The organism is Actinoplanes nipponensis (assembly GCF_016862275.1).
GTDB lineage: Bacteria > Actinomycetota > Actinomycetes > Mycobacteriales > Micromonosporaceae > Actinoplanes > Actinoplanes nipponensis.
This window is the reverse complement of sequence record NZ_BOMQ01000032.1, coordinates 1-56,428: the sequence shown is the minus strand read 5'-3', so window position 1 is coordinate 56,428 and position 56,428 is coordinate 1. Positions and strand designations below refer to the sequence as shown.

General features: G+C 73.5%; 51 protein-coding genes, 1 tRNA gene and 1 riboswitch (1 of these 53 cut by a window edge). Of the genes, 27 read left to right on the top strand and 25 right to left on the bottom strand.

Annotation, left to right across the window (positions count from 1 at the left end; genetic code table 11):
- Nucleotides 1–812, top strand: partial view of an Hsp70 family protein gene (locus Ani05nite_RS14410; protein ID WP_203768658.1) — the 3' portion only. The gene continues 2,440 nt to the left of window position 1, outside the view; the window shows 812 of its 3,252 coding nt (coding positions 2,441–3,252); the start codon falls outside the window, past its left edge; the stop codon is at nt 810–812.
- Between the two features lie 65 nt (nt 813–877).
- Here the strand turns inward: Ani05nite_RS14410 and Ani05nite_RS14405 are convergent, their stop codons facing one another.
- Entirely contained in the window at nt 878–1,960 is a 1,083-nt protein-coding gene (locus Ani05nite_RS14405) for an ABC transporter ATP-binding protein (protein ID WP_203768656.1), read from the bottom strand.
- 173 nt (nt 1,961–2,133) lie between these two features.
- On the opposite strand from Ani05nite_RS14405, the gene Ani05nite_RS14400 reads away from it, so the two are divergent.
- Nucleotides 2,134–2,210, top strand: a tRNA-Thr gene (locus Ani05nite_RS14400).
- A gap of 19 nt (nt 2,211–2,229) precedes the next feature.
- Complete coding sequence (locus tag Ani05nite_RS14395; protein ID WP_203768654.1) at nt 2,230–2,658, top strand: GNAT family N-acetyltransferase; 429 nt, start codon at nt 2,230–2,232, stop codon at nt 2,656–2,658.
- Nucleotides 2,659–2,661: 3 nt separating this feature from the next.
- Here Ani05nite_RS14395 and Ani05nite_RS14390 read toward each other — a convergent pair whose 3' ends face one another.
- Both Ani05nite_RS14390 and Ani05nite_RS14385 read right to left on the bottom strand, forming a co-directional pair.
- Nucleotides 2,662–3,132 carry an MSMEG_6728 family protein gene (locus Ani05nite_RS14390; protein ID WP_203768652.1) on the bottom strand — a complete coding sequence of 157 codons (471 nt, stop codon included), beginning with the start codon at nt 3,130–3,132 and terminating at the stop codon, nt 2,662–2,664.
- Between the two features lie 64 nt (nt 3,133–3,196).
- Nucleotides 3,197–3,742, bottom strand: a complete 546-nt coding sequence (locus Ani05nite_RS14385) for a hypothetical protein (protein ID WP_203768650.1) — start codon at nt 3,740–3,742, stop codon at nt 3,197–3,199.
- Nucleotides 3,743–3,861: 119 nt separating this feature from the next.
- Between Ani05nite_RS14385 and Ani05nite_RS14380 the strand changes: the two genes are divergently transcribed.
- Complete coding sequence (locus tag Ani05nite_RS14380; RefSeq protein ID WP_203768647.1) at nt 3,862–5,640, top strand: potassium channel family protein; 1,779 nt, start codon at nt 3,862–3,864, stop codon at nt 5,638–5,640.
- 25 nt (nt 5,641–5,665) lie between these two features.
- Here Ani05nite_RS14380 and Ani05nite_RS14375 read toward each other — a convergent pair whose 3' ends face one another.
- On the bottom strand, nt 5,666–6,871 hold the full coding sequence (locus tag Ani05nite_RS14375) for a DUF4032 domain-containing protein (RefSeq protein WP_203768645.1): 1,206 nt from the start codon (nt 6,869–6,871) through the stop codon (nt 5,666–5,668).
- 112 nt (nt 6,872–6,983) lie between these two features.
- Here Ani05nite_RS14375 and Ani05nite_RS14370 point away from each other — a divergent pair, with 112 nt between their 5' ends.
- The 4 genes from Ani05nite_RS14370 to Ani05nite_RS14355 all read left to right on the top strand — a co-directional run bounded on the left by Ani05nite_RS14370 (nt 6,984) and on the right by Ani05nite_RS14355 (nt 11,243).
- On the top strand, nt 6,984–8,381 hold the full coding sequence (locus tag Ani05nite_RS14370; protein ID WP_239129911.1) for a trypsin-like serine peptidase: 1,398 nt from the start codon (nt 6,984–6,986) through the stop codon (nt 8,379–8,381).
- Between the two features lie 15 nt (nt 8,382–8,396).
- A complete protein-coding gene (locus Ani05nite_RS14365) occupies nt 8,397–9,128 on the top strand; it encodes a phosphatase PAP2 family protein (protein ID WP_239129909.1) in 732 nt (243 codons plus the stop codon).
- 63 nt (nt 9,129–9,191) lie between these two features.
- A complete protein-coding gene (locus Ani05nite_RS14360) occupies nt 9,192–10,187 on the top strand; it encodes an NAD-dependent epimerase/dehydratase family protein (RefSeq protein ID WP_203768641.1) in 996 nt (331 codons plus the stop codon).
- An 84-nt stretch (nt 10,188–10,271) separates the two neighbouring features.
- On the top strand, nt 10,272–11,243 hold the full coding sequence (locus Ani05nite_RS14355; RefSeq protein WP_203768639.1) for a hypothetical protein: 972 nt from the start codon (nt 10,272–10,274) through the stop codon (nt 11,241–11,243).
- A 53-nt stretch (nt 11,244–11,296) separates the two neighbouring features.
- Here Ani05nite_RS14355 and nagA read toward each other — a convergent pair whose 3' ends face one another.
- The 3 genes from nagA to Ani05nite_RS14340 are packed head-to-tail and all read right to left on the bottom strand — an operon-like array spanning nt 11,297 to nt 14,269.
- Nucleotides 11,297–12,394, bottom strand: coding sequence for an N-acetylglucosamine-6-phosphate deacetylase (nagA, locus tag Ani05nite_RS14350; protein WP_203768638.1), 1,098 nt, complete (start codon nt 12,392–12,394; stop codon nt 11,297–11,299).
- A complete protein-coding gene (locus Ani05nite_RS14345) occupies nt 12,391–13,317 on the bottom strand; it encodes an ROK family protein (protein WP_203768637.1) in 927 nt (308 codons plus the stop codon). Before Ani05nite_RS14345 ends, nagA begins: the two co-directional genes overlap by 4 nt.
- Nucleotides 13,318–13,345: 28 nt before the next feature.
- Nucleotides 13,346–14,269 carry an SIS domain-containing protein gene (locus Ani05nite_RS14340; protein WP_203768636.1) on the bottom strand — a complete coding sequence of 308 codons (924 nt, stop codon included), beginning with the start codon at nt 14,267–14,269 and terminating at the stop codon, nt 13,346–13,348.
- Between the two features lie 188 nt (nt 14,270–14,457).
- On the opposite strand from Ani05nite_RS14340, the gene Ani05nite_RS14335 reads away from it, so the two are divergent.
- A complete protein-coding gene (locus tag Ani05nite_RS14335; RefSeq protein ID WP_203768635.1) occupies nt 14,458–15,243 on the top strand; it encodes a DeoR/GlpR family DNA-binding transcription regulator in 786 nt (261 codons plus the stop codon).
- 4 nt (nt 15,244–15,247) lie between these two features.
- Here Ani05nite_RS14335 and Ani05nite_RS14330 read toward each other — a convergent pair whose 3' ends face one another.
- Nucleotides 15,248–15,838: a DNA mismatch repair protein MutL gene (locus Ani05nite_RS14330; protein WP_377880741.1), complete on the bottom strand. Its 591-nt coding sequence runs from the start codon at nt 15,836–15,838 to the stop codon at nt 15,248–15,250.
- A 50-nt stretch (nt 15,839–15,888) separates the two neighbouring features.
- Here Ani05nite_RS14330 and Ani05nite_RS14325 point away from each other — a divergent pair, with 50 nt between their 5' ends.
- From Ani05nite_RS14325 to Ani05nite_RS14310, 4 genes are all read left to right on the top strand, one after another.
- The gene (locus Ani05nite_RS14325) at nt 15,889–16,575 is read left to right on the top strand and encodes a response regulator transcription factor (RefSeq protein ID WP_203768633.1); all 687 of its coding nucleotides are present in this window, start codon (nt 15,889–15,891) and stop codon (nt 16,573–16,575) included.
- Nucleotides 16,572–17,897: a sensor histidine kinase gene (locus Ani05nite_RS14320; protein WP_203768631.1), complete on the top strand. Its 1,326-nt coding sequence runs from the start codon at nt 16,572–16,574 to the stop codon at nt 17,895–17,897. Before Ani05nite_RS14325 ends, Ani05nite_RS14320 begins: the two co-directional genes overlap by 4 nt.
- Nucleotides 17,898–17,988: 91 nt before the next feature.
- The gene (locus tag Ani05nite_RS14315) at nt 17,989–18,783 is read left to right on the top strand and encodes a lytic polysaccharide monooxygenase (protein ID WP_203768629.1); all 795 of its coding nucleotides are present in this window, start codon (nt 17,989–17,991) and stop codon (nt 18,781–18,783) included.
- Nucleotides 18,780–19,367: a DUF305 domain-containing protein gene (locus tag Ani05nite_RS14310; protein WP_377880586.1), complete on the top strand. Its 588-nt coding sequence runs from the start codon at nt 18,780–18,782 to the stop codon at nt 19,365–19,367. The genes Ani05nite_RS14315 and Ani05nite_RS14310 overlap by 4 nt, the downstream gene beginning before the upstream one ends.
- Before the next feature lie 55 nt (nt 19,368–19,422).
- Here Ani05nite_RS14310 and Ani05nite_RS14305 read toward each other — a convergent pair whose 3' ends face one another.
- From Ani05nite_RS14305 to Ani05nite_RS14285, 5 genes are read right to left on the bottom strand one after another with little or no spacing between them, the layout of a single operon-like run.
- Nucleotides 19,423–19,980, bottom strand: a complete 558-nt coding sequence (locus tag Ani05nite_RS14305) for a PIN domain-containing protein (protein ID WP_203768627.1) — start codon at nt 19,978–19,980, stop codon at nt 19,423–19,425.
- A complete protein-coding gene (locus tag Ani05nite_RS14300; protein ID WP_239129908.1) occupies nt 19,977–21,062 on the bottom strand; it encodes a helix-turn-helix domain-containing protein in 1,086 nt (361 codons plus the stop codon). The genes Ani05nite_RS14305 and Ani05nite_RS14300 overlap by 4 nt, the downstream gene beginning before the upstream one ends.
- Nucleotides 21,063–21,091: 29 nt before the next feature.
- Nucleotides 21,092–21,946: an ABC transporter permease gene (locus Ani05nite_RS14295; protein WP_203768623.1), complete on the bottom strand. Its 855-nt coding sequence runs from the start codon at nt 21,944–21,946 to the stop codon at nt 21,092–21,094.
- Nucleotides 21,943–24,681, bottom strand: a complete 2,739-nt coding sequence (locus tag Ani05nite_RS14290) for an alpha/beta fold hydrolase (protein WP_203768621.1) — start codon at nt 24,679–24,681, stop codon at nt 21,943–21,945. The genes Ani05nite_RS14295 and Ani05nite_RS14290 overlap by 4 nt, the downstream gene beginning before the upstream one ends.
- Nucleotides 24,682–24,727: 46 nt before the next feature.
- On the bottom strand, nt 24,728–25,429 hold the full coding sequence (locus tag Ani05nite_RS14285; protein WP_203768618.1) for a hypothetical protein: 702 nt from the start codon (nt 25,427–25,429) through the stop codon (nt 24,728–24,730).
- Nucleotides 25,430–25,507: 78 nt separating this feature from the next.
- Here Ani05nite_RS14285 and Ani05nite_RS14280 point away from each other — a divergent pair, with 78 nt between their 5' ends.
- The gene (locus Ani05nite_RS14280) at nt 25,508–27,721 is read left to right on the top strand and encodes an AAA family ATPase (RefSeq protein WP_203768617.1); all 2,214 of its coding nucleotides are present in this window, start codon (nt 25,508–25,510) and stop codon (nt 27,719–27,721) included.
- On the opposite strand, the gene Ani05nite_RS14275 is transcribed toward Ani05nite_RS14280, so the two are convergent.
- The 3 genes from Ani05nite_RS14275 to Ani05nite_RS14265 are packed head-to-tail and all read right to left on the bottom strand — an operon-like array spanning nt 27,718 to nt 30,124.
- Nucleotides 27,718–28,092 (bottom strand): DUF3263 domain-containing protein, encoded by a 375-nt coding sequence (locus Ani05nite_RS14275; RefSeq protein WP_239129930.1) that lies wholly within the window; start codon nt 28,090–28,092, stop codon nt 27,718–27,720. The two genes, Ani05nite_RS14280 and Ani05nite_RS14275, sit on opposite strands and share 4 nt — an antisense overlap.
- Before the next feature lie 38 nt (nt 28,093–28,130).
- Nucleotides 28,131–29,138 carry an ABC transporter permease subunit gene (locus Ani05nite_RS14270; protein WP_203768615.1) on the bottom strand — a complete coding sequence of 336 codons (1,008 nt, stop codon included), beginning with the start codon at nt 29,136–29,138 and terminating at the stop codon, nt 28,131–28,133.
- Nucleotides 29,135–30,124: an ATP-binding cassette domain-containing protein gene (locus Ani05nite_RS14265; protein WP_203768614.1), complete on the bottom strand. Its 990-nt coding sequence runs from the start codon at nt 30,122–30,124 to the stop codon at nt 29,135–29,137. The genes Ani05nite_RS14270 and Ani05nite_RS14265 overlap by 4 nt, the downstream gene beginning before the upstream one ends.
- 93 nt (nt 30,125–30,217) lie before the next feature.
- A riboswitch (SAM riboswitch) is annotated at nt 30,218–30,356 on the top strand.
- Nucleotides 30,357–30,367: 11 nt separating this feature from the next.
- Here Ani05nite_RS14265 and thrC point away from each other — a divergent pair.
- Both thrC and Ani05nite_RS14255 read left to right on the top strand, forming a co-directional pair.
- Entirely contained in the window at nt 30,368–31,648 is a 1,281-nt protein-coding gene (thrC, locus tag Ani05nite_RS14260) for a threonine synthase (RefSeq protein WP_203768613.1), read from the top strand.
- Nucleotides 31,649–31,886: 238 nt separating this feature from the next.
- Nucleotides 31,887–32,903, top strand: a complete 1,017-nt coding sequence (locus Ani05nite_RS14255; protein WP_203768611.1) for a GNAT family N-acetyltransferase — start codon at nt 31,887–31,889, stop codon at nt 32,901–32,903.
- On the opposite strand, the gene Ani05nite_RS14250 is transcribed toward Ani05nite_RS14255, so the two are convergent.
- Together Ani05nite_RS14250 and Ani05nite_RS14245 are read right to left on the bottom strand one after the other, a co-directional pair.
- Complete coding sequence (locus tag Ani05nite_RS14250; protein WP_203768609.1) at nt 32,842–33,339, bottom strand: hypothetical protein; 498 nt, start codon at nt 33,337–33,339, stop codon at nt 32,842–32,844. The genes Ani05nite_RS14255 and Ani05nite_RS14250 overlap by 62 nt on opposite strands.
- Before the next feature lie 3 nt (nt 33,340–33,342).
- The gene (locus Ani05nite_RS14245; protein ID WP_203768607.1) at nt 33,343–33,861 is read right to left on the bottom strand and encodes a GNAT family N-acetyltransferase; all 519 of its coding nucleotides are present in this window, start codon (nt 33,859–33,861) and stop codon (nt 33,343–33,345) included.
- A gap of 351 nt (nt 33,862–34,212) precedes the next feature.
- Between Ani05nite_RS14245 and groL the strand changes: the two genes are divergently transcribed.
- On the top strand, nt 34,213–35,835 hold the full coding sequence (gene groL, locus Ani05nite_RS14240) for a chaperonin GroEL (RefSeq protein ID WP_203768605.1): 1,623 nt from the start codon (nt 34,213–34,215) through the stop codon (nt 35,833–35,835).
- 65 nt (nt 35,836–35,900) lie between these two features.
- Here groL and Ani05nite_RS14235 read toward each other — a convergent pair whose 3' ends face one another.
- Nucleotides 35,901–36,905: a GNAT family N-acetyltransferase gene (locus Ani05nite_RS14235; protein ID WP_203768604.1), complete on the bottom strand. Its 1,005-nt coding sequence runs from the start codon at nt 36,903–36,905 to the stop codon at nt 35,901–35,903.
- A gap of 69 nt (nt 36,906–36,974) precedes the next feature.
- Entirely contained in the window at nt 36,975–38,207 is a 1,233-nt protein-coding gene (locus Ani05nite_RS14230; protein ID WP_239129906.1) for an MFS transporter, read from the bottom strand.
- Nucleotides 38,208–38,262: 55 nt separating this feature from the next.
- Here Ani05nite_RS14230 and Ani05nite_RS14225 point away from each other — a divergent pair, with 55 nt between their 5' ends.
- The 3 genes from Ani05nite_RS14225 to Ani05nite_RS14215 all read left to right on the top strand — a co-directional run bounded on the left by Ani05nite_RS14225 (nt 38,263) and on the right by Ani05nite_RS14215 (nt 41,242).
- Nucleotides 38,263–39,099 (top strand): winged helix-turn-helix transcriptional regulator, encoded by an 837-nt coding sequence (locus Ani05nite_RS14225; protein WP_203768602.1) that lies wholly within the window; start codon nt 38,263–38,265, stop codon nt 39,097–39,099.
- 77 nt (nt 39,100–39,176) lie between these two features.
- The gene (locus Ani05nite_RS14220) at nt 39,177–40,976 is read left to right on the top strand and encodes a glycerol-3-phosphate dehydrogenase/oxidase (protein WP_203768601.1); all 1,800 of its coding nucleotides are present in this window, start codon (nt 39,177–39,179) and stop codon (nt 40,974–40,976) included.
- Nucleotides 40,973–41,242, top strand: a complete 270-nt coding sequence (locus Ani05nite_RS14215) for a DUF4031 domain-containing protein (protein ID WP_203768600.1) — start codon at nt 40,973–40,975, stop codon at nt 41,240–41,242. Before Ani05nite_RS14220 ends, Ani05nite_RS14215 begins: the two co-directional genes overlap by 4 nt.
- Here the strand turns inward: Ani05nite_RS14215 and Ani05nite_RS14210 are convergent.
- On the bottom strand, nt 41,226–41,873 hold the full coding sequence (locus tag Ani05nite_RS14210) for an HD domain-containing protein (RefSeq protein WP_203768599.1): 648 nt from the start codon (nt 41,871–41,873) through the stop codon (nt 41,226–41,228). The two genes, Ani05nite_RS14215 and Ani05nite_RS14210, sit on opposite strands and share 17 nt — an antisense overlap.
- 30 nt (nt 41,874–41,903) lie before the next feature.
- Here Ani05nite_RS14210 and Ani05nite_RS14205 point away from each other — a divergent pair, with 30 nt between their 5' ends.
- Complete coding sequence (locus Ani05nite_RS14205; protein WP_203768598.1) at nt 41,904–43,112, top strand: FUSC family protein; 1,209 nt, start codon at nt 41,904–41,906, stop codon at nt 43,110–43,112.
- A gap of 83 nt (nt 43,113–43,195) precedes the next feature.
- Nucleotides 43,196–45,235 carry a PrsW family intramembrane metalloprotease gene (locus Ani05nite_RS14200; protein ID WP_203768596.1) on the top strand — a complete coding sequence of 680 codons (2,040 nt, stop codon included), beginning with the start codon at nt 43,196–43,198 and terminating at the stop codon, nt 45,233–45,235.
- Nucleotides 45,236–45,280: 45 nt separating this feature from the next.
- Here Ani05nite_RS14200 and Ani05nite_RS14195 read toward each other — a convergent pair whose 3' ends face one another.
- On the bottom strand, nt 45,281–45,577 hold the full coding sequence (locus tag Ani05nite_RS14195; protein ID WP_203768698.1) for a GroES family chaperonin: 297 nt from the start codon (nt 45,575–45,577) through the stop codon (nt 45,281–45,283).
- A 165-nt stretch (nt 45,578–45,742) separates the two neighbouring features.
- Between Ani05nite_RS14195 and Ani05nite_RS14190 the strand changes: the two genes are divergently transcribed.
- Entirely contained in the window at nt 45,743–47,011 is a 1,269-nt protein-coding gene (locus Ani05nite_RS14190) for an AI-2E family transporter (protein WP_203768594.1), read from the top strand.
- Between the two features lie 7 nt (nt 47,012–47,018).
- Here Ani05nite_RS14190 and Ani05nite_RS14185 read toward each other — a convergent pair whose 3' ends face one another.
- Entirely contained in the window at nt 47,019–49,748 is a 2,730-nt protein-coding gene (locus tag Ani05nite_RS14185; RefSeq protein ID WP_239129905.1) for a transglycosylase domain-containing protein, read from the bottom strand.
- Between the two features lie 139 nt (nt 49,749–49,887).
- Nucleotides 49,888–51,822, bottom strand: a complete 1,935-nt coding sequence (locus Ani05nite_RS14180) for an ATP-dependent DNA helicase (protein ID WP_239129927.1) — start codon at nt 51,820–51,822, stop codon at nt 49,888–49,890.
- 155 nt (nt 51,823–51,977) lie between these two features.
- Between Ani05nite_RS14180 and Ani05nite_RS14175 the strand changes: the two genes are divergently transcribed.
- Nucleotides 51,978–52,484 (top strand): DUF402 domain-containing protein, encoded by a 507-nt coding sequence (locus Ani05nite_RS14175; RefSeq protein WP_203768588.1) that lies wholly within the window; start codon nt 51,978–51,980, stop codon nt 52,482–52,484.
- Here Ani05nite_RS14175 and sigJ read toward each other — a convergent pair.
- Entirely contained in the window at nt 52,467–53,351 is an 885-nt protein-coding gene (gene sigJ, locus Ani05nite_RS14170) for an RNA polymerase sigma factor SigJ (protein WP_203768586.1), read from the bottom strand. The genes Ani05nite_RS14175 and sigJ overlap by 18 nt on opposite strands.
- Before the next feature lie 108 nt (nt 53,352–53,459).
- On the opposite strand from sigJ, the gene Ani05nite_RS14165 reads away from it, so the two are divergent.
- From Ani05nite_RS14165 to Ani05nite_RS14155, 3 genes are all read left to right on the top strand, one after another.
- Entirely contained in the window at nt 53,460–54,428 is a 969-nt protein-coding gene (locus Ani05nite_RS14165) for a PI-PLC domain-containing protein (protein ID WP_239129904.1), read from the top strand.
- Nucleotides 54,429–54,585: 157 nt separating this feature from the next.
- Entirely contained in the window at nt 54,586–55,212 is a 627-nt protein-coding gene (locus tag Ani05nite_RS14160) for a DUF47 domain-containing protein (RefSeq protein WP_203768584.1), read from the top strand.
- Nucleotides 55,213–55,215: 3 nt separating this feature from the next.
- Nucleotides 55,216–56,223: an inorganic phosphate transporter gene (locus Ani05nite_RS14155; RefSeq protein ID WP_203768582.1), complete on the top strand. Its 1,008-nt coding sequence runs from the start codon at nt 55,216–55,218 to the stop codon at nt 56,221–56,223.
- Nucleotides 56,224–56,428: the final 205 nt, after the last annotated feature.

Sequence of the window (56,428 nt, the reverse complement as noted above, 5' to 3'; positions counted from 1 at the left end):
ACCCCAAGAGCACGTACGACCTGACCACCACCGCGGTCGTCGCCGTGACCACCGAGGAGGACGTCGCCGGCCCGGCCACCCCCGGCGGCGTGCCGTTCGCCGACCGGCTGGACGACGACCAGCGGATCGTGCAGGTCGGCGCCGACGAGTCGGCCCGGGTCATCGACGCGGAGTCCGGTGACGTGGTGGCGGGTCCCCGGCCCGGCGTGGCCCAGACCGACGACAAGATGGTCGCGCACAACGGCCGGCTGTTCGTGGCCGAGTCCCGCGACGCCCACCGGCTCTTCGCGTACGACCTGGAGAAGCTCGGCCCCACCGTGCTCTACACGCCGGCCACCGGCAACGCCCGGCTCGACCACCTGACGCCGTGCGGGAAGGACCGGATCTGTCTCGTCGAGACCACCGGCTACGAGACCGCCACCGCGCAGGTCGTGGCCGTGGACGCGGCGAAGGGCGGGGTCGTGTGGCGCCGCGCCGTGGCCGACGCCGACGACATCGTCGCGGTGGGTGAGGCCGTTCTCGTCCGGCGGAACACCGCGCCGGCCCAGGTGAGCCTGCTGGACGGCGAAGGCCGCGTCGCCTGGACCCGGCCCGGCGTCGTCGCCCGGCTCGACGCCGGCAACACGCTGCAGTTCTCCAAGCCGCTGTCGACCACGGCGGACGACCCGGCGCTGGCCGGCGAGCACGTCGGCGACGACGCGGTGCCGCTCGGCGCGCTGGCCGGGGTGCGGTCCGCGAGCTGCGCCTGGGACACCAGTCACGTGGCCTGCGTCGCCGACGAGGACTTCCTCATCCAGCGGTTCGCCGGATAACGGGAGCCGGGCGGCCCCCGAAGGGAACCGCCCGGCCGTCGAGCCTGTTCAGCTGCCTACCCGGCTCAGATGCGCTCGCCGCTGGTGGCGTTGAAGACGTGCACCTGCTCGGCCTGCGGCTTGATGTACACGGTCTCGCCCATGGTCGGCATGTTGCGCCGGTCGGTGCGGACCACGAACCGCTCCGAGCTGCCCTCGAGGGCGGCGTGGCCGTAGACGTTGGCGTCCGAGCCGAGGTCCTCGACCAGGTCGACGACGATCGGCAGGCCGCCCGAGGTCGGGGAGACCAGGTCGGTCGCCTCGGGGCGGAAGCCGATGGTCACCTTGCCGTTGCCCTGCGCGGCCGCGACCTGCTCGCGGGTCAGCGGCACGGCCAGCTCGGCGAAGCTCGCCCCGCCCTCGGTCAGGCCGACCGTCTTGATGTTCATGGCCGGGGAGCCGATGAAGCCGGCGACGAACACGTTGCCCGGCTTGTCGTACAGCGCCCGCGGGGTGTCGCACTGCTGGAGCACGCCGTCGAGCATGACCGCCACCCGGTGGCCCATCGTCATGGCCTCGACCTGGTCGTGGGTCACGTAGACGGTGGTGATGCCGAGCTTGGCCTGCAGCGTGGCGATCTGCGAGCGGGTCTGGACACGGAGCTTGGCGTCGAGGTTCGACAGCGGCTCGTCCATGAGGAACACCTGCGGTTCACGCACGATCGCGCGGCCCATGGCGACACGCTGGCGCTGGCCACCGGAGAGGGCCTTCGGCTTACGGCTGAGGTACTCGTCGAGCTGGAGCAGCGCGGCGGCCTCCTTGACCCGGCGGTCGATCTCCGACTTCGGGGTCTTGCGCAGCTTCAGGGCGAACGCCATGTTCTCGTACACCGACATGTGCGGGTAGAGGGCGTAGTTCTGGAAGACCATCGCGATGTCGCGGGACTTCGGGGGCAGGTTGGTGACGTCCTTGCCCTGGATGAGGATGCGACCGCGGTCGACGTCCTCGAGGCCGGCGAGCATCCGCAGGCTGGTGGACTTGCCGCAGCCGGACGGGCCGACCAGCACCAGGAACTCGCCGTCGCCGATCTCGAGCTCGAGCTCGTTGACCGCCGGGCGCTCCTGCCCCGGGTAGATCCGGGACGCTTTGTCGTACGTGACCGTAGCCATGGTGAACCGACTTCCTTTCCACCGGCAGGAACGTGCCGGACGATCCGAGTGGGAGGAACCGTGTGGTGAGCCACACGCCGTCACCGTAAATGGTTTTTCCCGTACTGCCAAGGCGAGCGCCCGCTAAAGGGCGTTTCGGCCTGTCAGGGGGCAACCGGTATGCTGATTCCCGCGCCCCTGTAGCTCAGTTGGCCAGAGCACCTGTCTTGTAAACAGGATGTCGTCGGTTCGATTCCGACCGGGGGCTCCATTCGCCCTAGGGTGACGCCATGCGCATCGAGCGGGTCGTGGACGCCGCGGCCGTACACCTCGCCGCTGATCTCTTCGACGCGCCGCCGCTGGCGGACGCGACCGAGCGGTTCCTCACCCGGCCGGACCACCATCTGCTCTTCGCCTATCTCGGCGACCGGGCGGTCGGCATGGTCTCCGGCGTGGAGATGACCCACCCGGACAAGGGTACGGAGATGTTCGTCTACGAGCTCGGCGTCGCGCCCGTGGCCCGGTTGCAGGGTGTGGGGACGGCGCTCGTGCGCGCGCTGGCCGTGATCGCCCGGGAGCGCGGCTGCTACGGCATGTGGGTGGCCACCGAGGTCGACAACGAGGCCGCGCAGGCCACGTACCGCCGGGCCGGGGCCACCGAGGAGACGCCTTTCCTGCTGCTCAACTGGGATCTGGCCGGGGGCGAGCAGCCGTCGTGACGGTCACCGGACCGGGCGGTCCGAGGGCGGCCACACGTACGGCAGGTCGTCCGGCACCGCCCCGAACAGCGGCCGGTAGAACTCCGGGTCCTTGCGGAACAGGGCCGAGCGGTGGCTCCGGTGCAGCGCCTCGTCGCCCAGCCACGGCGGCAGCTCGCCGGCCGCCGCCAGCTCGGCCTGGTCGCGGATCACGGTGAGGCCCCGGGCGGCGGCGACATCGGCGCGCATCGTGGCGGCGGTCGTGTCGGCCCGGCCGGCGGCCACCCACACCTCGCACATGTCGAGGCCGTAGCGGACGAGGGCCTCCTCGTAGCCGATCCACATCTTCACCGCCGGATGGTGCCGCCAGCCGTAGGTGGGCACCGTCAGGCCGCGCAGCACCTGGACCGTCTCCACCCGCTGTTTGCCGAGCCGCTTCTGATCCAGCGCCCGGGCGCTCGCCCGGAAGTCCGGGTAGGGGAGAAAGGTCTGCATGCGGTGATCCTCCGCCATGGCGTCCCGGGCCGCGCCGCGGCGACGCCGCCCGGGCGGCGCCGGACTAGCGGAAGTCCCGGTCCTCGCCGGCGATCGGCCGGCCACCGGCGGAGAAGGTCCGCTTCCGGCCCCCGGCCTCGTCGTCGATCGGCTCCTCGTGCAGCCGCGGGTCGTCGACCGGCTGGTTCGCCGCCGCGGCGCCGGCTGAATCCGTCGGGGCGGGGTCCACCAGGGTCGGGTCGACCGGTGTGCCGCCGGCGGGCAGGCCGGAGAGGGTGTCGTAGCCGGCCCCGGGCAGCGTGCGCGGCGATTCGTTCGCCGGCAGCAGCCCGCCGAGGCCGCCGAGCAGCGGCACGCCGCCGTCGAACAGCGCCGACTCCTGGCGTGCCGAGGCCGGTGCCGTGCGGCCGTCGGCGGTGGGGCCGCCACCGATCAGGCCGCCGCCGAGCAGATTGGCCGGGACGAGGCTGGTCAGGCCGCTGCCCGGCTCGCCGTCCAGGGACCCGAGGAGGCCGCCGGCCGGCGCCGGGACCCCGTCGGCGTGCGCGGGCGCCGCGCCGAGCAGCAGGAGACCGCCGGCCACTGCCCCGGCGTAGAACCACTTGCGCATCGAAAATCCTCCAGCAGGAATGCGGACAGAACAGTCGGCAAGGGCAACGAGCCTTCCGCGGGGAGGGTTCGGGGCGCGACCGGGCGGGGCGGCGGTGATCGGCTGGCTACGATGCGGCCATGGCCGTCGAACCCGTCCGTGAACCACCCGGCCGGTCGCTGGTCTCGCGGCTGCGGCGTACCGGCGACGCCCGCCCGCACTTCGTGATCTGCGGCGCCGATCCGCTCGTCTACACCGTCGCGGAGGAGCTGGCCAACGCCGGTCACCGGATCCGGCTCACGGTGATCGTGCCGGCGCGGTTGCGGGCCGACGTACCGGATCTGGCCACCCTGCGCGGCGTCCGGGTGATCCGGGCCGACCGCCTGGACGAGCGCGCGTTCCGCGCGGCCGGGCTGACCGGCGCGGCGGCGCTGGCCCTGGTGATGCCCGACGACGTGGTCAACCTGCACGCGGCGCTCTGCGCCCAGGCCGTGGAGCCGGACCTGCGGCTGGTCATCCGGATGTTCAACACGGGCCTGGGCTACGGCGTGCGCCGCCTGTTCGCCGACTGCGCGGTGCTCTCCGACGCGGCGATGGCCGCCCCGGCCTTCGTCGCCGCCTCACTGGGCGAGGTCGCGCCGACCCACGTCCGCCTGGCCGGCCGCACGCTGTACCTGGCCCGCCGGGCCGACGTACGCCCCGAGCACGTGGTCTGCGCGCTGACCGCCGCGGACGGCGCCGGCCGGGTCGATGTGCTGCCGGCCGAGCCGGCGCCGGAGCTGCGGCGGCCCGCCGACCTGGTGCTGGCCGAGGCGACCGGGCGGCCCGCCGGGCAGGCGGTGGCCGCCCAGCGGCTGGTCCGGGCCCGCCGGCGCCGGCGCCCGCTGCGGGTGCTGGGCCGGGCGGTCCGGGCCGCGCTGAGCCGCAAGCTCGGCATCGCCGTCCTGGCCACGTTGATCGTCACCGTGGTGTCGGGGGCGGTGCTGGTGCACGCCGACCCCGTGAACGGGTTCTGGAAGTCCATCTACGTGACGCTGCTGACCGCCGTGGGATCGTCCGATGTGGAGATCAACCGCAACGGCGTAGCGCAGGCCGCACAGCTCGTGCTCACGATCGCCGGGCTCGCGCTGCTGCCGCTGATCACGGCGGCCGTGGTCGAGGGCATGGTGAACGCCCGGCTGGCGCTGTCCCGCGGCACCGCCACGGCGGACTACGAGGACCACATCGTGGTGGTGGGGCTCGGCAACGTCGGCACCCGGGTACTGCGCCAGCTCGTCGACCTGGGGCTCCAGGTGGTCGCCATCGACCGGGCCGCCGACGCCCGTGGCGCCAAGATCGCCGAGCAGCTGGGCGTGCCGTTCATCGTCGGGGACGCCGCCCGGGAGGAAACGCTGCGGGCGGCCTCCATCGGCACCAGCAAGGCGCTGGTGGTGCTCTCCACCGACGACGTCACCAACCTGCAGGCGGCGCTGAACGCGCGGGCGGTCCGCCCGGACCTGCGGGTGGTTTTGCGGCTGTTCGACGACGACTTCGCCCGGCGGGTGCAGACCGCCTTCAGCATCGACATCTCGCGCAGCGTGTCGCGGCTGGCCGCGCCCGCGTTCGCGGCGGCGATGCTGGACCGCGACGTGCTCGCCACGATCCCGGTCGACCGGCACGCCCTGCTGGTGGCGAGCGTGCAGGTCCACGCCGGCTCACCGCTGGACGGCGGGCCGCTGAGCCGGGCCGACCGGCCGCTGAGCGTACGGGTGATCGGCCTGGCCGCGGCCGGCAAGGAGTGGGTGGACTGGACCCCGGATGCGCGGCGGGTGCTGACCGCCGGGGACCGGGTGATGATCGTGGCCCGCCGCGCCGGGCTGCGCGCGCTGGTCGAGCAGGCGACGCCGCCGGCCGAGCCGATGCTGCTGGACGACCACTGAGGACCGTGGCCGCCGCGGAACGCGGTCAGAGCGCGCTGACCTCGACGCCCAGCACCGCCTGCTCGTCCGGCTTGTGGGCGAGCACGTCGGTCAGATACGACTGCACGGCCGGCGCCATGCCGACGTCGCGACCGGCCCGCTCGGAGAGCAGCCACTTGTGCTGGATGATCTGGGAGAAGATCTCCTGGGGCTCCAGCTTGCGGCGCAGGTGGGCCGGCACCGCCCGGACCACCGGCTCGAAGACCTCGGTCAGCCAGCGGTGCGCGGCCTGCTGCTCGTCGATCAGGTCCGACTCGGCCCGGTACGCGTCCAGGTCGTTGAGCAGCTGCCGGGCCTGGTTCTCCTCGGCGTCCAGGCCGGTCAGGCGCAGCAGCCGGCGGGTGTGGTAGCCCGCGTCGACCACCTTGGGGCGCACCCGGTAGCCGCCGTCCACCGTGGACATGTCCACCTCGGCGACGTCGAAGCCCAGCTCGTTGAGCCGGCGGATGCGGCCCTCGATGTCGTGCCGGGCGTCGCGGGACACCTCCTGCTCGTACGTGACCTCGTGCCACAGCCGCTCGTAGCGGGCCACGATGTCGTCGACCACGGCCTCCGGGTCGATCGCCTCGTGCAGCAGCTCGGCGGCCTCCAGGTCGAGGCACTCGCCGAAGATGTTCAGCCGCAGGATCTCGATGTCCTCGCTGCGCTGGCCCTCGGACAGTTTCGGGTAGAGGTTGCCCGTCTCGGCGTCGACCAGGTACGCCGCGAAGGCGCCCGCGTCCCGCCGGAACAGCGTGTTGGACAGCGAGCAGTCGCCCCACGAGAAGCCGGTCAGGTGCATCCGGACGATCAGCGCGGCGAGCGCGTCGAGCAGCCTGTTCATCGTCTCGGGCCGCAGCGTGTGGGAGAACAGCGCCCGGTACGGCAGCGAGAACTGCAGGTGCCGGGTGATCAGCACCGATTCCAGCGGCTCGCCCTCGTCGTCCTGGCGGTCGTTGACGATGGCGACCGCCTCGACCGCCGGGAAGTCGATCCGTTCCAGCGCGCGGAGCAGGTCGTACTCCTTCTCGGCGATCCGTTCCCGGGTCTCCTTGAGGGCGTAGACGGTGTCGTTGAGCTTGACGAACCGGACGATGTGCCGCGAGATGCCCTGCGGCAGCGCGACCAGGTGCTCGGCCGGCCACTCCTCGAGCGGCACGTGCCACGGCAGGTCCAGCAGTGCCGGGTCGACTAGGGCGGACGTGATGCGCACGAGCCCAGTGTGCACGGTCCGGGGCGCGCGTCGCTGCCGCACGTGGCTCGTTACACAGAAGCGAGATCGCCGGAATGTTTCTTATGTCGGTGATGTGACTCGAGGGGCGGGAGTGGATTTGCGACGCGCGGTGAGCATCGTCGTCGGGGCGAGTGCGGCCCTGGCCCTGGCCGGCACGGCTGGGGCGGCGGCCTGGAAGTACTCGGCGGACGAGGGTCGCCCGGTCGGCACCTGGCGGGAGGCGGGCTCGTCCCGTACCCCCGTCTCCGCGGAGCAGCCCGCGACCGGCGGCGCGGCCGCGACGGCCGGCCCCGGGGCCGCGGAGCCGCAGGGGCCCGCGTCCGCCTCCGCTTCACCCCCGGCCTCGCCCGCGACCCCGGCCGCGCAGCCCGGGGCCGGGACGCCCGAGTCCGCTCGAGTGCGCAGCGACGGCCGGCAGCAGGTCGGCGAGCTGCTGTCCACCGACAAGCTGCTGGGGTACGGCGCACCCGAGCGCGAGGTCTTCCGCTACCCGCGGGCGTCCTACGTCAAGGTGCACTTCAGCCGCATGGCGATGCTGCCCGGCGACTACCTGACGGTCTCCGACGCCCGGGGTGAGGAGTCCCACCGCTACGACGCGCCGAAGCCGGCGGCTCGCGGGGCCGCCGGCCGGTGGGCGATGTCGATCACCGGCGACACCGCCGTGGTCGAGATGCACCGCGGCGGCGGGAGCCTGGTCGGCTCGCTGCTCGGCCGGCTCGGCGTGAACGTGGACCGGGTGGCCCGCGGCTACACGCACGAGGAGCAGGCCCGGATCCCCGAGGAGCAGCTGACCGCGCCCGGGCGGACCGGCCGCGAGGAGTCGGTCTGCGGCTCCAACCAGAGCTCGGACGCGGTCTGCTACCGATCGGCCGACCCGGTGGCCTACACCCGCTCCAAGGCGATCGCCCGGCTGCTGATCAACGGGACCGAGCTGTGCACCGGCTGGCGGGTCGGCGCCAAGAACCGGATGCTGACCAACAACCACTGCTTCGACAGCTCGGCCAACGCGTACGAGACCGAGGTCTGGTTCAACTACCAGTGCGCCACCTGCGGCGGCTTCGAGGTGTTCCGGCCGACGAAGGTCTGGGGCGACAAGGTGCTGGCCACCGAGCACGTGCTCGACTACACGCTGTTCACGGTGGGCAACTTCCGGTCGGTGCAGAAGTTCGGCTACCTGACCCTGGACCGGATCCGCCCGGCCCGCGGACAGGAGCTCTACGTGCCGCAGCACCCGGCCGGCGAGCCGACCCGGATCGCCGGGCGCCGCGGCGAGCGGGCCGGGACCTGCGCGGTCGTCGACCCGGCCTTCGACGGGTACGCCCGCGACTCCGACGTCTCGTACTACTGCGACACGGAGGGCGGCTCCAGCGGCAGCCCGGTGCTCTCCCGCCGGACGAACCGGGTGGTGGCGCTGCACCACTTCGGCGGCTGCCCGAACTCGGGGGTCCGCGCCGACCTGCTCGTCGCCAAGATCAAGTCGTATCTCTGACGTACCGTATGCCCCATGCGGGCAGAGGCGGCGATGCGGACCAGACGCGGGTGGCAGCCCTGGGTCGTCGACCTCGCGCTGCTCGCCGGCTTCGTGGCGCTGACCGTCGTGCTGGCCAGCGGCCACCTGCTCGCCCTCGACGAGCGGGTGGCCGGGTGGGCCGGGGAGCACCGGCCCACGCCGCTCTACGTGCTCCTGCGGATCCTGAACTACCTGGGCCAGGGCGGCCAGGTGCTGATGCCCGTGGCGCTGGTGCTGGCCGCGCTGGTGGCCTGGCGCCGGCAGTCGGTCCGGCCGCTGCTGGTCTTCGCCGCGGCGTTCGTGCTGACCTACGTGACGATCGGCCCGCTGAAGATCTGGCTGGACCGGGCGGCGCCGGCCTTCGACGGCCCGGACCGGCTGGTGCTCTTCAACCCGTACGCCGCCGGGACCGAGGCGATGAGCTACCCGTCCGGGCACGTGGCCAACGCGCTGGCCTGGTACGGCGTCATCGCGGTGCTGCTCAACGCGCTGCTGCGGTCGCTCGACCGGCCGGTGCTGGCGCCCCGGGTGTACGCGGCGCTGCGTATCCTCCCGCCGGCGATCGTGTTCGTCACGACGACCTGGCTGACCTTCCACTGGATCACCGACTCGGTGGCCGGGCTGCTGCTGGGGCTGATCCTGACCCGCCTGCTGTCCCGGGTCCCGTGGGACGCGATCCCGCTGCCCCGCCTGCCCCGCGGCGCCGAGCGTCCCGCCGGACTGTAGCCGCGGTTACGCCGCCTGCGAACCGGGCTGGCGCGCCGCGGTTCCCGCTGATCGACTGGGCCGATGGACCTTCTCATCCTCGGCGGCACCCAGTGGCTCGGCCGGGAGACCGCCCGTCAGGCTGTCGACCGCGGCCACACCGTCACCTGCCTCGCCCGCGGCCACAGTGGAGCGCCGACGCCCGGGGCCCGGCTGATCGCGGCCGACCGCCGCGAGCCGGCCGCCTACGACGAGGTCCGGCGCCGGTCGTGGGACGCCGTCGTCGAGGTCTCCTGGCAGCCCGGGTTCGTCCGGGCCGCCCTGGACGCCCTGGCCGGCCGGGCCGGGCACTGGACCTACGTGTCGTCGATCAACGCCTATGCGGCCTTCGACACCCCGGGCGCGGACGAGTCGTCCCCGCTGCGGGCGCCCACCGACCGCGACGAGGTCGACCGGGAGCTCTACGGCGAGGCCAAGGTCGCCTGCGAACAGGCCACCGCGGCGGCCCTCGGCGACCGGCTGCTCATCGCCCGGTCCGGCCTGATCGGCGGCCCCGGTGACGCCAGCGGCCGGTCCGGCGCCTGGGTGGCCCGGGCCGCCCGCGCGCCCGAGGAGCCGATGCTCGTGCCCGACACCCCGGAGCTGCCCACCCAGGTCGTCGACGTCCGTGACCAGGTGGCCTGGATGCTCGACGGCGCCGAGCGGGGCGCCACCGGCGCGTACGACGTCGTCGGCCCCACGGTGCCGTTCGGCGCCTGGGTCGACCTGTGCCGCCGGATCGGCGGCCACACCGGCCCGGTGGTGCCCGTGCCCCGCAAGTGGCTGGTCGACCGGGGCGTCGAGCAGTACATGGGCGTGGACTCGCTGGCCATGTGGCTCGTCGAGCCGGGGTGGGAGGGCTGGTGCACCCGTACCGGGGCGGCCGCCGTCGCCGCCGGCCTGCGCCACCGCGACCGGGCCGAGGTGGTCTCCGACGTGCTGGCCTACGAACGGGCGGAGGGCCTCGACCGGCCGCGCCGGGCCGGCCTCAGCCCGGAACGGGAACGCGAGCTGCTCGCCGAGTTCGGCGCGATTCATTGATCGTGGTCCCGCCGGTGAATGATTGCGCCGTCCACTTACCCTTCGGGGCGTCAGGGCCCTCACGTGGTTCCGAGAGGAAACTCGATGACCCTTCCCCGCACGTCCCGGCGCCGTCCCCGCACCATTGATCACCCCGTGGCCGTCGTCCCCCGGGCCCGCCCGGCGGAGAATTCCGGGCCGGAAAGGGAAACCGCCGGCGGTGTGGAGTTCCGGGACGTGGTGGCGGCCGGATCGGCGTTGCTGCTCCTGCTGTTCATCATCAAGTCCTACGGGGTCGCGCGCTATTCGCTGACCACGACGACCGCCCTGCTGGTGGCGACGCCGAGTCAGGTGGCGCTGGGTACGGTCACCATCTACGCCTACTACGTCCTGCCGGCCGTCGCGATCGGCACCGTCTGGTTCGCCGTCCTGCTCCGCGACCGCGTGCGGCCGTCCTGGTGGCCGCTCATCGGAATCGTGGCCGGCGTGGCCGCCCTGGCCTCACCGCTCACTTACCTCATCCGCGGCCTGGCCGTGCTGGTCGTGGCCCTGTGGGCGGAGATGGTGATGCGCCGGTACCGGCGCGCATGGGCCGCCCGGAGCGGCGAGCGGTACCAGCGGCGGCGGCGGATCCTCGCCAGCCTGCGCGGACAGTCCATCGTGTACCTGGGGGCCGGCGCGCTGGCCGGCCTCTTCCTGTTCAGCCTCGACGTGCCGTGGGTGTCGGCGCAGACGTTCCAGGTGACCGATCCGACGGTCGTGTCCACCCAGAACAAGAAGGAACGGGACAACGAGATCTCCATCGAGACCGCCAACCGCTTCGTCGGATATCCCATCGCCGAGAACGAGGAATGGGTGACGGTGTTGCACGCGGACACCCGTTACATCATGCGGATACCGCAGAAACAGATTCAATTCCGGCTGACCTGCCACAACGAGCAGGACCAGCTGCACGGCGACCGGCCGCTGTTCGAGGCGTTGCGGGGCCACCCGTACGACTCGCACAACATCGACTGCCGGAAGGTGCTGGACGAGCTGGCGAAGCGGCCGCTGGGCCAGCCGTTCCCGGTGCAGTGACGCTCGGGCCGTCCCGCCCGGCGCGGGACGGTCGCGCAGCCCCGGTCCTCGGCCTAGACCCAGGCCCCCGCCCGCATCACGCGCTTGACCGTCAGGTCCGGCGCCAGCACGACCAGGTCCGCCCGCAGCCCGGCCTCCAGCGCCCCGACCTCGTCGGTGAGCCCGAGGACCCGCGCGGGGGTGGTCGCGGCCATCGCCGCGGCCGTCGGCAGGTCCAGCCCCGCGCCCACCGCCTGCCGGAACGCCGCGTCCATGGTCAGCGTGCTGCCCGCGATCGAGCCGTCCCGGGCCAGCCGGGCCACCCGGTCGGCCACCGTCACCTCCTGGCCGCCCAGCTCGTACCGCCCGTCGGGCATCCCCGCCGCGTCCATCGCGTCGGTGATCAGCGCCGCCCGGTCCGGCCCGGCGGCGTGCGCCGCGAAGCGCAGCATCCCGTCGTGCAGGTGGATGCCGTCGGCCACCAGCTCGCAGACGACCGAGGGGGAGTCCAGCAGGGCGACGATCGGGCCCGGCTCCCGGTGGTGCGCGGGCCGCATGCCGTTGCACAGGTGGGTGCCGACGGTCGCGCCGGCCGCGACCCCGGCCCGGGCCTGCTCGTACGTCGCGTCGGTGTGCCCGAGCGCCGCAACGACCCCCCGGCTCACCAGGAACCGCACCGCGTCCAGCGCGCCGGGCAGCTCCGGGGCGATGGTGACCATGCGGACCGCGCCCGCTCCCAGCTCGACCAGGGCCGTGAGCTCCGCGAGCGACGGCTCGCGCAGGAACGCCGGGTTCTGCGCGCCGCAGCGGGCGTGCGACAGGTACGGCCCCTCGAAGTGCACCCCGGCGATCGTGCCGTCGGCGACCAGCGGCCGGTAGCCGGCCGTGGCGTCACGCATCAGCTCGTACGGGGAGCTGACCAGGCTGGCCAGCATCGTCGTGGTGCCGTGCCGCAGGTGGAAGGCGGCCGCCGCCCGGGCCGCCGCGGCGTCGCCCGTGGTGAACGTGTGCCCGCCGCCGCCGTGGCAGTGCAGGTCCACGAAGCCCGGGACGATGATGTCGTCGCCGGGGCGCCCCCGTTCCGTGACGTCCAGAATCGTCGGCCCGTCCACTTCGACGGTCCCGGGGACCACGGCCCCGGGCCGCACGACGCGGCCGCTGATCTCCGTCACGAGGGTGCCTCCAGGGTGTCGAGGGCCAGCAGGGCCGCGCCGAGGCAGCCCGCGGTGTCGCCGAGGGCCGCGCGCACGATCCGCGGCATCCGGTGGAACGTGATCCGGGCGTCCAGGGCGGTGCGCAGCGGCGCGAGCAGCGCCTCCCCGGATTCGGCGAGCCCGCCGCCGAGCACCACGATCCCGGCGTCGTACAGCGCCTGCGCGGTGAGCAGGCCGTCGGCGAACGCCTCGATCGCCTCGGTCCAGACGGTGCGGGCCAGCTCCTCGCCGGCCGCGGCGCGCGCGACCACGTCCGAGGCGGTGACCCCGGCGAGGCCGGACAGCTCCACGTACCGGCGGCCGACCGCGGACGCCGACGCCACCGATTCGAGGCAGCCGCGGGCCCCGCAGCCGCACGGCGGCCCGCCGGGCCGCACGATGACGTGGCCGACCTCGCCGGCCGCGCCGTGCGCGCCGGCGAACGCCTTGCCGTCCACCACGTGCGCGGCCGCGATGCCGGTGCCGATCGCGATGAACAGCACGTGCCGCTGGTCGCGGCCCGCGCCGAGGCGGGCCTCGGCCATGCCACCGACCCGGACGTCGTGGCCGAGCGCGGCGGGCAGCCCGAGGCGGTCCGCGACCAGGTCCCGCAGCGGTACGTCGCGGAAGCCGACGTTGCTGGACCAGACGGCCGTGCCGGTCGCCTCGTCGACGACACCGGGTACCGCGACGCCGGCCGCGACCGGGTTGAGCCCGTCCGCGCGGGCGCGGGCGGCCAGGCCGGCGGCGACGTCGAGGATGTTGGCGGTGACCGCCTCGGGGCCGCGCGCCGCCAGCGTGGGGTGCCGTTCGGCGTGGTGAACCGTGCCGTCGGGGCGGACCAGCGCGCATTTCATCCCGGTGCCGCCCACGTCGAGCGCCACCACGGCGTCGTCGCTCACCGCCGCACCCCGGGCCGCCGGGACGTGGTCACTTCAGGACGACCGAGCGGGTGAGGTTGCGCGGGTGGTCGGGGTCCAGGCCCTGGCTGGTGGCCAGCAGCACGGCCACCCGCTGGGCCACGACCAGGTCGGCCATCGGGTCGAGCGGGGCCCGCCCGGCGCCCCACCGGCCCAGCGCGGCGTAGCCGCCGTTGTAGCGGCTGTGCACGAACGACGCGCCGGTGGCCTCCACGTCGTCGGCCAGCCCGGGCGGGATCTCGCCGAAGGCCCAGACCACCCGGCCGGGCGCGGCGATGGAGATGGGCCCGTGCCGGTAGTCCATCGCCGGGTACGCCTCGGCCCACCACCCGGCCGCCTCGCGGCACTTGAGGGCGGCCTCCTCGGCGAGCCCGACGGTCCAGCCGCGGCCCAGGAAGGTGATCTGCTGGGCCAGCGCCGGGTGTACGGGCAGCGGGAGGCGCACGGCCACCTCGCCGTCGGCGACGATCGGCTCCAGGTCCGCGCCGAGGTGGGCCCGCAGCAGCGCCAGGGTGCTGGTGGCGAAGCGGGTCTGCACGACGGAGAGCTCGTCGGCGAAGTCGAGCACCACGGCGTGCTGGGCCAGCGCGGCGGCCGGCTCGGCGCCGTCGGCGGTGACGACCGTGGTCGGCGTCCGGCCGTCCAGGGCGTCCAGCAGCTGGATGACCTCGGTGGTGGTGCCGGACCGGGTGATCGCGACGACCCGGTCGTAGTGGCGGCCGAGCGGGAACTCGGAGGCCTGGAAGGCGTCGGTCTCGCCCAGGGCGGCCTGCTCACGCAGGGCGGCGTACGCCTTCGCCATGAACCAGGAGGTGCCGCACCCCACGACGGCCACCCGCTCGCCGCGGCCGGGTAGTCCCGGGGCGTCGGCGAGCTTCGCGGCCTGCAGCCAGCAGTCGGGCTGGCTGGCGATCTCCACCTTGACGTGACTCATGGCAGTTTTCCCTACAATCGCCTGCGCAGAAGCGCTCGGTTCACCGGTATTTCGAGCGTCATTCTGCGTGGAAGGTCTGCGCATCCGCAACCACCGGAGCGTGTTCGAGCAGGCACGCTCTTTGCTTCGTGAGGTTTCGCGCACTAATGTGCACACTCTTATCACGGTACGTGCAGCAGGGAGCTCGGGTGGACCGGTACGCGCGGTGGAATGCCCTGCTCGAGTTACTCGCCGAGAGTGGCCGGGTCAGTGTCGAGGACGCGGCCGGCCGGCTCGAGGTCTCGCAGGCGACCATCCGCCGCGACTTCGACCAGCTCGCGCAGCAACAGATGATCACCAGGACCCGCGGCGGGGCGGTGGCCAACGGCGTCTCGTACGACCTGCCGCTGCGCTACAAGAGCGCCAAGCACTCGGCGGAGAAGCAGCGCATCGGCGAGGCGGCGGCCAACCTGGTGGTGCCCGGCACCGTGGTCGGCCTCAACGGCGGCACCACGATGACCGAGGTGGCCCGCGCGCTGGCGGTGCGTCCCGACCTCAACACCAGCGGGGACGGCGCCCAGCTCACCGTCGTCACCAACGCGCTGAACATCGCCAACGAGCTGCTGGTCCGGTCCCGGATGAAGATCGTGGTGGCCGGCGGGGTGGTCCGCCCGCAGTCCTTCGAGCTGGTCGGCCCGCTCGGCGGGGCGCTGCTCAAGGAGGTCACCCTCGACATCGTGCTGCTCGGCGTGGACGCGCTCGACGTCGAGCTGGGCGCCGCCGCGCACCACGAGGGCGAGGCGGCGATGAACAGCCTGATGGTGGCCCGGGCCAAGCGGGTCGTGGTGATCGCCGACTCGTCCAAGCTGGGCGGGCACGCCTTCGCCCGGATCTGCCCGATCAGCAAGGTGGAGACGCTGGTCACCGACTCCGGCGCGACCGAGGAGGTGCTGGCCGGCTTCCGCGACGCCGGCGTCCAGGTGGTCTGCGCCTGACGCCCTACTGGCCGACCTCGCTGACCTCGGCGAACGGCTTGTTGATGTTCCAGGCCACGTGGATGACGAAGCTGTGGTTCACCTCGTTGAAGTAGACCGCGAGGTTGTCCGGGCTGTTCTGGACCGTCGCCACCGAGTAGCCGTCGCTGGGCGTCGCGGTGACCACCTTCACCACGTCCTCGGTCACCCGGATCACCGCCGAGCCGCCCTCGACCCGGAACGAGCGCACGTACGTCCTGGCGCCGTCGCCGTCGGTGGTCACCGTCCAGCCGTCCTCGGTCGTGGTGGTGCTCTCGGCGGCCGTGGTCGTCCGGGCGGGCGACGGCGCGGCCGACGTGCGGGTGGGCTCGGTGGTCCGCTTGGACGTCCGGGTCGTCGTGGCGCTGGGCTCCGGTTCCGGCTCCGGCTCCGCGGTGGGGGTCGTGCTGGGTGGCGGCGCCGGCGCGGGCGCGGCCTCCCCGGAGTCGCGCAGCTGGTCGACGGAGACCAGCGAGCTCTCGTCCGGCGTCGCGGTGCGCAGCACGGGCAGCATGGCCACCGAGGCCAGCGCCACGCTGGAGACGGTCGCGGCGCACCAGCCGAGCACGGGGGCCATCCGGGGAGATCGCACCGGACCATGATCCCACTTGGTTCTAGGGTGTGCCCATGGCGCTGATCCTGCTGGTCGAGGACGACCGGAACATCACGGCCGCCCTGACCCGGGCGTTGTCCGACGCCGGGCACGTGGTCCGGCCGGTCGGCCAGGCCGCCGAGGCCCTGCGGATCCTCACCGAGGAGCGCCCCGACCTGGTGATCCTCGATCTGGGCCTGCCGGACATCGACGGCACCGACGCGCTGCGGATGATGCGGTCGGTCTCCGAGGTGCCGGTCATCGTGGCCACCGCCCGGCGCTCCGAGGCCGACATCATCACGCTGCTGAGCGCCGGCGCGGACGACTATGTGACCAAGCCGTTCTCCAGCGGGCACATCCTGGCCCGGATCGCGGCGGTGCTGCGCCGCACCCGCGTGGCCGCCGAGACCACGCCGAACACCATCACGGTGGGTGAGCTGGTGATCAGCCCGCGGCAGCGCAAGGCGTCGCTGCACGGCGAGCCGCTGCAGCTGACCCGGCGCGAGTTCGACGTGCTGACGTACCTGGCCGAGCGGGTGGGGCAGGTGGTCAGCCGGCGCGAGCTGCTGACCGAGGTGTGGAACCAGTCGCGGATCGGTGAGGAGCAGACCATCGACGTGCACATCTCCTGGCTGCGCCGCAAGCTCGGCGAGACGGCCGCCGCGCCACGCTTCCTGCACACCGTGCGCGGGGTCGGAGTGATGATGGTCGACCCGCGGTGAGGTGGGAACTGAACCGGCTCGCGCTGGCCATCACCTCCATGGTGGCGCTGGCCTTCCTGGTGCCGCTGACCTTCGCGACCCGGCAGATCGCCCACGACCGGGCCATCGGCGACGCCCGCCAGCAGGCCGCGGCCATGGTCGCCGCGCTGGCCGTGGACGCCGACCCGAAGCTGCTGACCAGCGCGGTGGCCAGCACGGTGGCCGGCAGCGCCGGGCGGCTGGCGGTGCACCTGCCCGGCATCGCCCCGGTCGGCGCCACCCACGTGACCGGCGCGGACGTGGCCTCGGCGACCGCGTACCGGCGGCCGGTGACCGCCACCGCCGCCGGCGGCGTCGCCTACCTGCAACCCAGCGTGCTCAGCGACGGCCGGGCCGTGGTCATCGAGGTGTACGTGCCCGAAGCCGAGATGCGGCGCGGGGTGTGGCCGGCCTGGCTGGCGCTGGGCGGCCTGGCCGTGGCGCTGGTGGCCGGCTCGGTGCTGGTGGCCGACCGGCTCGGCAGCAAGCTGGTGCGGGCCACCCGGGAGCTGGCCGGCTCCAGCCGCCGGCTCGGCGCGGGCGAGCTCACCGCCCGGGTCACCCCGTCCGGGCCGCCCGAGCTGCGGGACGCCGCCATGGCCTTCAACGCGATGGCCGGTGACCTGCGCCGGCTGCTGGACGCCGAACGGGAACTGGCGGCCGACCTGTCGCACCGGCTGCGGACGCCGCTGACCGCGCTGCGGCTGGACGCGGAGACGATGCCGCCCGGCCTGATCGCGGACCGGATGCGCCAGGCCTGCGACATGCTCGACGAGGAACTCGAAGCGATCATCGCGGGGGCCCGGCTCGGCGTCGAGGCCCGCGGCGCGCAGCGTTCGGACCTGGTCGAGGTGCTGGCCGAGCGGCTGGCGTTCTGGTCCGCGCTGGCCGAGGACCAGGCGCGGCCGTGGCAGGTGGTGGGCGGCGATCATCCCGTACCGGTGCCGCTGCCCCGCAGCGAGCTGATCCTGGCCGTGGACGCCCTGCTCGGCAACGTCTTCGCGCACACTCCCGAGGGGGTGGCCTTCCGGGTCACGGTCTCCGACGAGGGCCTGCTCGTGGACGACGCCGGGCCGGGGATCAGCGATCCGGCCGCCGCGGTGCAACGGGGGGTCAGCGGGGCCGGCTCGTCGGGGCTCGGCCTGGACATCGTGCGCCGGGTCGCCGAGGCGGCCGGTGGGCGGCTGGTCATCGAGCGCGGCCCGCTCGGCGGCGCCCGGATCGCGATGCGGTTGCCCGTACCGGAGGGTGACCGGGTCGTGGCCGCCCCGCCGGGCCGGCGCCGCCGGGGCGCCGCTTCATGATTGTTTCCGGTTCCGTTAAGGCTTCTTTATGGAAAGCCCCGTTACGTTTCCCGCCGTCAGCACCGGACGACATGTGGGGAGACACGCGACGATGCGCAGGTCCATCGCCTATCCGCTGGTGGTAGCGGGAGCACTCGGCTCGACCCTGGTCGCGGCCTCGCCCGCCCTGGCGCACGGCTACGTCTCCGCCCCGCCCAGCCGGCAGGCGCTGTGCGCGTCCGGTGCGGTCGCCGACTGCGGCGCCATCCAGTTCGAGCCGCAGAGCGTCGAGGCCCCCAAGGGACAGCGGTCCTGCAACGGCGGCGTGGCCGGCTTCTCGGTGCTGGCCGACGAGAGCCGCAACTGGCCGGCCAAGGCGGTCGGCTCCAAGGTCACCTTCACCTGGGTGATGACGGCCCGGCACCGCACCAGCAACTGGGAATACTTCATCGGCGACAAGAAGGTGGCGACGGTCGACGGCGGCAACGCCCAGCCCGACGCGGTCGTCACGCACAACGTCGACCTGAGCGCGTTCCCGGGCCGGCAGAAGGTGCTGGCGGTCTGGAACATCGGCGACACCCCGATGGCGTTCTACAGCTGCATCGACCTGAACGTGGGCGGCAGCGGCGGCTCCGGCGGCACGACCCCGCCCACCGCTCCCACCACCGCTCCCACCACCGCACCGACCACCGCTCCGCCGACCGTCAAGCCGACCACGGCTCCGATCACCAAGGCGCCCGCGGTCCCCATCGCCCAGCCGGGCGCGGCCTGGGCGCCGGGCGTGGCGTACCGCACCGGCGACAAGGTGACCTACGCCGGCAAGACGTACCAGTGCCGCCAGTCGCACTCGTCGATCCGCAGCTGGGAGCCGTCGATCTACACCCTCGCCCTCTGGCTGCCGCTGTGAAGCACCGGTACGCGACGGTCCTGCTCGCGGGCGCCCTGCTGCTCGGCGGATGCGGCACGGCCAAACAGGCGCAGCCCGCCCAGGTGACGGCGGCCGAGGCGGTGGTGCAGGCCGAGGGCGCGCACAACGCCACCGACGTGATGTACCTGCAGATGATGGTGGCCCACCACCAGCAGGGCCTGGACATGGTCCGGCTGGCCGAGCGGAAGGCGACCCGCGCCGAGATCCGTACCCTGGCCCAGGCCATCGACGTGACCCAGGCCGACGAGGTCAAGCTGATGACCGGCTGGCTCCAGCAGTGGTCGGCGCCGGCCACAGTGGACCACGCCCCGAGCGCCCACGCCGACCACGGCGGCCTCCCGGCGACCGGGGACGAGGAGATCGCGGCCCTGAAGCAGGCCAAGGGCGCGGCGTTCGAGACGGCGTTCCTGAACTTGTTCGTCGCCCACCAGCACAATGCGGTGGAGATGGCTCAGCTGGAGACGACCAAGGGCAGCAACGCGGAGGCGAAGGCGTTCGCGGAGCGGGTGCGGGCGTCGCGGGCGGATCAGATCAAGCAGATGCTGCAGCTCATGAACAGCTGAGCGGCAACCAGACCAGCGGCGGTCCACCTGGCGGGGTGGGCCGCCGCTTCGCGTCTCAGAGGATCCCGTGCCGGGTGGCGAAGCCCGGGAACTCGCTACCGGTGCACGGCAGCCGGGCTCCTTCGCCGCGCAGGGCGTCGATGACATTTCCTGCTGCCACGGGAGTCAGCTTGCCCGATCGGCAAGCCTGCGCGAGAAGCCAGACGGTGCCGTGGACCTCAGCGCCGTACTGACGGGCCACCTTGGTGGCGTCCCGGTCATCGGTGATCGCGGTGCCGTTGCGCAACTCCGCGGCCGCGAACACGCTGGCTTCCCCCAGACCTCGCTCGACGGAGCCCAGCCGGTCGGTCCATTTGACGAAGCAGCGAAGATCGGCCAAGGCATCCAGGCTCGCCGTCCGCAGCCATTCGAGGTTGAGCACTTGTCCCAGCGACGGGTGCGTTGCCGTTCCGTCCGCGAGTTCACTCCGGACCACCGTCGTGGTCCAGCATTCGTGTTCGATGAACAGGTCGTGCAGGACGTCGAGCCGATCGGTGCGGGCGAAATGGGACAGGCACATCGTGTCGAAGAACAGTCGGTGCGTGACCGGCATGGCGGGGTTCGACGCGCTCATGGGGCGAGGTCGGCTTCCGCTTCAGGGGGCAGGTCACCTTCCTGGATCTGACCGTGCATCAGCTCCACCGCCCGGCGCCGGGTGATCCGGCCGGTTCGCCATGCCTGCATGACGGCGTGGGCGAAGGCCGGCGGCACCCGAACCGACTCCAGGTCGGGTTGCGGCGTCCAGCCCAGCGCCTCCAGGAACTCCGCCTTCGTGGGATTCGTCCGTGCCCATCGCTTCGGGACGTCGAGCCCTGCGGCCTCCGCCTGCTTGATCGTCAGGGACCACGAGGTCCGGTACGTGGCCGCGAGATGCAGGAGCTGATCACGAGAAACGGCTCCGCTCCGGTCGGCTCCGGGGAACGTGGCGATCGGCAGGAGCACCTCGGCGGCGAACGCATCGATGATCGCCTCCCGCTCCGCGCGTGAGGCATGGACGCCGATGTCACTCGAATACTCGTCACCGAGCACGAGGTGGCCGAGTTCGTGAGCGGCCGTGGCACGACGACGTCCCGGGTCGCCTTTGCTGCTGACCACGGCAGCGCCCAGATCGCCGTCGACGGCGGACGCTCCGTCGCCGCGCAGTTCGGTGACGAGCACGTACTGGCCGGCCTGCTGGCACAGGCGTACCAGGCTGTCCACCGGCTCGCTGCCGGCCCCCAGCTTGTCACGGAGCCAGCGGGCCGCTCGGCGCGCGTCGTCGGCGGAAGCGACGGGCGAGGGGTACGCCAGGATCCGGCCGGGCGTGAGCAGGCCCAGGCCGATGAGTTGCCGCAATTCGCGGATCCACCCCTCGAGGGCGACATCGAGCAGGTTCGATTCGCGGCCGGCTTCGCTGTCGGTGTCGTTGGTCAGCGCGACGGCGCGCCGCGAGAGGACGACCGGCTGAGCCTCTAGGAAGTGCGCCATCGGGACCCGCAGGGTGGCAGCCAGCCGGGCGAGCTCCAGGGCGTCCACCCGGCGGGCACCCGACTCGATCTTCGCGACCATGGTGCGATCGAGTCCGATGGCGTCGGCCAGCTCGCCCTGCGACATGCCCGCAGCCGTCCGCGCGGCCTGCACGCGATCGCCGACGTCGCTCCAGTCCTGCTGCCCCATGGTGCGATAATCGCACACCGAGGGCACCCTCAGGAGGTGATGTCCTTGCGGGTGAAGCGGTAGAACGCCAGCGCCCAGAACACCGTCGCGTAGCAGACCGCCGAGATCGCGCCCTTCACCACGTCATCCGTCTGCACCGGCGTCGACAGCAGGCCCAGCCACGCGTCGCTGTAGTGCGTCGGCAGGAAGTTGCGGATCGAGCCCAGCGCCGTGATCTGGTCGAGGATGCCGGAGAGGATCCAGAGCAGCACCGCCCCGCCCACCGCGCCCAGCGCCGCGTCCGTCAGCACCGACAGCAGGAAGGCCAGCCCGGCCACCACCAGCAGCACCACCGCCAGGTAGCCGAGGATCGCCAGCAGGCGCAGCACCCCCTCGCCGGCCGGGATCTCCGCCGCCACCGTGCTGCCCAGCGGGTGCCAGCCGTACCGCAGGGTGCCGATCAGCAGAGCCGTGCCGGCCAGGGTCAGCAGCGCCAGCAGCGAGTAGCCCAGGGCCACGATGAGCTTGACGCCGAGCAGCCGGGCCCGCGGCACCGGTACGGCCAGCAGGTACCGCAGGCTGCCCCAGCTCGCCTCGCTGGCCACCGTGTCGCCGCAGAACAGCGCGACCACCACGACCAGCAGGAAGCCGGCCGACACGAAGATGCTGAACAGGGCGAAGTTCAGCCCGCCCGAGGTGGCCAGGTCGACCAGGCTGGCGAACGCCCCGCCGCCGTTGTCGTCGTCGCCGTCCCCGCCGAACTCGAAGGCCAGCAGGATGATCACCGGCAGCAGGGCCATGAAGCCCAGGGCCAGCTGGGTCCGGCGGCGGGAGGCCTGCCGGCGTACCTCGGCCAGGATCGGCATCGTGGCCGTTGCCCGGTAGCCCGTCGCAGCCGCGCTCATCGGTCTCCACTTCCTCGCGAGTTGTCGCCCACCAGGGCCAGGAACGCGTCCTCCAGGCGCCGCCGGGGCACCACCCGGTCCACCCCGACGCCGGCGCGCACCAGCGAGGCGACCACCTCGGTACGCGGCGTGCCGTTCATGTCGACGATCAGCCCGGTGGCGCCCTCCGGGGTCACCGACCGCACGTTGAGCCCGGCCAGCACCTGCTCGGCCGCCGCCACGTCGGAGACGTCGAGCTGCACCGACGGGGACTCGCCGACGATGTCCTCGACCGGGCCGGCCGCCACGATCCGGCCCTTGTTCACCACCACCGCGTGCGTGCAGGTCTGCTCGACCTCGGCCAGCAGGTGGCTGGAGACCAGCACCGCCCGGCCGTCGGTGGCGTAGCGCTTCAGCACCCGGCGCATCTCGGCGATCTGCGGCGGGTCCAGCCCGTCGGTCGGCTCGTCCAGCACCAGCAGCTCGGGCAGGCCCAGCATGGCCTGGGCGATGGCCAGCCGCTGCCGCATGCCGTGGCTGTAGTTCTTCGTCCTGCGGTGCACCGAGTCGCCCAGCCCGGCGATCTCCAACGCCTCGTCGAAGCGGGCGTCCGCGGCCGGCCGGCCGGTCGCCTGCCAGTACGCGTGCAGGTTCTGCAGCCCGGTCAGGTGCGGCAGGAAGCCCGGCCCCTCGACCAGCGCGCCGACCCGCGACAGCACCGGCGAGCCGGGCTCGAGGCGGTGCCCGAAGACCAGCGCGTCGCCCTCGGTCGGCATGGTCAGGCCCATCAGCACCCGCAGCGTCGTCGTCTTACCGGCGCCGTTGGGGCCGAGCAGGCCGACGACCTGGCCGCGTTCGACGGTGAAGTCGACGCGCTCGACGGCGACGAAGCCGTCCCCGTACGCCTTGCGCAGGCCCCGGACGACGAGCGGGGTCTCGGCGTATTCGTCGACCGTCGGGGCGTCCTGGCGCCGCAGCCGGCGGCGCCGCACGATCAGCACCACCACGAGCCCGGCGACGATGAGCCCGAGCACCGCCAGCAGCACGTACCGCCAGACCACCTGGGGGTTCGCGATCGGCGTGCCCACCGCCGTGGGCAGGGTGACCGCCGGCTCGACCGCCACCGTGTAGGTGACCGGATCCGGCGGGGTCAGGAACGCCTGGTCCGAGGTCGCCACGGTGACCCGCACGAGGTGACCGGCGTCGATCCGCCGGACGATCGCCGGCAGCGTCACGGTGACCGGCCGGGCGGCGGCCACGTCGGTGGGCAGCCCGGTGAGCCGCACCGGGGCGATCAGGCCGCCGCTGAGCGTGGCGGTGCCGTTCGGGTCGACGTCGTAGAGCTTGACGAACAGCGTCGCCGAGCCGGTCGGCGAGGCCGCGCGCAGCCGTACGGTGGGCGCGCCGACCACCTCGATCGCGTCCGCGACCGGCGCCGAGTCGAACTGCGCGTGCTGGCCCGGCAGGTCGCCGGCGACGCTGCCGAGCAGCGAGCTGAGCTGGCCGCCCACGCCGGGCAGCGAGGAGAGCCCGCCCGGGTTGCCGTTCGGCGGGTTGGCGATCGGCTGCGCCGCGCCGCGCACCGTGACGTCCGCGCGGCCGGTCCCGGTCAGCCCCGGGTACGCCGGGTCGGAGTAGCCGTTGGTGACCAGCCCCCGGTCCAGCGCGCTGAACCCGGCCACCCGCGAGTAGGTGAAGCTGTTCTCCGGGGCCGCGCCGTCCCGGCTCACGTAGTGGTCGAGCCACTGGGCGGTGAGGAACTTGGTGCGGTCCTGGTCGGTCTGCGGGCCGGAGCCGCCGTCGTGGCCGCCGGTGAACCAGGCGACCCGGACCGGCGTGCCGGTCGCGGCGATGCCCTTGGCGTTGGCGTCGGCCTCCGACAGCGGGAACAGCGTGTCCACCGCGCCCTGGATGAGCAGCGTGGGGGCCTTGATCCGGTTCAGCACCGGGGCGGGGCTGGAGCGCTGCAGCAGCGCGGTGGTGGCGGCGTCCGGCGTGCCGGTGGTCGCCATCTTCAGGTACGCCGCGCAGACGTCGGCGGCGAACCGGCCGCAGGCGGGGTCCGTCCGGCCGCCGGGGGACTCCGCGCCGCTGCCGAAGAACAGTCCCGCCCAGTTCTTCTTGAAGACGCCGGGGGTGGTCACCTCCGCCGCCGACTGGGGGAAGAAGGCCCGGCCGAGGTCGTTCCAGGTGATCAGCGGGACGATCGCGTCGACGCGCGGGTCCTGGGCGGCCAGCAGCAGCGCGAGGGCGCCGCCGTACGAGCCGCCGACCACCCCGACCCGCGGGTCCCCGGCGGCGTCGGTCCGCACCCGGGGCTGGGCGGCGAGCCAGTCCAGCAGCCGCTGCGCGTCCCTGACCTCGTAGTCCGGGCTGTTCAGGTGGATCTCGCCGCCGCTGGCTCCGAAGCCGCGCGCGGTCCAGGTCAGGACGGCGTACCCGCGGTCGGCCAGCGACTCGGCGTCGTCGCGCACCGAGTTCTTGGTGCCGCCGAAGCCGTGGCCCAGCAGGACCGCCGGCACCTTGCCGCCGTCGGACGGCAGGTACAGCCGGGTGTCCAGAGCGACCGGCTCGGTGCCGGACGGGCCGGACAGCACGGTCAGGCGCTGGTCCGTCGCCGTCCAGGAGCGGCGTTCGGGCAGCGCGGCCCAGCCGACCAGGGCGGCGACCAGGACGAGGGCCACCGAACCGGCCACCACCCGCCGCCGCGTCACTCGGGGCAGGGCACGGCGGAGCCGGGTCGTGAGGGCAGACATGCGCCCACGCTAGCCGCGGGCCGCTGAGCGGGAGCTGTGAACGTCGCTAGCAGCCCTGCTTGTCGGTGTAGAAGAACTGCACGGCCGTGGCGGCGCCCGCGTCGATCGCCGCCACCTTGTCGGCCTTGATCCGGAACAGCAGGGCGTTGCCGCCGTCGACCGCGTACCAGGCGCTGGCGCCCAGCCAGTCGTCGAGCTGCTTGCCGTTCGGGTACAGGGCCTTCAGCCCGGCGTAGCCGGTGCCGACCTTGGCGCCCGCCGGGGTGGCGACCTCCGGGCTGGTCACGGTCACCCGCTGGAGCCGGCCGGCGGCGAAGGCCAGGGCGGGGGTGTGGTACTCACCGAGGCCCTTGGCGGTCGTGCAGGTGTCCTTGGTCGCGGTGACCTTGCCGATCAGGTCGGCCGACTTCAGCTCGCTCTGCGCCACGCCGGCCGTGTACGGCCCGATCCCGGCGGCGGTCAGCACGTCGGGGGAGATCTTCGGCTTGCCGGCCGGGCCCTGGGCGGCCCCGCCGCCCTTCTTGGGCGGCTTCGTCGGGGAGGTGCCCTCGGTCGGCGGGATCCCCGGCGCCGAGGCGCCCGGCGCGGCCGAGGCGCCGGGGCCGCCGAGCGCGCCGCCGGCGGACGGGCCCGCGGACACGCCGGCCGCCGGCGCGGCCGAGCCCTTGTCGTCGGAGTCGTCACCGCATGCGGCGACGCCGAGCAGGGTCAGCGCGGCAACGGCCAAAGTGGCGTGACGGAGCCTCATTGCGGTGGTGCCTCCCCGGGCGGCGAACGGCGGCTAGCGTGTCAACCTAGTCCCCTCGTCCAAACGGAGGCCTCCCCGGTGCCAGAAGACCTCACGCTGACCGTGACCCAGCGGACAGCGGCCCTCGACGCGCGCCGCGGCATCGTGCGCCTGCACCCCGAGGTGATGGCCGCGCTGGCCATCAACCCGGGCGACCCGCTGCGCCTGGCGGGCCGGCGGACCACCGCGGGCCTGGCCGCGCGGGCCGAAGCGACGGCGAGCCGGGCCCTGCTGTACGCCGACGACCTGATGATCGGCAACCTGGGGCTGCGCGACGGCGGCCAGGTGACCGTGACGCCCGTGCCGGTGGTGCAGGCCCGGCGGGTGACGCTGACCGGCCCGGCCGAGATCGTCGCGGTGGTGTCGCCCGAGATGCTGCGCCTGGCGCTGCTGGGCAAGGTGGTCACCGCGGGCGACAACGTCTCGCTGCTGCCGCAGGACGTGCTGCTGGACGCGGGGAACAGGTCGCTGGTCGAGGCCGCCCGGCGCAGCCTGGCCAACCGGGTCGGCTACGCCTGGACCAGCACCCTGCTCACGGTGGTCGCGGTGGAGGACGCCGATGCCGCGCTGGTCACCATGGACACGGTGGTCGGCTGGCAGGACGGGCAGTTCTCGACCGTACGGGACCAGCCGGCGCCGGCGGCCGCGGCGGCGCAGCGGCCCGCCTCCACCGACCCGGAGACGCCGCCGCCCAGCCTGGACGACCTGCCCGGGCTCAGGGCCCAGGCGCAGGAGTTGACCGAGCTGCTCGACCTCGGCTTCCACCACGGCGAGGTGCTGGGCCGGCTCGGCACCACGGTCTCGCTCGGCGTGCTGGTCACCGGCCCGGCCGGTTCGGGCAAGTCGGCGCTGGTGCGCGCGGTCGCGGCCAACGTCGGCGCGAGCGTGCTGGCGGTCTGGGGACCCGAGCTGGCGGCGCTGACCAACGACGCCGCGGCGACCCGGCTGCGGGGGCTGGCCCGCGACGTCCGTGCGGGCGCCCCGGCCGTGCTGCTGGTCGCCGACGTCGAGGCGCTCGCGCCGCGCGCCGAGCCGGGCCCGCTGGCCACGGTGTTCCGGCAGGTGCTGGACGAGCTGTTGCGCGCCGGCGGGGCGGTGGTGTGCACGACCAGCCGGCCCGAGTCGGTGGATCCGGGGCTGCGCTCGCCGGACCTGCTGGCGGTGCAGCTCGCGGTGCCGCTGCCGGACGCGGCGATGCGGCGCGAGCAGCTGCGGGTGCTGACCCGGGGCATGCCGCTGGCCGAGGACGTGCGGCTGGACGACGTGGCCGGGCGTACCCCCGGTTTCGTGGCGGCCGACCTGGGCGCGCTGGCCCGCGAGGCCGGGGTGCGGGCCGCGCTGCGGCAGAAGGACGCCGAGTCGCCGACGGTGACCATGGCCGACTTCGAGGCCGCCCTGGACGTGATCCGGCCGACCTCGATGGCCGAGTCGACCCTGGAGGTCGCCCAGGTGACGCTGGACGACGTCGGCGACATGGCCGAGGTGAAGCAGACCCTGACCGAGTCGGTGCTGTGGCCGCTGACCTATCCGGACACGTTCGCCCGGCTGGGGGTGCAGCCGCCGCGCGGGGTGCTGCTCTACGGCCCGCCCGGCTGCGGCAAGACCTACCTGGTCAAGGCGATCGCCGGCACCGGCAAGGCCAACGTGCTGTCGGTCAAGGGCGCCGAGCTGCTGAACAAGTGGGTGGGCGAGAGCGAGCGGGCGGTCCGCGAGCTGTTCCGGCGGGCCCGCGAGGCGGCGCCCACCCTGGTCTTCCTGGACGAGGTGGACGCGCTGGCGCCGACCCGCGGCCAGTCCACCGACGGCGGTACGACCGACCGGGTGGTCGCCGCGCTGCTGACCGAGCTGGACGGCGTGGAGTCGCTGCGCAACGTGGTGGTGATCGGCGCGACCAACCGGCCCGACCTGATCGACCCGGCGCTGCTGCGGCCGGGCCGGCTGGAGCGGCTGGTCTTCGTGCCGCCGCCGGACGCCGAGGCCCGCGCGGCCATCCTGCGCGCCTCGGCGAAGTCGGTGCCGCTGGACAGCGCGGTCGACCTGACCGAGCTGGGCGCGGAACTGGAGGGCTTCTCGGCCGCCGACTGTGCCGCGCTGATCCGTGAGGCGGCGCTGTCGGCGATGCGGGAGTCGCTGGACGCCTCCACCGTGACCGCCGAGCACGTGGCGACCGCCCGCCGGCGGGTGCGGGCCTCGCTCGATCCGGTGCAGGTGGCGTGGCTGGAGGCCTACGCCACCACGCACGCGCCGGGCTAGCTGCGCCGGCGGGTGCGGGCCCGGGTCGAGCGCAGCCGGCGCAGCCGGCCGATCAGGACCGGGTCGTGGGCCAGCGCGGCCGGGTTGTCCAGCAGGGCGTTGAGGAGCTGGTAGTAGCGCGTCGAGGAGAGGCCGAAGGCGTCGCGGACGGCCTGTTCCTTGGCGCCGGCGTGCTTCCACCACTTGCTCTCGAACGCGAGGATCTGCACCTCGCGCTCGGTGAGAGCGGGTGGCTCGGCCGGCGTCTCCTCGCGGGGCGCCGGCACGGACTGCTGGTTGAGAGAGGCGTCGGGCTGCATGGCGCTCCTGGGCGGTGGGAGAGCACGCACAGATGTACGAAGGGGATCGTCAGCATAGTGGCAGCCGCCGATCCCCGCCGTCCATGTGCGCCGGTGCAGCCGAAACTACCTTAAGTGATGTCCCGACTACACATAGTCCACATGGCTGCCCCCACAACGAGGAGGGTGACCACGGCCAGCACGCCGCCGGCCATCGGCCAGGTCAGGGTGATCGTGGTCGCCGCGCAGCCCTGGGTGCTGGAGTAGTCGCACGACTCCCAGTCGGTGGCCACCGCCGACTTGTCCAGCCAGGCCTGCACCCAGACCGGCGCCAGGTACGCCTCCACGTACGGCGCCTTGGCCATCGAGAGCACGTTGGCCAGCCCGAACTGCAACACGATGATCGCGCCGATGGCCGCGCCCAGCGCGGTCGCCGTGTGCCGGCCCAGCGAGGCCAGCCCGAAGCCGATCGCGCCCGCCACCAGCACGAGCACCAGCCCGCGCAGCTCCATGAGCACGACCGACTGCCACGCCCCGGCGGTCATCCCGGCCAGCGTGCCGCGCAGCTGCGCGGTGAGCGCGAACAGGGCGGTCCACAGCGCGGAGACCACCACGGTGAACGCGGCCAGGCCGGCCAGCAGCGCGGCCAGCTTGGTGCCGAGCACCTCCAGCCGCCGCGGCCGCCACAGCAGCAGGTTCATCATCCCGCCGCTGCTCCACTCGGCGCCCACACAGGTCGCCCCGATCACGTACGCCATCACCGCCAGCAGCGCCGCCAGCGTGGTCACCAGGAAGCCGAACTCCGCCCGGAAATCGAAGGCCGGCGGCAGGTTCCACCCGGCGCGGAAGTCCGCCCGCGCCGGCTGGTAGATCTGGTCGCACGGCGGGTAGTCCCGGGCCGCCGCGGTGCCCTGCGCCGCCCGGCAGTTGGCGGTCTCCCGCGCTGCTTGCCGCAACGCGATCTCGTACCCCTGGTCGGCCTCGACCTGCGCCCGGGCGAGCAGGGCGGGCGACGGCTGGTGGTGGCTGAGGAACATGCCGGTCACGATGGCGGCCAGCACCAGCAGCGTGCCGAGCGCGAAGAGCCGGATGAACCGGCGCTTGGCCAGCCGTCGGGTCTCCGCCCGGAAGAGGCTCACTGACCCCACCCGCCGTGGACCGCCGGCGTCGCGGTGGACTGGTCCACCTGGCGGTGCTCGCCCTCGACCGGCGTGGTGCCGGTGAGTTCGAGGAAGACGCTCTCCAGGTCGACCGCGACCGGGGCCAGCTCGCTGACGTAGATGCCGCGGGCGGCGAGCGTACGGGTGATCGCGCCGGGCTGGGCGATGCCGCCGACCACGAGGTGGTCCGGCTCGACCGAGACCCGGGCGCCGATCTCGCGCAGGGCGCCCGCCGAGCTGGTCAGGTCGGCGACCGACTCGACGCGGACCCGGACCGCGGAGGTGGCGTGCCGGGCCAGCACGTCGGCGACGGTGCCGGCGGCGACCCGCCGCCCGGCCGAGATGATCGTGACGGAGTCGCAGATCAGCTGGATCTCGCCGAGGATGTGGCTGGAGAGCAGCACCGTCATGCCCGACCCGGCCAGGGTGCGCATCAGCGTGCGCATCTCCCGGATGCCGCCGGGGTCCAGGCCGTTCGCCGGCTCGTCCAGGATCAGCAGCCGCGGGTTCTTGAGCAGCGCGGACCCGACCGCCAGCCGCTGCTTCAGGCCCAGCGAGTACGTCTTGACCCTCTCGCCGGCCCGGTCGCGCAACCCGACCAGCTCGAGCACCTCGGCGACCCGGGACTGCGGCACGCCGCCCGCGTCGGCCAGCAGCGAGAGGGTGTCGCGGGCGGAGAAGTTGCCGAAGAACTGCGGGCTCTCCACGATCGCGCCGACCTGGCCGGCCACCTCGGGCAGCGCCTGCGGCACCGCCCGGCCGAGCAGGCTCATCCGGCCGCCGTCGGCCTTGATCAGGCCGAGCAGCGTGCGCAGGGTGGTGGTCTTGCCGCTGCCGTTGGGGCCGAGGAAGCCGTGCACCTGCCCGGCCTCGACGGCCATGTCGAAGCCGTCGAGGGCCCGGCGGACCCCGCGCCGGCTCCGGTACGTCTTGCGTAACCCCTGGATCTCGAGGACGGCGCTCACGCCGTCACCCTGTGCGCGAGCTGAAGCTCACACCTCGGGATCGTCGGCAGCGCTTTCGGCGGTCACCCCGTAAGGTGAGGGTCACAACTGAATACCTCATCCAGAGGGGCTGAGGGAACGGCCCGATGACGCCCCGGCAACCACCACACATGTCTCGATGGCGAGGCCCACCGTGTGGCAGGTGCTAATTCCGTCCCCGCGAGCGTCCACCGACGCCGGGGAAAGATGAGAAGGAGCCTCATTGTGACGTCCACCGTCGACGCCCCCCGCCAGTCCACCAGCCCCGCCCGGGCCCTCGTCTGCCGTGGTTGCGGCGCCGAGTTCCCGCTGGCCGCGCAGCACGCGTGTTACGAGTGTTTCGGCCCCCTCGAGGTCGCCTACGACGCCGCCGCGCTGGCCGCGGTCACCCGCGAGCAGATCGAGGCCGGCCCGCAGAACATCTGGCGCTACGCCGCCCTGCTGCCCACCGGCCAGGACCCGGCCACCCGCGTCACCCTCGATCCGGGCCTGACCCCGCTGGTCGCCGCCGGGGCGCTGGCCGCCGAGGTCGGCCTGCGGGCGCCGCTGTGGGTCAAGGACGACTCGGCCAACCCGACCCACTCGTTCAAGGACCGGGTCGTGTCGGTGGCCCTGACCGCCGCCCGGGAGCTGGGCTTCACCCGCTTCGCCTGCGCCTCGACCGGCAACCTGGCCAACTCCGTGGCCGCGCACGCCGCCCGGGCCGGGGTGCCCTCGATCGTGTTCATCCCCGGCGACCTCGAGCAGGGCAAGGTCATCACCACCGCGGTGTACGGCGGCGACCTGGTGGCCATCGACGGCTCCTACGACGACGTGAACCGGCTCTGCGGTGAACTGGTCGAGACCGACGAGTTCGAGGACACCGCCTTCGTCAACGTCAACGTCCGGCCGTTCTACGCCGAGGGTTCGAAGACGCTGGGTTACGAGGTGGCCGAGCAGCTCGGCTGGCGGATCCCGGCCCAGGTGGTCGTGCCGATGGCCAGCGGCGAGCTGCTCACCAAGATCGACAAGGCGTTCGCCGAGCTGGTGGAGATCGGGCTGGTGGAGGCCCCCGAGGGCGGCTGGACCGTCTTCGGCGCCCAGTCGGCCGGCTGCAACCCCATCGCCACCGCGCTGCACAACGGCACCGACCAGATCATCCCGGTGAAGCCGACCGGCATCGCCAAGTCGCTCAACATCGGCGACCCGGCGGCCGGCGCGTACGCCATCGAGGCCGTGAGCCGCACCGGCGGCTGGATGGACTACGCCGACGACGACGAGATCCGCGACGCCATCCAGCTGCTCGCCCGCACCACCGGCGTCTTCGCCGAGACCGCGGGCGGCGTCACCGTGGCGGTGCTGAAGAAGCTGGTGGCCAGCGGCAAGCTCGACCCGGAGAAGGAGACCGTCGTCTACAACACCGGCGAGGGTCTCAAGACACTGGACGCCGTGGCCGGCCAGGTCGGGCCCACCCACCGGATCAAGCCGTCGCTGCGCGGGGCCCGGGACGCCGGCCTGCTGGGGTGACGCAGCGTAATCGGCAGTCTGCCTAACGTCGAGAATTCCTTCCCGTGAGGACTTGCGCCGGGATCGCGGGGTCGGCAGGATGCTCTACGCGGGAGGACGCGACGCCGTACGTGGCCCCACCTTCGAGCTTGGCGACAATCTCCTAGGGGCCCAACGACCCAGTGCCGGAGGCGCTGTGCGCGCGTCCTCCCGACCAAATTCCCTCGCGGTGTGACGCCCCGCGGCCCAGGCTGTCGGGATGCTGCGGATAGTCCCCCTCACCGATGAACGCGCCGCCCATGCGATCGACCGGACCGTCGCCGAGCTGGACGCGCCCGACATCCCGTTCGACACGCTCGAGGGCTATCGCGCCCGGCTGCGGTATCCGTGGCCGAGCCAGGAGCTGGAGCAGTACCTGGCCGTCCGGGACGGGGCGCCGGTCGGTCACCTGGAGCTGGGGCTGCCTCAGCTCGACAATCGGGACAACGTCAACATGCTGCTCTGCGTGCTTCCGGCGGAGCGACGGGCCGGGGCCGGGCGGGCGATGCTGACCTTCGCGATCGAGCGGGCCCGGGCGCTCGGCCGGCGGCACCTCATCGGGGCCTCCGCCGGCGGCCCGGCCTCCTCCCCGTCCGGGCCTTCCGGCGGTGGCGGCCCGGCCGGGCCCGGCGGCCCTGTCTCCGACGGTGCGGCCTTCGCGGCGGCTGTGGGCGCGGTGCCCGGCCTGGTGGAGCTGCGTAGCCGCCTGGACGTCACCGCCGCCGCGCCCGCCGACGTTCCGCCTCCGCCCGGCTACCGGATCGTGCGCTGGACCGGGACACCGCCGGGCGAGTACCTGGACGACGTCGGCTACCTGGACAGCCGGCTGAACCTGGACGCCCCCGTCGGCGACCTGGCCTGGGAGCCCACCCGGGTCGATGCCGCCCGGGTCCGCGCCACCGAGGAGATGCTGCGCGCCCGCGGCTGCGTCACCTTCCACACCGGCGCCGTGGACGAGGCCGGCGGGCGGCTCGTCGCCTGGACCGTGATCTCGGGCCGGGCCGGGCACGCCCGGCACGCCTGGCAGGGCATCACGATGGTCGACCCCGCGCACCGCGGGCGCCGCCTGGGCCTGACCATCAAGATCCAGAACCTGGCGTACGCCCGCGCCGGCCGTCCCGGGCTGCGCGAGATCGACACCTTCAACGCCGCGCAGAACGACCACATGCTCCGGATCAACCGGGAGGTGGGCTTCCGGCCGGTGGATCGGTGGATCCAGTGGCAGCTGACCGACTGAACCGGCGCAGGGCCGGCCGCAGCGGCGCCTCCCGGTAGCCGCCGTGGGCCAGGCCCGCGTGCCGCTCGAAGGCGTTGCGGGTGCCGTAGCTGCCGGTCATCGCCCACGAGTAGCCGCACGACACCCAGTAGGCCGGCCAGAACAGCGGGCCCAGCACCGCGTACTGCCCCGCGTGCCGGCTCTCGTGGGTCAGCAGCTCGGCCCGGCTCTCGTGCAGCAGCCAGTCGGCCGTGCGCCGGGTGATGATCACCGATCCGATGGTGAAGCAGGTCGCGGGGGGCGCCTTGAGGCGGTACCCCTCGGCGATGAGGATCCCGCCGGGGCCGCGGCGCACCCTGGTGCGGGTCAGCACGGCGATGCCGAGGCCGACCAGCGTCGTGCCGTTGACGGCGGTGAGCAGGGTGCGGGCCACGGGCCAGCGGCGGGCGGCGGGCATCGCTCAGGCCCGCCGGCGCATCTGGAGCTCCAGCAGGCCCGGTATCACGGGGTGCGGCACGCGGACCCCGGTGTCGGAGAACCCGAGCCGCTCGTACGCCCGCACCGCACGGTCGTTGCCGACCACGACCTCCAGCATCAGCTCGTCGCGCCCCATCGCCACCGACCAGCCGGCCACCGCCTCGACCAGCTCACGCAACACGCCCCGGCCGCGCCGGGCGGGTGTGATGTAGACCGCGAAGACGATCGTCGTGCGCGGGTCCTCGGGCAGCACCGTGCCCCCCGCGTGGCCGATCAGCGGGCCGCCGGGATCGGCCACGAACTGGGCGAGCTGGCCGCCGGCCGAGGCCTGCACGATCCGCCGCCGGTAGTCCGCGTGCGGCCGGGCCGCCGCCTGGGCCAGCGTCTCCAGGAAGGCGAGGGGGCTGTCGGCCAGCATCTCCAGTCGCAGCGCGCGCATCCGGCCGGTGTCCTCGGCGGTGACCCGGCGCACGGTCATGGTGGGCGCGACGGTGCTGGTCATGCTGCCCTGCCTACCGCGTCGCCCAGGTCGGGGCAAGCCGGACGCCGAATTACGACCTTGCGGGCGTCCCGCCCGGCGCCCCGGGTGGCGGTCGTTCTGCTTGCACTCGCCCCAGCAGAGTGCTAAACAAGTGATTGGCACTCGCGCCACGTGAGTGCCAGCAGGTCGGGACGGTGGGGTCACGGCTGCGGCGCCGCCATCGGCGCCGGGGCACGGGACCGGTCGTCGCGGGCTATCCGGCTCGGCCTGAGGACGTCACATCGCCAGGTGGTGACGTCCGCATGGTTCTCAACGTGCGGAAAGCGGGCCGGACCGGCCCGGCGCCGCGAATGTCCAGGAGGACAAAGCCGTATGGCCAAGATCATCGCATTTGACGAGGAAGCTCGTCGCGGCCTCGAGAGTGGCATGAACCAGCTCGCCGACGCCGTCAAGGTGACGCTCGGCCCCAAGGGCCGCAACGTCGTGCTCGAGAAGAAGTGGGGCGCTCCCACCATCACCAACGATGGTGTGTCGATCGCCAAGGAGATCGAGCTCGAGGGCACCTTCGAGAAGATCGGCGCCGAGCTGGTCAAGGAGGTCGCCAAGAAGACCGACGACGTCGCCGGTGACGGTACGACCACGGCGACCGTCCTCGCCCAGGCCCTGGTCCGTGAGGGCCTGCGCAACGTCGCGGCCGGCGCGAACCCGATGGCCCTCAAGCGGGGCATCGAGGCCGCCGTCTCCGCCGTCTCCGACGAGCTGAGCAAGCTCGCCAAGGACGTGGAGACCAAGGAGCAGATCGCCTCCACCGCCTCCATCTCCGCCGGTGACTCCACGGTCGGCGAGATCATCGCCGAGGCCATGGACAAGGTCGGCAAGGAAGGCGTCATCACCGTCGAGGAGAGCAACACCTTCGGGCTCGAGCTGGAGCTCACCGAGGGCATGCGCTTCGACAAGGGCTACATCTCGGCGTACTTCATGACCGACGCCGAGCGCATGGAGGCCGTCTTCGACGACCCCTACATCCTCATCGCGAACAGCAAGATCTCCGCGGTCAAGGACCTGCTCCCCGTCCTCGAGAAGGTCATGCAGGGCGGCAAGCCGCTCATCATCATCGCCGAGGACGTCGAGGGCGAGGCCCTGGCCACCCTGGTCGTGAACAAGGTCCGTGGCACCTTCAAGTCCGTCGCCGTCAAGGCCCCGGGCTTCGGTGACCGCCGCAAGGCCATGCTCGACGACATCGCCATCCTCACCGGCGGCACGGTCATCAGCGAGGAGGTCGGCCTCAAGCTCGACCAGGCCGACCTGAGCCTGCTGGGCCAGGCCCGCAAGGTGGTCATCACCAAGGACGAGACGACCATCGTCGACGGTGCCGGCAACGCCGAGCAGATCCAGGGCCGGGTCAACCAGATCCGGGCCGAGATCGAGAAGTCGGACTCCGACTACGACCGTGAGAAGCTGCAGGAGCGCCTGGCCAAGCTGGCCGGCGGCGTCGCGGTCATCAAGGTCGGCGCGGCCACCGAGGTCGAGCTCAAGGAGCGCAAGCACCGCATCGAGGACGCCGTGCGCAACGCGAAGGCGGCCGTCGAGGAGGGCATCGTCCCCGGTGGTGGCGTCGCGCTCGTGCAGGCCGGCAAGACCGCGTTCGACAAGCTCGACCTGGTGGGCGACGAGGCCACCGGTGCGAACATCGTCAAGGTCGCGCTCGACGCCCCGCTGCGCCAGATCGCCGTCAACGCCGGCCTCGAGGGTGGCGTCGTGGCGGAGAAGGTGCGCAACCTGGAGCTGGGTCACGGCCTGAACGCCGCGACCGGCGAGTACGTCGACCTGCTGGCCGCGGGCATCATCGACCCGGCCAAGGTCACCCGCTCGGCGCTGCAGAACGCCGCGTCGATCGCCGCCCTGTTCCTCACGACCGAGGCGGTCGTGGCGGACAAGCCCGAGAAGAACCCGGCCCCGGCCGGCGCCCCGGGTGGCGGAGACATGGACTTCTGAGTCCAGTCACCTGATCGGAGAAAGGCGGGTCGCCTCCGGGCGGCCCGCCTTTCCCGTGCCCGGGGTCAGAGCTGCTTGCGGTACAGCAGGAAGACCCGCTCGACCCGGGCCCCGACGGCCTTGGCGTAGAACGGCAGCGGCCCGACCCAGCCGATCTGCACCCGGTCGTGACCGGCGGCCCGCTGGTCAACCAGGCACCGGCGCAGCAGCAGGGCGCCGACACCGGACCCGCGGGCGGCCGGGGCGGTGCCCATCGGGCCGAACCAGGACGGCCGCGACGACCCGTACGCGGCGAAGCCCACGATCGTGCCGTCCGCGGCCAGCGCCAGGTGGCACCCGGCCCGGTCCCGCCCGACGGAGTGGGTGATCTCCCCGCCCCAGCCCTCGCCGAAGTTGGCCAGCGAGAACCGGACCAGCGCCGGCACGTCCGCGGCCACCGCCCGGCGGATCGTCAGGCCCGTCCCGGCCAGCCTCGTCTCGTCCCCGGCGAGCGCTTCCGGGGTCGCCCCGGTCGCCGGCCGGGTCACGTCCACGGTCATGTTCCAGGCCGGCTGGTCCTGCTCGAAGCCGAACGCCATGGCGGCGCAGATCGCCGGGGTGTAGCGCACGTCGATGCCGGGCCAGGCGTAGTACGGGGCATTGCCGGCGATGACCACGTCGCCGGCGCCGAGCCCGGCCAGCGCGCCCTCGATCCGGGACACCAGGGCCCGCGCCACGCCCCGGCGCCGTTCCCGCGGGTCCACGGCGAGCAGGTCGATGTGGCCGATCGAGCGGTCCCGGTGCGACACCGAGCCCAGCACCACGCCGATCACCCGCCCGCCGGTCACCGGGACCGGCTCGCCGGCGGACTCCGCCCCGGTCCCGGCCCCGGCCGAGCTCAGGGCGAGGAAGCCGGCGATCCGCCGCGGCGTGGCCGACCAGCCGTCGGTGCCGGTGGTCTCGCGCAGTCGCAGCACGATCTCCGCGGCCTCGGCGGCGTCCTCGGGCAGGTCCAGGGCGGTCCGGCAGAGGGCCACCACGGCGGGCACGTCGTCGTCGGTCAGTTCGGAGATCCAGAACTCGCTGTCCACAACCGCCGAACCTACCCAACGATCGCCGCCCGCCCGGGTGCGGTGGGAGGCCGGTGACGTGCGCGGGGGCTACCCCGCGACGGCGGCCGGCTCCGGTGCGGTGGTGTCGACCAGGTCGCGGTGATGGCGTACCGGGGAGCACAGCAGCGCGAGCGGCGCGAGCACCGCGGCCGCCGCGAAGAGCAGCAGGGTGGTCCGGGCGCCGAGCGGCCCGGCGAGCGCGCCGGCGACCAGCCCGCCGACGGGAATGGCGCCCCAGGAGACGAAGCGGACCGTCGCCATCACCCGTGACAGCAGCTCCGGCGGGCTGGCGATCTGCCGGTACGTCCGGGTGGTCACGCTGAAGACCACGCCGGTGCCGGCGAAGATCAGCACGCCGGCCGTGAACGACAGGTACGCCGCCCAGCCCGTGCCCAGCGGGATGACGAAGGCGCCGGCCGCCTCCGCGAAGCCCAGGATGATCAGTCCCCGGGCGGTGCCGAGGGCGTTGGTGGCCCGGGTGGTCAGCGTCGCGCCGATCAGGGTGCCGACACCGTCGACGGCCAGCAGCAGGCCCACCACGCCGGCCGGGGCGTGCAGCTCCCGGACCAGGTAGAGCGGGAAGAGCGCCAGGTAGGCGCCGCTGACGAAGTTCGAGGCGGTGGCCGACCACATGGCCGGGCCCATCATCGGGTGCCTGGTCACGTAGGCCCAGCCCGCGCGGATCATCGCCCCCATCGGCGTGGGCTGCTGCGGCCGGTGCTGCTGCCGGGCCGGCAGCGTCCGCATCAGCGCGGCCGAGACGAGGTAGCTGACCGCGTCGATCAGCAGGGTCGGCACGGCGCCGAGGAGCTGGACCGCGAGGCCGCCCAGGGAGGGGCCGGCGAGCTGGGTGGTGGCGTGGGTGCCGGAGGTGAGGCTGTTGCGCGACTGCAACTGGTCCCGGCTGACGATCTCGGGCAGGAACGTGGTGTTGGCGACGAAGAACAGCACGTGCGCGAAGCTCACGGTCAGGGCGACGACGACCAGCTGGGCCACGGTCAGCCGGCCGAGCCACCAGGCCACCGGGATCGACGCGACGGCCAGCGCGCGTACCAGATCCATGCCGATCTGGGTGCCGCGCAGCGGCAGCCGCTGCACGATGACGCCGGCGGGCAGCCCGATGACCAGCCAGGCGACGTAGCCGGCCGCGGCGATCAGGCCCATCTCGAACGGGGTCGCGTCGAGGACCGCGAGCGCGGTCAGCGGCAGCGCCACCCCGCCGACCGCCGAGCCCAGGTCACTGCTGGTTCCGGCCGCCCACCACCGCCAGAACACGCTCACGGTCCTCGCCCCCGTTCGAGTAAGTTCCAAACTGGAACGGACTATACTGGAGCGCGTGCGCAGGGTCGAACTCATTGATGCCGACTGCGGCATCGAGCAGGCCCTCGGCGTGCTCACCGACTGGTGGACGTTCCTCGTGGTCCGGGACGTCGCGGGCGGCGTGACCCGGTTCGAGGGGCTGCAGAGGTCGCTCGGGATGAGCCGGCGCGCGCTGACCGAGCGGCTGACCGCGCTGGTCGAGCACGGGGTGCTGCGCAAGGTCCGTTATTCCGAACGCCCGCCCCGCCACGACTACGTGCTCACCGCGAAGGGCGAGGGCCTGCTGCCGGTGCTGATCGCGTTGCAGGAGTGGGGCGACCGGCACGTGCTCGGCGACGGCTCGCTCACCGCGACGGCGGAACCGGCCTCCGCGGAGGCCCATCGGGTGCACGACCTGGTCGGCCGCCGGATCCCGGACCTGCGGCTGGAGACCTGGACGGTCCTCTACTTCTTCCCCGGCGCCTTCGCGCCGGACACCCCGGGCTACCCGCCGGGCTGGGCCGACATCCCCGGTGCGGCCGGCTGCACGCTCGAATCGATGACGTACGCGGCCAGAGCCGCCGACTTCGCGGCGGCCGGCGCCCAGATCCGCGGCGTCAGCACCCAGCGCCCGGACCAGCTGGAAGCCTTCGCCGCGCACGCGGGACTGCCGTTCCCGCTGCTGTCGGACCAGGACGGGAGGCTGGCGGCGGCGCTGCGCCTGCCGACGTTCCGGATCGCGGGGGCGGACCGCCTCAAGCGCCTGACCCTGCTGGCCGACGCGGAGGCGGTCATCAGGTCGGTGCAGTTCCCGATCACCGACCCGGCCGCCTCGGTGACCGAGATGCTGGATCTGGTCCGCGACCGCGCCTGAGCCCGCCCGGTCGCGCATCCCCCGCAGTAACCGGCGGCGGCGCGCCGGGCCGCCCCCGGCAGCGCTACCGTGGGGTTGTGCGCTCTCCCTCCGAGTCCCGATACGCCGCCGGCCGGCTCTCACCCATCCGCCGCGTCGCCGACCTGCGCCGGCTGCGGGACGAGCAGTTCGACGTCCTGGTCATCGGCGGCGGCGTCACCGGTGCCGGCGCCGCCCTGGACGCCGCGTCCCGCGGCCTGAGCGTCGCAATGGTCGAGGCCCGTGACCTGGCCGCCGGCACCTCCAGCCGGTCCAGCAAGCTCATCCACGGCGGCCTGCGCTATCTCGAGCAGCTCGAGCTGCACCTGGTGCACGAGGCGCTGACCGAGCGCGGCCTGCTGACCAGCCGGCTCGCCCCGCACCTGGTCCGGCCGGTGCCGATCCTGGTGCCGCTGCCCACCGCCTCGCCGGCCGCCCGGGTCTGGCAGCGGGCCTACTACGGCCTCGGCGTCGCGGCGTACGACGCCTTCGCGGGCGTCTTCGGCACCGGGCGGGGCATGCCGCTGCACCGCCACCTCACCCGCGACGGCGCCCGGCACCTGTTCCCGAGCCTGCGGGCCGACAAGATCACCGGGGCGATCCGCTACTACGACGGGCAGGTGGACGACGCGCGCCTGGTGGTCAACCTGGCCCGCACCGCCGCCAGCCTCGGCGCCGCCGTGGTCACCAGCGCCCGGGTCACCGGCTTCGTGCGCCAGGCCCGCGAGGTGGTCGGCGTCAAGGTGCGCGACCTGGAGGCGCCCGGCTCACCCGAGTTCGAGGTGCGGGCCCGCACCGTCGTCGCCGCCACCGGGGTGTGGAGCGACGACATGTCCCGGATGCTGCGCGACGTCGGCGTCCGCCCCGGCCTGCGGGTGCGGGCCTCCAAGGGGGTGCACCTGGTGGTGCCGCGCTCGGCCATCACCGGCGAGGCCGGGCTGATCCTGCGCACGCCCACCTCGGTGCTCTTCGTCATCCCGTGGGGCGGGCACTGGATCATCGGCACCACCGACACCGACTGGGAGCTGGACCGCTCGCACCCGGCCGCGTCCGCCCGGGACATCCGCTACCTGCTGGACCAGGTCAACACCGTGCTCGACCGGCCGTTGACCGCCGACGACATCGAGGGCGTCTACGCCGGGCTGCGCCCGCTGCTCTCCGGCGAGGCCGACTCCACCTCGAAGCTGTCCCGCGAGCACGCGGTGGTCGAGCCGATGCTGGGTCTGCTGCTGGTGGCCGGGGGCAAGTACACGACGTACCGGGTGATGGCCGCCGACGTCATCGACCGGGCCGTGCGCCGGCTCGGCGGGCCCGCCCAGCCCTCGCGCACCGACCAGCTTCCGCTGCTCGGCGCCGACGGCTTCGCCGCCGCCTGGCGCGACCGGCTCGACATCGCCCGCCGGCACGGCGTCGCCGCCGGGGTGATCGAACACCTGCTGGAGCGGTACGGCACCCTCACCGTGCACCTGCTGGCGATGATCGAGGCGGATCCGGCGCTGGCCGTCCCGCTCGCCGGCGCCCCGGAGTACCTGGCCGCCGAGGTCGCGTACGCGGCCCAGGCCGAGGGCGCCCTGCACCTCGACGACGTGCTCACCCGGCGCACCCGGATCTCGTTCGAGACGGCCCACCGCGGGGCCGAGACCGCCGCGCACGCCGCCGCCGTGATGGGCGACGCGCTGGGCTGGGACGCCGCGGTCCGGGCCCGGGAGATCGAGCACTACCTGGCCCGGGTCGAGGCCGAACGGCAGTCGCAGAAGATGCCCGACGACCTCACCGCCGACGCGGCCCGGCTGGGCGTCCCGGACGTGCGGGGCTACGCCGCCGACCGCGGCACCGACCTGCTCGACGTGGACCTTTGATCCTCGTCGACGAGCCCCGCTGGCCCGCCCGCGGCCGGCTCTGGTCCCACCTGGTCAGCGACCTGTCCTACGCCGAGCTGCACACCTTCGCGGAGATGCTGGGCGCGCCCCGGCGGGCCTTCGACCGGGACCACTACGACATCCCGGACGTCCGCTTCCCGATGGCGTTGTGGCTCGGCGCCACGCTGGTGCGCTCCCGCGAGCTCTCCACCCGGCTGCGCGCGGCCGGGCTGCGCCGCCCCAAGCACCTCAGCCCAGGCTCTTGAGCTCGGCCTCCAGGTTGGCCCGGGCCCGCTCCTCCCAGGCCGCCCGCAGCGGCGCGTGCCGGTAGATCGACGGCAGCTCCAGCAGGGCCTTGAGCACCTGGGTCCGGCCGCCGCGGAAGGCGTCGTCCGGCACGTGGGCGTACTCCCGGCGGATGGCGGCGGTGTACGCCGCGTACCCGTCCGGGTCGATGGCCAGGACGGCCAGGTCGGCGTCGCAGAGCAGCTCGCCGTCCGGGTCGTCGTCCGCGGTGGCGTGCCCGGCGGTGAGCCCGACCAGCCGGGCCACCTCCGTGGCCACCTCGTCCGGCGCCCCCAGCGTGGCCAGCAGCCCGGCCGCGAACTCCGCGCTGTCCCGCTCGTTGGCGTCGCCCAGCGCCCGCGGGTCGTAGACCGCGTCGTGCAGCCAGGCCGCCAGCCGCACCCGGTCGGCGCCCGGCGCCAGCTCGGCGTGCCGGTCGACGACGTCGAGGACGGCGGTGAGGTGGGCCACGGTGTGGTACTGCCGCTGCGGTTCGGACCAGCGGGCCAGCAGGTACTCGCCGGCGGCGGCGAGATCGGCGTCGTCGGCGGTCGCCCCGGCCCCGCGGGCGGCCGCGACCCACCGGTCAACAAGAGTCGTCACGGCCGCCATCCTGACACGCGCCCGGTTAGGGTCGGCACCATGACGGACCTGGACTCGCAGCGGGGACTCACTGCGGTTCTGGCCGAGCTGCGCGGCCGGTCCCGGTCCGGGGTCGGCGCCGGGTGGTCCCGGGTACGCGCCGGCTTCCCGCTCGCCCTCCAGGCCGGGCTGGGCGCCGGCATCGCCTGGTTCATCGCGCACGACGTGATCGGCCGGCCGAGCCCGTTCTTCGCGCCGATCGCCGCCGTCATCACCCTCGCCTCGTCGGTCGGGCAGCGGGCCCGGCGCACGGTCGAGCTGGTCGTCGGGGTGGCCATCGGCATCGGCATCGGCGACGGCATCATCCTGCTCATCGGCACCGGGCCCTGGCAGGTCGGCCTGGTGGTGGTGCTGGCGATCGGGACCGCGGCGGCGGTCGGCGGCGGCACGCCCCTGGTGGTGCAGTCCGCCTCGTCGGCGGTGCTGGTCGCCACGTTGACGACGCCGAGCACGGGGCTGCCGTACACCCGGTTCTTCGACGCGCTCGTCGGCGGCGCGGTCGGGCTGACCGTGATGACCCTCCTGCTGCCGCTGAACCCGCTGACCGTGATCCGGCGGGCGGCCGACCCGGCGCTGCAGGCGCTCGCCGACGGCCTGCACGCCATCGCCGAGGCGCTGCGGGCCGGTGACGCCGGCGCGGTGGGTGGCGCCCTGGACCAGCTGCGCTCGGCCGAGGCGACCTTCACCGGCTTCGACCAGGCGGCCGCCGCGGCGAGCGAGAACGTGGCCTTCGCGCCGGCCCGGTGGCGCACCCGCGGCGCGCTGAGCCAGTACGTCGAGGGCGCCGACCACGTGACGTACGCCCTGCGCAACGTGCGGGTGCTGGCCCGCCGGGTGCTGACGGCGCTCGGCGACGGCGAGGCGATACCGCAGTGCCTGCCGTCCTCGGTCGAGTTGCTGGGCGACGCGGTGAACCTGCTCCGCCAGGAGTGGGCCCGGGGCGCCGAGCCGGTCGCCACCCGGGAACGGGCGCTGCGGGCGGCGGCGGAGTCCGGGCGCGCGTACGACGAGGGGGTCGGCTTCTCCGGCGGGGTGGTCGTCGCGCAGGTCCGCACGACGGTGTCCGACCTGCTCCGGGCCACCGGGATCGAGTACGCCGAGGCGCCGCGGCTGGTGCGGCGGGCCGTCGGGTGGCCCGGGCGGGGGCGTACGGCGCGGAAGGGCGCGGGCCGGGCCCGGCCCAGCAGCTCGGGCCGGGGCCCCTCCTAGCCGGCCGGGCGGTTTTCGGCTCTTGATCCTTTTTCCGCCGCCGCGGGCCTGCCCGGGCCGGCCGGGGTGGCTACGCTGGCGGCATGGCCGACGTAGCTCCCGGCGGGTCGCCCGACCCGGCACCCACCTCCGCGGCTCCGGCCTCCCCGGCGCCCGATCCCGTTTCCGCCGCTCCGGGCGCGGGAGCGGGAGGGGACACCGCGTACGGCGCCGGTGCGGGTGGTGTCGTGGCTGTCGGGCCGGACACGGCGGCCGTGGCGGCCGACGAGGCCGTCAAGGGTGGGCGGCCCGGCCGGCGGTCGCGGTGGCCGCGCTGGCTGCCGCTGACCCTGGTGATCACCTTCATCGCCGCCTGCGCCATCGCCATGCTGGTCATCCTGGGCGTCAGCAACGGTCCGCAGGGCCTGGCCATCGGCCTGGGCGCGGCGATCCTGCCGGTGCCGGTGCTGGTCGGCTGCTTCCTGTGGCTGGACCGCTACGAGCCGGAGCCGAGCCGGTACCTCATCTTCTGCTTCGCCTGGGGTTCGGCGGTGGCGACGCTGGTCGCGATCGGCGTCAACTCGCTGGCCGCCTGGGGCTTCGACCGGATCGGCCTGCCCGACGCGCTGGTCGCGGTGATCGTGGCGCCGTTCATCGAGGAGTCGATGAAGGCCCTCGGCCCGATCCTGCTGCTCTGGCGCCGCCGCCGCGAGTGGTCCGGCATCACCGACGGCATCGTCTACTGTGGCCTGTCCGCGCTCGGCTTCGCCATGGTCGAGAACGTGCTCTACCTGGGTGGGCACGGCTATGCGGCGGGCGCCGACCAGTACGGCCCGGCCACCGGCATCCAGAACCTTTTCCTGATCTTCATCGTGCGGATCCTGTTCACCGGCTTCGCGCACCCGCTGTTCACCTCGATGACGGGCATCGGCCTGGGCCTGTCCGCCCGCTCGGCGGACCGCCGGGTCAAGTGGCTGGCCCCGATCGCCGGCCTGCTGCTGGCGATGATCCTGCACGGCACGTTCAACCTGCTGCCGACGCTGTCGGTGGCCACCGGCGAGACCCTGATCATGCTGTACGGCTACCTCGGCTTCATGGTCCCGTTCTTCTTCCTGGTGGTCGGCTTCGCCATCGCGCTGCGCGGCTGGGAGGGCCGGCTCAGCGAGCGGGTGCTGCCGGGCTACGTGAGCGCCGGCTGGCTGTCCCCGCCGGAGGTGGCCACGCTCGGCAGCCTGGGCCGCCGGCACTCGGCCCGGCGGTGGGCCAAGCGGGTCGCGGGCGACGCCGGCGTACGGGCGATGCGCGGCTTCCAGGCGACGTCGACGAAGCTGGCCCTGCTGCGCGACGGCATGCAGCGCGGGCTGCACAGCGGCAGCGTGGCGGACCAGCAACGGGCGATGGAGGACGAGCAGCGCCTGCTGACGGCGATCTCGGGCTACCGGTCGGTCTTCGTGGGCCGGGACCCGCAGATGCCGCAGGCGTTCTGGGACGGCACGACGTACCGCATCGCGTTCCCGGACGGGGTGACCCGCACGGTGGGCGCGCCGGCGGAGCCGGTGGTCCCGGTGCCGGTCCGGCTGCCGCCGGCGCCGGTCGTCAGCTACGCCGCCCCCGGCTACGGACCTCCCGGGTACGGCGCCCCGGGCTACGGTCCGCCCGCATACGGTGCCCCGAACTACGGTCCGCCCGCATACGGCACTCCGAGTTACGGTCCGCCGGGTTACAGCGCCCCGAACTACGGTCCGGCGGGTCACGGCACTCCGAACTACGGTCCGCCGGGTTACGGCGCTCCCGCCTACGGCCCGCCGGGTCACGCTGCCCCGAATTACGGTCCGCCCGGATACGGGGTCCCAGGCTACGGCCCGCCCGGTTACGGCGCTCCCGCCTACGGCCAGCCCGGGTCGGGCGAGCCCTACAACGGCCAGCCTGGTTACGGCCAGCTCGGGCCCGGCGAGCCCCACAACGGCCAGCCCGGCTATGGCCAGCCCGGCTATGGCCAGCCCGGTTACGGCCAGCCCGGTTACGGCCAGCCCGGCTACGACCAGCCCGACCACGGTCAGCCCCCGGCCCAGGCCGCCCCGAACAGCTACCCGCCGCCGCCCGGCCCGGGTGAGAACCCCCCGCCCACCAACCACCAGGGCTGAGCCCGAAACAGCTGGGCCATCGGCCCGGCGCGTTGCTGACGGTAGCTACAGGTACAGCCCGGTGCCGTCGGACTCGACGCGGGTGGCGGCGACGGCGTGCACGTCGCGCTCGCGCAGCAGCACGTACTCCTGGCCGTGCAGCTCCACCTCCGCCCGGTCGTCCGGGTCGAACAGGACCCGGTCGCCGACGACGATGGAGCGCACGTTCGGCCCCACGCCGACGGCCTTGGCCCAGGACAGGCGGCGGCCCATCGACGCGGTGGCCGGGATGACGATGCCGGCGCTGGAGCGGCGCTCCCCGTCGCCGCCGTCGAGCCGGACGAGGACGCGGTCGTGCAACATGCGGATGGGCAGCCCGGCCTCGGTACGGGTGTCGGTGTTCACGACAGGACGGTACGCCTGCGGGCCCCGGACCGGTCGAGGGTGGTGGCGGGGTGGTTGGCCGGGTGGGGGAGCGGGTCTGCACTACGGTGGGTCGGGCGTGACAACGGACGAGGGGGTCGGCGGTTGAACCGCTTGCAACGGGTCCGGGCGAATCTGCGCCGTGCGTACGAGGCCGGGCGCGAGTCGGTCCGGGTGGCGCGTGCGGAGCACCCCGCGCCGGAGGACAACGGCGTGGACTTCGAGCTGCCGCCACCCGATCCGCCGGTCGACCACCGGTCGACCTCCAGCCGCGACGACGCCGAGGTGCCGCACTCGCTGCGGATCGCGGCCGCCTGGTCGTGGCGGCTGATCGTGGTCGGGGTCGTCGGCTGGGTGCTGGTGCGGTTCATCGGCATCGTCAGCATCGTCGTGATCCCGCTCGCCATCTCGCTGCTGCTGTCGGCGCTGTTGTCGCCCGCGGTGGGCTGGCTGCGCCGCTACCGGCTGCCCCCGTCGCTGGCGACGTTCCTGGTGCTGGTCGGCGGGATCGCCGCCGTCGCGGGCACGCTGACGCTGGTGGTCAACCAGTTCCTCGACGGCGCCGCGGACCTGACCGCCAAGGCCAGCAGCGGCATCCGGCAGATCCAGGAATGGCTGCGCACCGGCCCGCTGCACCTGTCCGACGCCCAGGTCAACCAGGCCATCGACTCGGCCCAGAACTGGATCAACTCGAACACGTCGTCGCTGACCGAGACCGGGGTGGCCACCGCGGCCACCCTGTTCGAGGTGCTCACCGGCACGCTGCTGGTGCTGTTCGCGACGTTCTTCTTCCTCCGCGACGGCCGCAAGATCTGGCGTTTCCTGGTGCGGCTCTTCCCGGTCAACGCCCGGTGGAGCCTGGCCGACGCGGGCGACGCCTCCTGGTCGACGCTGGGTTCCTACGTGCGCGCGACGGTGCTGGTGGCCTTCATCGACGCCACCGGCATCGGGCTGGCGCTGGTCATCCTCAACGTGCAGTTCCCGTTCCCGCTGGCCGCGCTGGTGTTCCTGGGGGCTTTCATCCCCATCGTGGGCGCGAGCGTGTCGGGCGCGGTGGCGGTGCTGGTCGCCCTGGTGGACCAGGGCTGGGTGGTCGCCCTGATCGTGCTGGGCGCGGTGATCCTGGTCCAGCAGGTCGAGGGCCACATCCTGCAACCGCTGATCATGGGTCGCGCGGTGGCGATCCACCCGCTGGTCGTGATCATCGGCATCGCCTCGGGCGTGGTGCTGGCCGGCATCATCGGCGCGCTGGTGGCGGTCCCGCTGATCGCGGTGCTCAACACGGGGGTACGGCGGCTGGCCCGGCAGCGCCCCGAGGTGCCGCCGGACGCTGTGGTCGTACCGACCGGGGGCGCCACCGCCCCCGCGCCCTGACCCGCCCTCACCAGCCCAGGTAGCTGCGGGTCAGTGCGCTGATGTGCTCGACGGCGTCGATGCCGTCCTGCTTGTCGCCGTGGCCGTGCGACAGCACGGCCACGGTGGTGTCGGTGCCGGTCCCGGTGATCCGGCCCGCGCTGTTGATGATCCACTTGCCGTTCTCGGCCGAGCGGGACACCCAGCCGTTCTTCAGGGCCACCCGGTCGCCCGGCAGGGCGGCCGCGCTGACCCCCCACTTCTGGTCGGCGTTCACCGACGCCATGAGCCCGAGCGCGAACTCCCGGGAGTCCTGGTCGAGGGCGCTGTCCGGGTCGGCCAGCGCGGCGAGCAGCTTGACCCGGTCGTTCGCCGTGGTCCGGGTCAGACCCCAGGACGCGGCCGGTTCGGTGCTGCTCAGGCCCAGGCGCTCGACCGCCTCGCGTAGTCCGTCGGCGCCGCCCACCGCGGCGTACACCTGGCTGGCCGCGTCGTTGTCGCTGGCCCGGATCATCTTCGTCACCCGGCGCCGCTCGGCCTTGGTCAGCTCGCGCCCGCTGTCCTGGGCCCGCAGCAGCAGGGCCGCCAGCAGGTCGACCTTGATGACGCTGGCCGACTCCTGCCGGCGCCCGCCGTGATAGCTGTACCGGTGGCCGGTCCGGCGGTCGACGACCGCGACGGAGAACTCGCCGGCGCCGGCGGCGTAGCTGTCCAGCGCCTTGTCGAGCCGGTCGGCGCGCTGCTTCCAGGAGCCGGTCGCCTTCGACCGGTCGACCTGGTCGCCCGGCTGCGGTCCCTGGAAGACGGCGCCGACCGGCGCCTTGATGGCGGCGCCGAGGGTCCTCAGGTCGGTGGTCACCAGCCGGCCCACGTGCGACGGGCGGACCACGGCCCGGGCGGGTCGGCCGCGCAGCGCGGCGGCGAGGAACGACTGCCAGATCCGGTACGGCAGGCCGTCGCCGTTGATGGCCTTGCCGTCGTGGTCCCGGATGGGTCCCGGCTTGTCCCGGCCGATCCACGTCACCGCGGCGAGTCCCGGCGCCCAGCCGGCCGTCCACGCGTCGGACGAGTCGGTGGTGTCGCCCCACTGCTGGGAGCCGGTCTTGGCGGCCGCGTCCACCCCGGCGACCTCCCCGTCCTTGGCCACGACCTGCGCCAGCACGGTCCGCACGTCCGCGGCCACGGCGGCCGAGAGCGCCCGCCGGGGCTTCCCGGCCTGCAGATGCAGGACGGCGCCCTTGGCGGTGATGACCGACGTGACGAAGTGCCGCTCCCGGTGGCGTCCCTCGTCGGCCAGGGTGGCGTAGACGGTGGCCAGGTCGGCCGGGGCGACCGGGTAGCGGCCGAGCGCGATGTCGGGGCGGGTGCGTCCGGGGGCCGGGTCGCCCGCGGCGTCCACCATGGTCGGCTGCTTGCCGTACCGGTCGGGCACGCCGAGCTGCCGGGCCAGGCGCCGGATGGTGTCCGGCCCGAGCTCCTCGGCCAGCGCGTAGAACGGCGTGTTGAGCGAGTGCACCATGGCCCGGTCCAGCGGGCACACCGGGCACTGCAGGTTGCGCTGGTTGTAGAGCGGCACCCCGGACCGGCTCGGGAACTGGCGGGGCGAGCTGCCGTTGTAGAGCGACCGGAAGCCGATGCCGCGCTCCTCGGCGGCGGCCAGGACGACCGGCTTGAAGGTGGAGGCGGGCGGCCGGGCGGCCTGCGCGTCGTCGAAGTAGCCGCGGCCGCGGTCGCCGCCGTAGTACGCCCGTACCCCGCCGTCGGCCGGGTCGATGGCGACCAGCGCGGTCCGCAGCTCGGCGGGCTGGCCCCGCAGCGCGGTGGCGATGGCGTCGGTGGCCGCGCCCTGGGCGGTGAAGTCGATCGTGGTGGTGATCCGCAGCCCGCCGGTGCGTACCTGCTGGCGGCTGATGCCGGCCCGGACCAGCTCGTCCTCGACCCGGTCGGCGATCAGCCCGGCGGCGCCCCCGACGCTGTTGGCCGTGACCGACTCCGCGGCCACGGCCGGGTACGGCGTCTGCTCCGCCTCGCTCGCCGTCAGCCAGCCCTGCACGCTCATCGCCCGCAGCACCCACCGCCACCGGGTCCGGGCCCATTCGGCGTCGACCGCCGGGTCGCCCCGGGTCGGGTCCTTGATGAGGGCGGCCAGCACGGCGCCCTGGAAGCCGGTCAGCCGGTCGACGGTGGTGCCGAAGTAGGCGTGCGCCGCGGCCTGGATGCCGTACGCGCCGCGGCCGAAGTAGATGGTGTTGAGGTACCGCTGGAGGATCTCGTCCTTGGTGTACCGGTGCTCGACCTTCAGCGCGAGGGCCGCCTCCTTGGCCTTGCGGCTGACCGTACGGTCCTGCGTGAGGTACGCGTTGCGCACGTACTGCTGGGTGATGGTGGACGCGCCCTGCCCGCCGTCGTGGACGATGTTCGCCCACAGCGCCCGCAGCACCCCGCGGGTCGAGACGCCGGAGTGGTCGTAGAAGCCCCGGTCCTCGGCGGCCAGGAACGCCCGCTGAACCGGCACCGGAACCTGGCTGAGACCCACGTCGGTGCGGTCGGTCGCGCCGATGCGGGTGAGCACCGTGCGCCCGTCCCGGTAGTACAGGACCGACGCCTGCGGCGGGGCCGGGTCCGGTGGCAGGTCGACGCTGGCCACGTAGCCGGCCGCCCCGGCGGCGATCACCACCACGCCGGTCGCGACGACGGCCGCCGCGCGGCGACACCAACGCGGCAGCTTGATCCGCCGGCGCTGCGATTTCGGTTCCACTCCGGCCGCCACCGTCATGGAGCAGGGTCCCTTCGACGTCCACGTCGGTGTCGATCAACACCTGACCCTGTAGACGGAGGAGACCGTGCTTATGTTGCGGAACGGAGCAAAGTAGTCGCGGCCGTACGGTGGGTGCCAGTCAGGACTTCGCCAGCCGCTCCAGCGCGCCGACCGCCACCTCGGGCCGGGTCGTGTACCAGAACGGGGGCAGCGACTTGCGCAGGAAGGCGCCGTAGCCGCGGGCCGTCTCCAGGCGGGAGTCCAGGACCGCGACCACGCCCTTGTCGCCGGTGGAGCGGATCAGCCGGCCCACGCCCTGGGCCAGGCGGACCGCGGCGATCGGCACGCTGACCGAGGCGAAGCCCGAGCCGCCGGTGGCGTCCACCGCGGCGGCGCGGGCGGCGGCCAGCGGCTCGTCCGGGCGGGGGAACGGCAGGCGGTCGATCACCACCAGCTGGCAGGCGTCACCGGGCACGTCCACGCCCTGCCACAGCGACATCACGCCGAACAGGCAGCTCTCCTTCTGCTCCCGGAACTTGCGGACCAGGATCGGCAGCGACTCCTCGCCCTGCAGCAGCACCGGCAGGTCGGTACGGGCCCGCAGCAGCTCGGCCGCCTGGGTCGCCGCCCGCCGCGACGAGAACAGCCCCAGCGTGCGGCCGCCGAGCGCGCCCACCAGCTTGAGCAGCTCCTCGCCGGCGGGCTCGGGCAGTCCGGACGCGGCCGGGCGGGGCAGGTGCGCGGCGACGTACAGGATGCCCTGGCGGGGATAGTCGAACGGCGAGCCGACGTCCAGCGAGCTCCAGCCGTCGCCGCTGACCGCCGGGGCCTCCGGGGTCAGGCCGCCACCGGAACGGGCGGCCGGCACCGGGGCGGGCGCCGGGAGGCCGAGCGACCGCGCCACCGTGTCGAAGCGGCCGCCCAGGGTCAGCGTCGCCGAGGTGGCGACCACCGTGCGCTCGTCGTACAGGCTGGTGGCCAGGGTGCCGGCGACCGAGAGCGGGGCCACCACCAGCGCGCGGCGGCCGTTGCCCAGGTCGGACTTCTCCACCCAGGCCACGTCGTAGTCGTTGGCCTCCAGCAGCCGCTGCGCCGTGGTGGAGATGTCGTCCAGCGCGGCCTTGGCCTGCTGCTTGCGGACCGGGTCGGGGTCGTCGTTCTTGACGTCGCCGATCGCGTCCAGGCCGGCCCGGGTGGCCGATTCGATCAGCCGCACGGCCTGGTGCAGCAGCGGGGGCAGGCCGGTGGTGAGCCGCCCGGCCGGCAGGTCGGCCAGGCCCACGGTGAGCGCGTCGGCCGCCTCGGCCAGGGCCTCGGCGGCGGCCGGGGAGACCAGCGGGCGGGCGCGCCGGGCGGCCCGCTCGACCGCCTCGGGGGTCAGCTCGGCCTGCGCCGCCGAGGACACCCGGTCGGCCAGCTCGTGGGCCTCGTCGACGATCAGCAGCTTGTGCGGGGGGACGATGTTGCGCTCGGCCAGCATGTCGACCGCCAGCAGGCTGTGGTTGGTCACCACGATGTCGGCCTCGCGGGCGCGCACCCGGGACGCCTCCGCGAAGCACTCCGCGCCGTACGGGCAGCGGGCCGCGCCGACGCAGTCGCGGGCCGGCATCGACACCTGCCGCCAGGCGGTCTCGTCCACACCGGGGTCGAGCTCGTCGCGGTCGCCGGTCTGCGTCTTCTCGGCCCACGCCTGCATCCGCAGGATCTGCTTGCCGAGCTTGCCCGCCTCGCCCAGCCACTGGGTGGCCCGCGGCGGCGCGTCGTCGAAGAGGGTGTCGGTGGGCGCCTCCTCGTCGGCGTGCTCGAGCTTGGCCAGGCACAGGTAGTGGTGGCGGCCCTTGAGCACCGCGAAGGTCGGGCGGCGGCCCAGCACCGGCTCGACCGCGTCGGCCAGGCGGGGCAGGTCGTGCTCGACGAGCTGGTTCTGCAGGGCCAGCGTCGCGGTCGAGACCACCACCGGCCCGTCGACCAGCAGCGCCGGCGTCAGATAGGCCAGCGACTTGCCCGTGCCGGTGCCGGCCTGCACCAGCAGGTGCTCGCGGTCCTTGACGGCCCGCTCGATGGCCGCGGCCATCTCCTCCTGGCCCGGCCGGGAGGAGCCCCCCGGTACGGCGCCGACGGCGGCGGCGAGAAGCTGGGCGGCGGTCGCCTTCTTACGGGTCGCGGCAGTCACGTCGGAGACCGTACCCGCCACCACCGACGAAACCGTGTCACCGTTAGGGTCTTGTCATGCCGAGCGAGATGGTCAGGGTCGTCTACACCAAGTACGACGGCTCCGCCCACCGCGACTACCCGGCCCGCCGGCTCAACGAGGACGACCTGGGCGTCTGGGTCGGGGTGACCCGCGGCACCGAGTCGGTCTACCACGGCCAGCCGTCGGTCGAGCAGATCCCGTTCGTGCTGCTGATCCCCCACCACGCCTGGTGGACCGGGATGTTCAACCCGCCGCCGCGGACCAGCGAGGTGTACTGCGACATCACCACCCCGGCGCGCTGGGAGGGTGACACCGTGCACATCGTCGACCTCGACCTGGACGTGTCGCGACGCCGGGACACCGGGGTGGTCGAGCTGCGCGACGAGGACGAGTTCGCCGTGCACCGGGTGCAGTTCGGCTACCCGGACGACCTGGTCGCCGAGGCGCGGGCCGCGGCCGGGCGGCTGTTCGTGGCCCTGGGCGACGCCACGGAACCGTTCGCGTCGGCGTACCGGAAATGGCTCTCAGCGGTCGTCGAGTGACCTGAGCTTGGCCGGGTTGAGCTGGTTGTAGACGGCCGTGACGCGGCCGTCCGCGACGGCCACGGTGAGCACGAAGAGCAGCCGCCGCCCGTCCAGGTACTCCCCGCGGACCAGCACGCCGGCGTCGCCGTTGACCAGGACCGGCTCGACCGTGACGTCGCGGGTGTCCCGGGCCCGGCGGCCGAGGATGCCGGCGTAGAAGCGGGCCACCTTGTCGAGGCCGAAGACCGGGTTGAGCCCGGCGTTGACCACGCCGCCGCCGTCGCCGATCGCCACCACGTCGGGGGCGAGCACGGCCGCGAGCGCGCGCAGGTCGCCGGAGACCGCCGCGGCCAGGAAGGCGTCCAGCACCTTGCGCTGCTCGGTGCTGTCCGCGGTGTGCCGGGCCTGGCCCTCAGCGATCGCCCGCCGGCCCCGGGAGGCGTGCTGGCGCGCCGCCGCGACGCTGGTGCCGAGCACCGCGGCGACCTCGTCGAACGGGACCGCGAAGGCGTCGTGCAGCACCACCGCGACCCGCTGCTCGGGGGTGAGCTTCTCCATGACGACCAGCAGCGCCAGGCTGACCTCGGTGCGCTGGGTCACGCGTTCGGCCGGGTCGTCGAGGAACGACACCACGGGCTCGGGCAGCCACTGTCCCGGGTAGGCCTCCCGGCGCACCCGCGCCGACTTGAGCACGTCCAGGCAGATCCGGCCGGTGATGGTGGTCAGCCACCCGCGCAGGTCGTGGATCTCGCCGCCGCCCCGGGCCTTGTGATAGCGCAGCCAGGCCTCCTGGACCACGTCCTCGGCCTCGGCGCGGCTGCCGAGCATGCGGTACGCGAGAGCCACCAGGTGTGGCCGTTCAGCTTCGAAGGGGTCCGACGGCATGGGGAAATTCTCCGCGACATTGCCCGGCCACAGGTGTCACATGTGACACAGTGGTGAGTGCGATAAGAGCATTTGGTCCTATTTCGCGTAGACGGAGGCGGGCAGACGGTGGCTGACGACGTGGCGACCCTGCTGGGCGGGCTGGCGGGAGTGGCGGGTGCCGCCGGTGCGGCGACACTCGGCGTCGCGGCGGCCCGCCGACCGAGGCCGTACCTGTCCGCCGGGCACGCGCTGGTCGGCAGCCGGGCCCCGGACCCGCTGCCCGGCGTGCTGCGGCGCGGACTGGCCGGCCTCACCGTTCCGGTACGCCCGGGGCCGCACGGCGAGCTGTTCCTGGGCTCCGGGGCGTTGCAGCCCGGCCGCACGCTGCGCCGGATGGTGCTCACCCCGCTCTTCGCCCGGGCCCAGGCGCGCGGCGGGCGGCTCTGTCGCGACCAGCGGGTGCCGTTCCGGCTGGTGGTCGAGTTCTCCGGGCCGGTCCGGGACGCGGACACGCTGCTGCGCGCGTACCGGATGCTCGACCAGCAGCTGCGCGACCACGCCCCGCTGCTGAGCCGCTGCGTCGACGGGCGCCTGGAGCCGGGTGCGGTCACCGTGGCCGTCGCCGGCATCGTCGACGTCCGCGACCTGCTCGCCACCCAGAGCCGCCGGTACGCGTTCGCCGACGGCTCGTTCGACGACATCGGCACCGCCTCGGCCCCGCCGGAGCTGGTGCCGATGATCAGCGAACCGTGGACCCGCCGGTTCGGCTGGGACGGCCGCGAGCCGATCTCCGCCGAGGAGCGGCACCTGCTGCACGCGCTGGTCCGCTCGGCGCACGAGGACGGGCGCACCGTACGCATCGGGGGCCTGCCCGCCGGTTCCCGGCGGGTCCGGCAGGCGGTCTGGACGGAGCTCTGCGAGGCCGGCGTGGACGTGATCGCCGACGCCGACCAGGCCGGTCTGGCCCGGCACCTGCGCCGTCATCCGGTACGGCGGCAGGCGCCGGCGCGCGTGGTCCTCGGCCCGGCGTCCCGGCCCGGCGCCCCGGCCCCGCGCGCGACGACGCCCCGTTCGGACATCGCACCAGTCGTCTGAAAGATCCAGTTACGTGACCCTTCCAGGTTAACAACAAGTGAACGACCCCTGAACTGCTGTTGAGCAGGGGTAGGCGGGCTCTGTACCCGGGGACGCATTACCTAGCATTCCCTCGAATTCGCCAGGCCCCGTCCACCCCGCAAACGAGGTTCGCGCCGTGAAGTTCTCCTTCCGCCCCACCGAGGGCGCCTTCTACGAGCTGTTCACCCGGGCCGCGCAGAACCTCGTGCGCGGCACCGAGCTGCTGAACGAGCTCGCCCTGCCCGGGGTGGACGTGCAGTCGGTCAGCGACCGGCTGACCGACGTCGAGCACGACAGCGACCAGATCACCCACGAGCTGTACAAGAAGATCAACTCGACGTTCATCACGCCGTTCGACCGCGAGGACATCTACTCGCTGGGCTCGCAGCTCGACGACGTCATGGACCACCTCGAGGCGGTCGGCAACCTGCTCTACCTGTACGGCCTCACCGAGCTGCCGTCGCTGCCGCGCGAGATGCACGAGCTGGTCACCGTGCTCGACCAGCAGGCCAAGATCACGGCGGACGCGATGCCGCGGCTCAAGACGATGAAGAACCTCGAGGAGTACTGGATCGAGATCAACCGCCTGGAGAACGACGGCGACCGGGCGTACCGGATGCTGCTGGTCCGGCTCTTCTCCGGCGAGTACGACGCGCTGACGGTGCTGAAGATGAAGGAGGTCGCCGACGAGCTCGAGGACGCGTGCGACGCCTTCGAGCGGGTGGCGAACACGGTCGAGACCATCACGGTCAAGGAGTCCTAGGCCTTGTCCGCTGAGCTCGTCGCCGTCCTCGCGGTGATCATCGCCGCGATGGCCTTCGACTACACCAACGGTTTCCACGACGCGGCGAACGCCATCGCCACCAGCGTCAGCACCCGGGCCCTGACCCCGCGCGTCGCCCTGGCGATGGCCGCGGTCGGCAACTTCGTCGGCGCGCACTTCGGCGCCGAGGTGGCCAAGACGGTCGGCGACGGCCTGGTCAAACTGCCCCTCGGCATCCCCAGCCTGGGCGTCGTGTTCGCCGGCGTGGTCGGCGCCATCTGCTGGAACCTGATCACCTGGTACTTCGGCCTGCCGTCGTCCTCGTCGCACGCGCTCTTCGGCGGCCTGGTCGGCGCCACCCTGTTCGCGACCGAGGGCACCGTCGAGTGGGGCACCATCCTGGAGAAGGTGCTCATCCCGATGGTCGCCTCGCCGTTCGTGGGCTTCCTGCTGGGCTTCGCGGTCATGGTCGCCATCATGTGGTCGTTCCGCCGCGGCCAGCCGGGCAAACTGAACCGCGGTTTCCGCATCGCCCAGACCGTCTCGGCCGCGTTCATGTCGGTCGGCCACGGCATGCAGGACGCGGCCAAGACCATGGGCATCATCGTGCTGGCGCTCTACACCGGCGGCTTCCAGGACAGCGCCACCGAGATCCCCTGGTGGGTGTTCTGGACATCGGCGGCGGTCCTCGCGGCGGGCACCTACGCCGGCGGCTGGCGCATCATCCGAACCCTGGGCCGCAAGATCATCGATCTGGGTCCGGCGGAGGGCTTCGCCGCCGAGATGGTGGCCAGCTCGGTGCTGTTCTTCAACGCGCTGGTGCTGCACGCGCCGATCTCCACCACCCACACCATCACCTCGGCGATCATGGGCGTGGGCGCGACCAAGCGGCTCAGCGCGGTCCGCTGGAACGTCGCCGGCAACATCGTGATCGCTTGGATCACGACTTTCCCGGCGGCGGCGGCGATCGCTTGTGCTGTGTACTTCGTGGTTCGGCCGATCTTTCAGTGAGTGATTTTGGTTCTGGGTGGTGGCCGGTTTCGGGTGGGAATGCCTCTCACTTCGGGCGCAGGGGGAATCGGGGAGTTGCTCGGCCTGACTTCTTTGGTGGTTCCGGCTGGCTGCTGTCGCTGCCTGGTTCTCAGCGGTAGCCGGCTGGGGCTGCCGCCGCTGGGCTGACGCCGTCTGGGTTGGGCTGACGCCAAGCTTTGCTGAG

Bases quoted from the DNA above. Each gene is read 5' to 3' on its own strand.
- Ani05nite_RS14300 (WP_239129908.1), bottom strand. From the start codon at position 21,062: ATGGGGCAGCAGGACTGGAGCGACGTCGGCGATCGCGTGCAGGCCGCG.
- Ani05nite_RS14255 (WP_203768611.1), top strand. From the start codon at position 31,887: ATGCTGCGGATAGTCCCCCTCACCGATGAACGCGCCGCCCATGCGATC.
- Ani05nite_RS14385 (WP_203768650.1), bottom strand. From the start codon at position 3,742: ATGCGCAAGTGGTTCTACGCCGGGGCAGTGGCCGGCGGTCTCCTGCTG.
- Ani05nite_RS14315 (WP_203768629.1), top strand. From the start codon at position 17,989: ATGCGCAGGTCCATCGCCTATCCGCTGGTGGTAGCGGGAGCACTCGGC.
- Ani05nite_RS14200 (WP_203768596.1), top strand. From the start codon at position 43,196: ATGGCCGACGTAGCTCCCGGCGGGTCGCCCGACCCGGCACCCACCTCC.
- Ani05nite_RS14355 (WP_203768639.1), top strand. From the start codon at position 10,272: ATGACCCTTCCCCGCACGTCCCGGCGCCGTCCCCGCACCATTGATCAC.
- Ani05nite_RS14380 (WP_203768647.1), top strand. From the start codon at position 3,862: ATGGCCGTCGAACCCGTCCGTGAACCACCCGGCCGGTCGCTGGTCTCG.
- groL (WP_203768605.1), top strand. From the start codon at position 34,213: ATGGCCAAGATCATCGCATTTGACGAGGAAGCTCGTCGCGGCCTCGAG.
- Ani05nite_RS14245 (WP_203768607.1), bottom strand. From the start codon at position 33,861: ATGACCAGCACCGTCGCGCCCACCATGACCGTGCGCCGGGTCACCGCC.
- Ani05nite_RS14325 (WP_203768633.1), top strand. From the start codon at position 15,889: ATGGCGCTGATCCTGCTGGTCGAGGACGACCGGAACATCACGGCCGCC.
- Ani05nite_RS14250 (WP_203768609.1), bottom strand. From the start codon at position 33,339: ATGCCCGCCGCCCGCCGCTGGCCCGTGGCCCGCACCCTGCTCACCGCC.
- Ani05nite_RS14390 (WP_203768652.1), bottom strand. From the start codon at position 3,132: ATGCAGACCTTTCTCCCCTACCCGGACTTCCGGGCGAGCGCCCGGGCG.
- Ani05nite_RS14290 (WP_203768621.1), bottom strand. From the start codon at position 24,681: ATGTCTGCCCTCACGACCCGGCTCCGCCGTGCCCTGCCCCGAGTGACG.
- Ani05nite_RS14340 (WP_203768636.1), bottom strand. From the start codon at position 14,269: ATGAGTCACGTCAAGGTGGAGATCGCCAGCCAGCCCGACTGCTGGCTG.
- Ani05nite_RS14175 (WP_203768588.1), top strand. From the start codon at position 51,978: ATGCCGAGCGAGATGGTCAGGGTCGTCTACACCAAGTACGACGGCTCC.
- Ani05nite_RS14195 (WP_203768698.1), bottom strand. From the start codon at position 45,577: ATGTTGCACGACCGCGTCCTCGTCCGGCTCGACGGCGGCGACGGGGAG.
- Ani05nite_RS14205 (WP_203768598.1), top strand. From the start codon at position 41,904: ATGACGGACCTGGACTCGCAGCGGGGACTCACTGCGGTTCTGGCCGAG.
- Ani05nite_RS14180 (WP_239129927.1), bottom strand. From the start codon at position 51,822: ATGGCCGCGGCCATCGAGCGGGCCGTCAAGGACCGCGAGCACCTGCTG.
- Ani05nite_RS14395 (WP_203768654.1), top strand. From the start codon at position 2,230: ATGCGCATCGAGCGGGTCGTGGACGCCGCGGCCGTACACCTCGCCGCT.
- Ani05nite_RS14365 (WP_239129909.1), top strand. From the start codon at position 8,397: ATGCGGGCAGAGGCGGCGATGCGGACCAGACGCGGGTGGCAGCCCTGG.
- Ani05nite_RS14330 (WP_377880741.1), bottom strand. From the start codon at position 15,838: ATGGCCCCCGTGCTCGGCTGGTGCGCCGCGACCGTCTCCAGCGTGGCG.
- Ani05nite_RS14360 (WP_203768641.1), top strand. From the start codon at position 9,192: ATGGACCTTCTCATCCTCGGCGGCACCCAGTGGCTCGGCCGGGAGACC.
- Ani05nite_RS14285 (WP_203768618.1), bottom strand. From the start codon at position 25,429: ATGAGGCTCCGTCACGCCACTTTGGCCGTTGCCGCGCTGACCCTGCTC.
- Ani05nite_RS14295 (WP_203768623.1), bottom strand. From the start codon at position 21,946: ATGAGCGCGGCTGCGACGGGCTACCGGGCAACGGCCACGATGCCGATC.
- Ani05nite_RS14405 (WP_203768656.1), bottom strand. From the start codon at position 1,960: ATGGCTACGGTCACGTACGACAAAGCGTCCCGGATCTACCCGGGGCAG.
- Ani05nite_RS14210 (WP_203768599.1), bottom strand. From the start codon at position 41,873: ATGGCGGCCGTGACGACTCTTGTTGACCGGTGGGTCGCGGCCGCCCGC.
- sigJ (WP_203768586.1), bottom strand. From the start codon at position 53,351: ATGCCGTCGGACCCCTTCGAAGCTGAACGGCCACACCTGGTGGCTCTC.
- Ani05nite_RS14305 (WP_203768627.1), bottom strand. From the start codon at position 19,980: ATGAGCGCGTCGAACCCCGCCATGCCGGTCACGCACCGACTGTTCTTC.